The sequence below is a fragment of the Actinosynnema sp. NPDC020468 genome (assembly GCF_040642015.1).
In the GTDB taxonomy this organism is placed as follows: Bacteria; Actinomycetota; Actinomycetes; order Mycobacteriales; family Pseudonocardiaceae; genus Actinosynnema.
The window spans coordinates 79013-136363 of the sequence record NZ_JBFAEO010000006.1; the positions used below are offsets into that span (position 1 = coordinate 79013).

Consider the following 57351-nt stretch of genomic DNA (forward strand, 5'->3'; position numbering starts at 1 on the left):
GCGGGTCGGGCACGGCGGGTCGGGCACGGCGGGTCGGGCACGGCGGGTCGGGCACGGCGGGTCGGGCACGGCGGGTCGGGCACGGCGGGTCGGGCACGGCGGGTCGGGCTTCGTCCCTGGCCGGTGGAGCCACCGGCCAGGTGTCCTCGCCGGCCGGTGTCACCGCGGGCCGGAGCCGGTGGCCTGTCGGGCGAAGTGGCCGGCAGGGGTCACCGTCGGCTGGGGTCACCGTCTGTCGGGGTTGCCGTAGGACGGCGTGGGCGTGGGCCGAGTTGGTCGGGCGTCGGTGCGGTCATGCGCGGGTTGCGCACTGGCTTCGGGCGTCTCCGGGCTTGGAGGAACGCACAGCGGTGGTGTGGGTTTCGGTTCTCCGAACCGTTGCGCTCACCAGGGCGCGTCCAGGTGAACGCGAGTAGGGTCAAATCTTCGTGCGATTCATCGAAGGGCATCGGCCCAGCTACGACCTGACCTATGACGACGTCTTCCTCGTTCCCGGCCGGTCGGCCGTGGAATCGCGGTTCGGCGTGGACCTGGCGACCTCCGACGGCACGGGGGCGACGATTCCGATCGTGGTCGCGAACATGACCGCGGTCGCGGGGCGGCGGATGGCCGAGACCGTGGCCCGGCGGGGTGGGCTGGTGGTGCTGCCCCAGGACGTCGCGCCCGAGGCGGTCGCGGAGATCGTGGCCTGGGTCAAGGGGCGGCATCCCGTGTGGGACACGCCGTTGACGCTGAACCCCGGCGACTCGGTCGCGGACGCGGTGAACCTGTTGCACAAGCGGGCGCACGGTGCCGTGGTCGTGGTGGACGAGGACGGGCGGCCGGTGGGCGTGGCGGACGAGGCCGCGTGCGCCGGGGTCGACCGGTTCACCCGGCTGCGCGACGTGGCGGACGAGCGGATCGTCACGGTGCCGTTGGACACGCCTCCGCGCGAGGTGTTCGAGCGGTTGCACGGTGGGACGCAGCGGGTCGCGCTGGGCGTCGACGGTGACGGGCGGCTTCGGGGCGTCATGACGTCGTTGGGCGCGCTGCGGTCCGAGGTGTACGTGCCGGCGGTCGACGCCGAGGGGCGGCTGCGGGTCGCGGCCGCCATCGGGGTGAACGGCGACGTCGGCGCGAAGGCCGCCGAGCTGCTCAAGGCCGGGGTGGACGCGCTCGTCGTGGACACCGCGCACGGGCACCAGGAGAAGATGATCACCGCGCTGCGGGCCGTACGCGCGGTCGGGCCGACCGTGCCGGTGGTGGCGGGCAACGTGGTCACCGCCGAGGGCGTGCGCGACCTGGTCGAGGCGGGCGCGGACGTGGTGAAGGTCGGGGTCGGGCCGGGCGCGATGTGCACCACGCGGATGCAGACCGGGGTCGGGCGGCCGCAGTTCTCCGCGGTGGCGGAGTGCGCGGCCGCGGCGCGGGCGCTGGGCAAGCACGTGTGGGCGGACGGCGGGGTCCGGCATCCGCGGGACGTGGCGTTGGCGCTGGCGGCCGGCGCGTCGTCGGTGATGGTCGGGTCGTGGTTCGCGGGCACCTACGAGTCGCCGGGCGACCTGCACCGCGACGAGGCCGGGCGGCTGTACAAGGAGTCGTTCGGCATGGCGTCGAAGCGGGCGGTGAGCGCGCGGACGCGGTCGGACAACGCCTTCGACCGGGCGCGGAAGGGGTTGTTCGAGGAGGGCATCTCGACGTCCCGGATGCGGCTGGAGCCGGCGCGGCCGGGGGTGGAGGACCTGCTGGACTCCATCACGGCGGGCGTGCGGTCGGCGTGCACCTACGCGGGCGCGGAGAACCTGGAGGCGTTCCACGAGCGGGCGACCCTGGGCATCCAGTCGGCCGCCGGGTTCGCCGAGGGTCGACCCCTGCCCGCGGGGTGGTGACCGCCTGAGGGGGCGTTGGCGGCCCGCAGGGTGGTGATGCCTGAGGTCCGGCGGCTGACCACGAGGTCGCAGCTGCCCGAGGGGGCGGGCTGCCTGAGAGTTGGTGGCTGACTGCCGGGTAGCGGCTGACCGCGGGTTGGTGGCTGCCTGCGGGTTGGTTGTCTGAGGAGCGACGGCTGTCTCAGCGGCGGTGGCTGCCCGCAGGGCGGGGGCTGTTGTGGGCTGGTCGCTGTCCGGGGGCAGTCAGCCGCAAGGTGGTGACCACCTGCGGCTGACTGCCCGCGGGCAGGTGACGCTCGCCCATCAGCCGCCCATCCGCCGCCGGGCTGATCGTGGTGCGCTGTCCCCGCATGCCCGTGCACGACTGGGTTCGGGTGCGGAATTCCGAACAGCTCGAGACGTCCCGAGACCCCCAAGACGGTCCGAGCTGCCGAACGCGATTCGGGGTGTGGTCGGGGCGCGGCGTTGGCCCTCGCGGGCGGTGACGGCTCGGTCGGGCGGGTTGCCCGGGTGGGTGGCGGGGAGCGCAGGGGTCGGTCCTCCCCCGGCGGTGGCCGGGGGAGGACCGGGGTGGGACGGGTGGGTCAGGAGGCGTAGTCCTCCAGCATTTCGGTGACCAGGGCGGCGATGGGGGAGCGTTCGGAGCGGGTCAGGGTGACGTGGGCGAAGAGGGGGTGGCCCTTGAGCTTTTCGATCACCGCGGCGACGCCGTCGTGCCTGCCGACGCGGAGGTTGTCGCGTTGGGCCACGTCGTGGGTCAGGACGACCCGCGAGTTGGCGCCGAGGCGGGACAGGACGGTGAGCAGGACGTTGCGCTCCAGGGACTGCGCCTCGTCCACGATCACGAACGAGTCGTGCAGCGAGCGGCCGCGGATGTGGGTCAGGGGCAGGACCTCCAGCATGCCGCGGTCCATGACCTCCTCGACCACGTCCTGGCTGACCAGCGCGCCGAGGGTGTCGAACACCGCCTGCGCCCACGGCTGCATCTTCTCGCTCTCGGAACCGGGCAGGTAACCCAGCTCCTGGCCGCCGACCGCGTACAGCGGCCGGAAGACCACGACCTTGCGGTGCTGGCGGCGCTCCATGACCGCCTCCAGGCCCGCGCACAGCGCCAGCGCCGACTTGCCGGTGCCCGCACGCCCGCCCAGCGAGACGATGCCGACCTCGGTGTCCATGAGCAGGTCGAGCGCCACGCGCTGCTCCGCGGAGCGGCCGTGCACGCCGAACGCCTCCCGGTCGCCGCGCACCAGCCTGATCTGCTTGTCCGGCGTGACCCGGCCGAGCGCGCTCGACGTGCCCGCGAGCAGCCGCAACCCGCTGTGGCACGGGAGTTCGACGGCGTGCGCGAGGTCGAACAGCGCCGGGTCGATCACGCTGTCGCGGTACAGCGCGTCCACCACGGACTGGTCGACGTCCACATCGGACATCCCGCTGTAGCCGGACAGGGTGACGTCGTGCGCCCGGTACTCCTCGGCCGCGAGGCCGACGGCACCCGCCTTCACCCGGAGCGGCATGTCCTTGGTGACGAGGGTGACGACGTTGCCGTCCGCGGCGAGGTTCAGCGCGCAGGCGAGTATCCGGGCGTCGTTGGAGTCCGTGCGGAAGCCCGCGGGCAGCACCTCCGGGTCGGTGTGGTTCAACTCGACGCGCAGCGTGCCGCCCTGGTCCCCGATCGCCACCGGGCTGTCCAGTCGGCCGTGTTCGAGCCGCAGGTCGTCGAGCAGTCGCAGCGCCTCCCGGGCGAACCATCCCAGCTCCGGGTGGTGTCGCTTGCCCTCCAGCTCGCTGATCACGACCAGCGGGAGCACGACCTCGTGCTCCGCGAACCGGGTCATGGCCAGTGGATCGGAGAGCAGCACCGACGTGTCCACCACGTAGGTATGGGCCGCCGGCGCGCCACGGCGCCGGGAAGTGCTGCGCGGTGAGCCTGAGGACCGGCTCGCGGGTCGTCGTGCGTTCACGGCAACTCCTCACGAACGCGGCACCCGCGTCCGCTCCTCGCTGGGCCAGGCACTACCCTGATAGACCGGTCCGCTCTACGCGAACCGACCACGAGGGCCGAGTGCCGGCCCCCTCGTGCGTACCGCCACGATCAGGGCCTCCCTGCGCGGTCCGCAGTGGACGCGTCCCGCCAATGCGGAAGTTACCTCCGCAAGCACTCTTTTTGCAGGCAGCCACACAGGTGATTCGCCAACTGGTCATCTCGTCGCCAGGCGGGCGAAAGATCGGCGTTTCGGCCGCTTGCGCACCCCGCGCGACCGTCCCGCCACCGCCGGGCGACGTCATCCGCCCAGCTCAGCGGCCTGCCACCTGATCAGGTCACGAACGTCACCCAGAGTTGCCTGTCATCCAGGGCACGGCGTTCGCCACTTCGGTCAGGACCGTTCGGGGCACCAAAGGTTCGTCCAGAAGGCGCAGATATCGGTCCGCAAGCGTCTCAACCGGTGGACGCACGTTCAACCACGCACCCAACAGCCGCACCCCCTCGACGTACGTGGTGGTGTAGGCCCGCCACAGAGGGTCACCGATGAACCGCAGGATGTGACGAGCGCGGCGTTCGGGTACCAGCAGCCACCGCCGGAGGAACGTCACGACGTCGTCCGGGTGCGCGTGCCGGTCGTGCAGCATCAGGGCGGCGTCCTGCCGCACGGTCAGCAGCCCGGCGAGCGCGTTCTCCACCCGCTCGGCCAGCTCGCCCTCCATCCGCAGCCCGACGTCGGCCAGCACGCCCTCGGTCCACCGACCCCAGCCCGGGCCGACGGCGGCGTGCAGGCCCAGCTCGGCCATGCCCTCGGCCATCAGGCACTGCGGCGTGTTGATCATGAACAGGGTCTGCTCGAGGTGTCCGCGCCCGTCGACCAGGCCGACCTCCTTGCGGCAGTGCTCGGTGTGGTGGCCGGGGTAGGACTCGTGCGCGACGAGGTGCGGCAGGTTCGACATCCGGTGCCCGAGGTCGGCGTTCACCGCGACCCGCGACCGGAACCCGCCCAGGTAGTGGTTGAACCCGCTCCACGGCCGGTCGGTGACGATCTCGTACTCGACCACCTCGTCCGGCGGCAGCGCGAACCGCTCGCGCACCCGGTCGCGCAGCGCGCCGGACAGGGCGTGCACGGCCTTGCCGAGCCGGCGGCGCGGCACCTCGTCGTCGGCCCGGAAGTCGGCCAGCCGCTCGCGCAGCGACCCGTGGCCGGGCAGCAGGGCGTCCAGCTCGACGTGCGCGCGCCGGTACCGGTCGGGGTCACCCGGTCGCACGTCGACCTGGAAGTACGCCGCCACCTCGTCCACGAACCCGATCCGCACCCCGGCCAGCCGGCGCGCGACGCACTCCAACGCGACCAAGTGGGCGTCCAGGAACACCCGGCGCGCGGGTTCGAGGTCCGCGCCGACGAGTTCGCGCCGCAGCAGCCCGGCCCGTTCGGCCAGCACGGCGGGGTGCGGCCGGGGTTGCGCCTCCACCTCGCGGCGCAGCGCCGGGTCGCCGGTGAACGAGTCCACCAGCCCGGGGCACAGCCGGTCGAGCGCCAACCCGAGCACCACGTACTCGCGCACGAGTCGATTCGCGTCCATGGGGTGGGGAGCTTAGATCGGAGACCCCCTACTGACCACGGTGACACGGGCCGGAAATCCACCTGAACGAGCGAAGATCAGTGCGCGCATGATCGCTCGATGGTGGCAGAACACGGTCGGGTAGTTCGGCCTTCGATATTTTTCCCCGCGTTGTGACCGGCTTGCGGGGGTTGCCCGAAGAACTCGGCGTGCCCTCGAAACAAGGGAGTGTGCAAGTGCTGAAGAAGGTGGGCGCCGTCATGGGCGCCGCAGCCGGACTGATGATGTTCGCCGGGACGGCCTTCGCCGCCGACGGCGACCTGGTCCACGCGCTGAACGGCAACAACGTCAACGGCACCGTCGGCGCCTGCGGCAACGACATCAGCGTGCTGGGCGTGAACCTGAACCCGACCGCGGACCCGGTCGAGAACTGCGCGGCGGGCGGCATCCTGGACGAGAACGGCGAGGGCTGAGTCCCGAGCGGTGTGCGGAAAAGGGGTGCCGGCGTCCGGCGCCCCTTTTTCTACGACCCGAAGCGGCGGTGCCGGATCGCGTAGTCGCGCATCGCGCGCAGGAAGTCCGTGCGGCGGAACTCCGGCCAGTACGCCTCGCAGAACCAGAACTCCGAGTGCGCGGACTGCCACAGCATGAAACCGGACAGCCGCTGTTCCCCGGACGTGCGGATGAGCAGGTCCGGGTCCGGCTGACCGGACGTGTAGAGGTGTTCGGCGATGTGGTCGACGTCGAGCACCTCGGCCAGTTCCTCGATCGTGCCGCCCGACTCGGCGTGCTTCTGCAACAGCTTGCGGACCGCGTCCGCGATCTCCTGCCGGCCGCCGTACCCGACCGCGACGTTGACCGTCAGCCCCGTGCGACCGCGGGTGCGCAGGGACGCGGCGGACAGCCTGGCCGCGGTCTCGGTCGGCAGCAGGTCCAGCGCGCCGACGTGCCGCACCCGCCACGGGTTACCCGGTTCGGCGATCTCGTCCACGATGTCGGCGATGATGTCCAGCAGCGGGACCAGCTCCTCGGCCGGCCGGTTCAGGTTGTCGGTGGACAGCATCCACAGCGTCACGACCTCGACACCCGACTCGCGGCACCAGGCGAGCAGCTCGAGGATCTTCTGCGCGCCGACGCGGTGGCCGTGCGCGACGTCGTCGAACCCGGCTTCCTTCGCCCACCTGCGGTTGCCGTCGAGGACGACCCCGACGTGCCGTGGTCGCTGCTTGCCGTCCAGCCAGCGGCTGAGCCGGAACTCGTAGCCCTTGAGGAGGACGTTCTTGACTTGCTCGCGAAGACCCACGCCGGTAGAGCGTACGCCGGGTGGCCGCGCTCACGTGCCGGCGCACTGACGGCTTCCCTACGCTCCCGTAACCTCGGACGGGTGACGACGCTGACCCAGGCACCCGCCCTCAAGCCCCGGCTGCGGGGTTGGCTGCACTTCTGGTCCTTCATCGTGTCCGTGGCGACGGGCGCGACCCTGATCGCGTTGGCCGCGGCGACGGTGTCGGCGAAGGCCGCGCTGGCCACGTCGGTGTACGGCGCGACGGTGGTCGGTCTGTTCGGCGTGAGCGCGCTCTACCACCGGGTGAACTGGACGAGCGTCCAGGCGCGCACCTGGATGAAGCGCCTGGACCACTCGATGATCTTCGTGTTCATCGCGGGCACCTACACCCCGTTCGCCCTGCTGGCCATGCCGCCCGCGACCGGCAACGTGGTGCTGCTGGTCGTGTGGGGCGGCGCGCTCGGCGGCGTGACGATGAAGCTGGCCTGGCCGCACGCGCCGCGCTGGCTGGGCGTGCCGATCTACATCGCGCTCGGCTGGGTGGCCGTGTTCGTGCTGCCGGACATCCTGCACCAGGCCGGTGTCGGCGCCCTCGTCCTGATCATCGTCGGCGGCCTGCTCTACACCGCCGGCGCGATCTTCTACGCGTCCCGCTGGCCGAACCCGTGGCCGTCGACGTTCGGCTACCACGAGTTCTTCCACGCGGCGACGGTCGTGGCCGCGATCTGCCACTACATCGCGATCTGGTTCGCGATCTACTCCTAGTCAGCCCAGGTCGGGGCCCTGCGCGCGCAGGTCGTCCACCTTGGACATCGCGTCGCGCAGCTCGGCCAGCCACGTGTCGGCGTGCTCGCCGACCAGCCGCACCGCCCACGCCAGCGCCTCGGAGCGGGACCGGGCGACGCCGGCGGCGACCAGCGTGTCCAGCACCTTGCGCTCCGGCTGCCGCAGCCGCGTCATGACCGGCACGGACAGCGTGGTGAACAGCTCCTCGGTGCCGCCCTGCCGCGCGCCCCACGCCACCTTGCGGCGGTAGCGGTGCTCGGCCTGGCGGGCGATGTCGATCCGCTCGTCCCTGGTCTGCTCGCGCCACCGGCTGATGCGGCCCTCCTCGGCCGCGGCCCGGTCGGCCTCGTCGGCGAACTCGCCCGGCAGGTCCGGCAGCGTGCCGACGATCAGGATCTCCTCGCGGTCGACGGTCACCTCCGCCGGTCCGGTGAACCAGTCGGGCAGCCGTCCGCTCAGCCACGCCGCCGCGTCGTCGGCCGGCGGCTGGTCGACCTGGGGCCGACCGCCGCGACCTCCCCATCCGTGTCCCATTGCGCACCCCGTTCGATTACATGATTACGTCGTCACCGACGTTACGCGCGCAACGGGTGAAAGCCACGGGCGTTCGCTAGTGGTGGACGACCAGCGCGTGCGCCAGCTCCTCGACCGTGGTCACCGGGCGGTCGCACACGTAGCCCCGGCACACGTACGCCGCCGGGCCGCCCGCCACCAGCGGTCGGTCGACCAGCAGCGGCGCGCCGTCCGGGTCGCCCGACACCACCACGCCACCGCCGGGCACGCCCTGCCACGCCGTCCGCGCGAGTTCCGCCGAACCGCCCACCACCGCCACCTGGACGGGGCCTGATTCCAGGGCCTCGGCCACGCTCAGCCACTGACCGGCGAACCGCGGTTCCCGGGCCACGAGCAACCCGGCGCGGGACACCGCCAGCTCGGCCGCGAGCCGGTAGTCCGCGGCCCGGGGCGCGCCCAGCACGGACGCCGCCACGAGCGCCGCCGCCAGCGAGGACGCGCCGGACGGGGTCGCGTTGTCGGCCGGGTCGGCAGGCCGCTGCACGAGCGCCTCCGCGTCGTCGGCCGTGTCGAAGTAGACGCCTTCCTCCGGTCCGGCGAACCGGGCGAGCGCGGTGTCCAGCAGGTCGCACGCGGCGGTCAGCCAGTGCCCGTCGCCGGTCGCCTGGTGCAGCGCCAGCAGCCCGTCGGCCAGGCAGCCGTAGTCCTCCAGCACACCCGCGGCCGCGCCGACGACGCCGTTGCGCGACGTGCGCCGCAGCCGGCCGTCGACCAGGTGCACGTCGAGCACCAGCCGGGCCGCGTCCTCCGCCGCCTGCGTCCACCGCGGCACCTCGAGCACCGCGCCCGCCTCGGCCAGCGCGGCGATGGCGAGACCGTTCCACGCGGTCACCACCTTGTCGTCGCGACCGGGTTGCGGCCGCCGGTCGCGCACCGCCAACAGGGCTTGTGCCAGCTCGGGATCCGGGTCGCCGAGCATCCGCAGCGTGGACGCGCCGTGCTCGAACGTGCCGGACTCCGTGACGCCGTAGAGCACCGCGGCCCGCGCGCCCTCGACCGGGCCGAGCGCCTCGACCAGCTGCTCCCGCGTCCACACGTAGGTCGAACCCTCGACGCCGTCGGTGTCGGCGTCCAGCGACGCGGCGAACCCGCCCTCGGCGGTGCGCAGCGAGCGCAGCAGGAACTCCGCGGTGTCCCGGACCACGCCCGAGTACCGGGCGCGGTCGTCGCGGCGGCTCAGGTGGGTGTACACGCGGAGCAGCAAAGCGTTGTCGTACAACATCTTCTCGAAGTGCGGCACCACCCAGCCGGCGTCGACGGCGTACCGCGCGAACCCGCCGCCCAGCTGGTCGTGCAACCCGCCGGTCGCCATCGCGTCGCACGTCGCCCGCGCCATCGACAGCGCCTCCACCGACCCGGTGCGCTCGTGGTGGCGCAGCAGGAACTCCAGCACCATCGACGGCGGGAACTTCGGCGCGCCGCCGAACCCGCCGTGCCCGCGGTCGAAGTGCCCGAGCAGCGACACGACCGCGCCGGCCAGCACCTCGGCGTCCACTGTGGACGGTGGGAGTGCCTTGAACGACAACTGGGACACGATGCCGGCGGCCGACTCGCGCACCTCGTCGCCCTGCTCGTGCCACGCGTGGTCGATCGCCTCCAGCACCTGCCGGAACGCGGGCGCGCCGGGCCGCGGCACGGGCGGGAAGTAGGTGCCGGCGTAGAACGGCTCGCCGTCCGGGGTGAGGAAGCACGTCATCGGCCACCCGCCGTGCCCGCTGAGCGCCTGGGTGACCGCCATGTACACCGCGTCGACGTCCGGTCGCTCCTCGCGGTCCACCTTCACGTTGACGAAGTGCTCGTTCATGTACGCGGCGGTGGTCTCGTCCTCGAACGACTCGTGCGCCATCACGTGGCACCAGTGGCACGCCGCGTACCCGACGGACAGCAGGACCGGCACGTCACGGGCCCGCGCCTGCTCGAACGCCTCCGGGGACCACTCCCACCAGTCGACCGGGTTGTCCGCGTGCTGGAGCAGGTAGGGGCTGGTCGAGGACGCGAGCCGGTTCGTCATGGCTCCACAGTAATTCCCGCCCGATCCGCGGACCCGTCGACCAGACTGTGGGACATGGAGATCACCATCCCCGACCGCTCGCTGGTCGTGCTCGTGGACGTCGAGGTGCCCGGCGCGCTGCCGGGCGAGGACCTGGAGTCCGTCGGGCGACTGCTGGCGGCCGGCCTCCCCGCGCTGGTGACCGGCGGCGACCGGACCGAGCTGGTGCGGATCGCCAAGCGGCACAACGTGGTGCCGGTCGCGATCAGCCGGGCGGCGGCGTTGCGCGGCGAGGGGTTCCGGCCGGTGCACGTGACCGGTGGCGAGCCGGTGACCCTGGTGGTCGAGCCGCTGCGCAACGACCTGCGGCACCTGACCGGGCCGTTCGACGTGATCGGCGACGTGCACGGGTGCCGGGTGGAGCTGGCCGAGTTGCTGCGCGGACTGGGCTACTCGGTGCGGGACGACGGCGCGGAGCACCCCGACGGGCGGACGGCGCTGTTCGTCGGCGACCTGGTGGACCGCGGCCCGGACACGCCCGGCGTGCTGCGGCTGGTGATGGGCATGGTGCGGGCGGGCTCGGCGATCTCGGTGCGCGGCAACCACGAGGAGAAGCTGGTCAAGGCGTTGCAGGGCAAGGAGGTCAAGGTCGCGCACGGCCTGGAGCGGTCACTGGACCAGCTCGCCCGGGAAACGCCCGCGTTCCGCGCCGAGGTGGCCGACTTCTGCGATTCCCTTGCGCCGCACCACGTCCTGGACGGCGGCCGGCTGGTGATCGCGCACGCCGGGCTGCCCGAGCGCTACCACGGCCGGGAGTCCTCGCGGATGCGCAGCCTGGCGCTCTGGGGCGTGTCGACGGGCGAGGTCGACGCGCGCGGGTTCCCGGTGCGGCAGCCGTGGGCGGAGGACTACCGGGGTGCCGCCACCGTCCTTTATGGACATACGCCGGTCGAGGAGGCGGTGTGGGTCAACGGGACGATGTGCCTGGACACCGGCTGCGTGTTCGGCGGCACGTTGACCGCCCTGCGCTATCCCGAACGCGAGGTGGTCTCGGTGAAGGCCCGCCGGACGTGGTACGAGCACTAGCCTGTGCGGGTGCGCGCGAACGTGCGGGACCGCCCGCCGTGGTTGGCCCGGGTGGGCACCGGCGCCGGGGTGCTGATCGCCCCGGACCTGGTGCTGACGTGCCATCAGGTGGTCTCCCGGGTAGCGCGGCCCGACCTTCGGGCGGAGCTCGTGCACGTCGGCCACACCTCGGACGCCGAGGTCGAGGTGGAGGTGCCGATCCGCGACGACGACGGCGGTGGTGACCTCGCGGTGCTGCGGTTGGCCGAGCCCGTGCCGCGACCGGTGGTGGCGCCGTTGCGTCGCCCGGTCGCGTGGGCCGACCACCCGTACGTGGTTCAGGGTTTCGCGCGCGGTCACGTGGAGTCGCGAGGCACGCTCGGCGGCTGGGTCGGGCCGGGGTGGGTGCAGCTGAACGGCTCGTCGGGCCACGTGCTGGACGCCGGGTTCGCCGGCGCGCCGGTGTGGGACGACGTGGTGGGCGGGGTCGTCGGCCTCGTGGTGGCGGCGGACAAGCCGGTGGGCGGCGGGCACCTGCTGCCGGTGGAGGAGATCGTCCGGCTGTGGCCGGGCGCGGCCGGGTACGTGGGGTGGCGGCTCGACCTGGACGACGCCTACGACACGCACTGGTTGCCGCGCGCCCGCGGCGTGGAGCCGCACGAGTCGGCGGACGTGTGGCACTTCGTGGGGCGGCACCGGGCGTTGCACGAGGTCGCGACCCACCTCGCGGGGCCGCCGGACGGGCGGGTGCGGGCCGTGGTCGGCAGTCCGGGCAGCGGCAAGAGCGCGGTGCTGGCGCGGACGGTCGTGCTGGCGGACCGGGTGACGCGGTTGCTGGTGCCGAGCGAGGACCTCGACCCGTCGGTCGCCCTGCCGCCGCCGATCACCGTGGCGGTGCACGCGCGCGGCCTGACCCTGCCGGACGTGGTCCGCGCCATCGCCGACGCGGCCGAGGTGGAGGCGGGCGACGCGAACCAGCTGTTGCAGCGCTGCGGGCCGGTGTCGGTGGTGGTGGACGCGCTGGACGAGGCGGCCGGCGACGCACCGGTCCACCTGGCCACCCTGCTGAGCCGGTTCGCGAACCGGGACCGGCACGTCGTGGTCGGCACCAGGGTGGGCGCACGGGGCGGCGCGGCGAACGCGTTGCTGAACCGGCTGCGCGACCCGGTCGTGCTGGACCTGGACTCCCCCGCGTACCTGGATCGCGCGGACGTGGTGCGGTACCTGGAGAACCGGCTGGGCGACCCGGCGACGGCGGCCGCGATCGCCGAACGCGCCGACGGCAACTTCCTGATCGCCCAACTCGCGGCGCTGACCGGCGGCACCGGCCTCGCGACGACCGTGGGCGCGGCGGTGGACGACTACCTCTCGGTCCGCTTCGACAACCCCCGCCGAGTCCGGGACCTGCTGCTACCACTGGCTTTCGCCGAGGGCACGGGGCTGCCCGAGGGTGCGCTGTGGCTGGACCTGGCGAACGCGCTGACCCTGGGCGACTACACGGCCCGCGACCTGCGCGACGTGCTGGAGTCGGCGGCGAGCTACCTGGTCGAGCAGTCCGACCGCACCTACCGCCTGTTCCACCAGGCCCTGGACGACACGTTCCGCGCCGAGCACACCGGCCCCGAACCGGAACTGGTGGTCCACGAAACCCTGGCGCGGCACCGGAACACCGCCTACACCCGCGACCACTTCCTCGCACACGCCGCCGCCGCGGGTCGCGTGGACGAGGCACTGACGGACATCGACCTCCTGCTCACCGCCGAACCCCACCGAGTGCTGCCCTACCTCCACCACGCCCGCTCGAACCAGGCGAAGGCGATCGCGGCGGTGTACCGACGGTCGAGCCATGACTTCGCCGGTCAGACCGTTCCGCATCGAGCAGCGCAGTTCGCTCTGGTGGCACAGCAGTTGGGGGGCGAAGCGGTGGCCGACATGATCACCACGCCTCTGCCCTGGCGGGCGCATGTCGTCGGATGGCGAACCGATGCGGGGAGCGAGGTCATCGCTCGCCCGGTGAACCCTTTCGGGACCTACGTGTGGTTCGACGGTGACGGCAATCCCGTGATCCTCTCCTCGAGGAACGACGGTGCCGAGTTCCACCGCTATCGGGACCACCGGTTGGAGGGGGTGGCCATCGTCGGGCCGCCCGGTGGGCTGATCCTGGGTTTCGCCCGGATCCGGGACGAGGACGGCGAGGACGTCCTGCTCACCGTCAGCGGCCCCGGCGGGCACGTCGCGAAGCTGACTCACGGCTCGGAAGTGCGGCGATGCGGCTGGATCTCCACCGACCTGGCGTCCCCGTCGGACGTCGCTCTCGTACGTGAACCGTCAGGACGACTGCTCGGCGCGGTAGCCGACTCCACGAAAGTCTTTCTGCTCGACCTGACGGCCGACGAGCCGGTCGTCCTGGTCAGGCGACCGGTGTCCCAGGCTCGGCCGGCCGTGACGCTGGGCGTTCGGGACGGCACGACCTACCTCGCGCACACCGAAAAGAACGACCGCCTGGAAGTGTTCCGACTCGGCGCCGGTGACGTTCTGGAGAAGTTGGGCGACCTGCCCGACTGCCTCTGCACCCGCTTCACCACCGATGCGCTGGGCCGACTGCTGCTGATCTCAGGCGGGGCGTACGCGATCGCGGCGGTGGAGGTCACCGAAAGAAATCTGGACCCGGTCACCGGATTTGCCTGCGACCCGGTCGACTACCTCACCGAAGCGCAACTCCCGGACGGGCGGTCGCTGGTCGCGTTCGTAACGGTGTCGGGCGAACTTCTCCTCTGGGACACGGCCGACGAAGGTGGTCCCGCGGTCCGCGGTCAGGAGATCCGCGTGTGGGCCGGGACCGTGGCGATCGGGGCGGGACCCGAAATCCGGCTCGCCACCTCCGGTGGAAGTGGTGCGGTCCGGCTCTGGGACCTCTCGGAACCGGCCTGGACAGGGGTGGGCTCACTCGACCAATCGATGTTCCACCTGCTGAGTGCGACAGCATTGGCCACATTCGTCGGAGTCACCACGGGAATGGGCGAGGGCGTGCTGGCTTCGCTCGGGTCCGACGGCTTGCTGGAGGTGTGGACGGTGCGGTCCTGCTCGCCGATTCGACTCGGATCGTTCCGCCTGCCACCAGAGCGATCAGGTGACAACACCTGGCTCTCCGTCACCCCGGACGGGGCCGGTGCCGTCGTGGTCGCCGCGGCGAGCGGCGGCCATGTATCGGTGCTGCGGTTCGACCGCGGCGGGAGTCGATTGCTGGGCCGGCGGGCCGGAAATCCCGCTCGGCTGTCGCTGTACCGGTCCTCCACCGGATCCCTTCGCCTGCTGGTGACAGACCAGCACGTCGTGCGCATCCACGCGGTGGACGACTCGGTGACCGAACTCGCCTCCACCCGGACGACTTCCGTCGAGTTGTGCCCGGACTCGGTCGGCCCGCTGGTCGTCATGGAGGCCTTGGAAGGCTCGACCTCGACCGTTCGGCTGTACTCGCTCGCCGACGACCGCTTCACGCCGGTGTCCGAGTCCTGGGCGTGCGGCCTACCGACGGTGAGCACCGTCGCGAGCACCGGATCGCTGCTCGTCGCGACCGGCGTGGCCCGTGACACGGTCGACGTGTGGTGTCGGCCGGAGAGCGGTCCGGTCCGGCTCCTGGCTCAGGTCGTGGTGAACGCGACGATCCTCAACCTGGAGTGGCGCAGGGACGTGCTCACCGTGATGTGCATGTCCGGTGTGGTCGAGTTGGCCTTCTAGGCCTTCTTCTCCTCGGCCGGGGCCTCGGCGGTGTCGGTGGAGGGCTCGGGCTTGTCGAAGGACGCCGGGAGTTTCCTCAGGTGTTTGTTCATCGAGCGGACCAGGAAGAAGACCGCGATGAAGAACAGGACGAGCAGGACCAGGCCCAGGGGGCTGGACTTGCCGAAGTCCTCCTGCTGGCCGCCCGGGTCCTTGTCCGTCGACGGTTGCTGTGCGACGACCATCGCGGTCGTCTCGGACCAGGGGACGGGGTTCACGCTGTCACCTTCTCGTGCACGCCCGCGAACAGGTCGTCCTCGGGAATGGTGCTGTCCACCAGCGAGCGCGACAGCTCGTACTCCTCCGTCGGCCAGATCTCGCGCTGGAGGTCCAGCGGCACGGCGAACCAGCGGCTGGTGGGGTCGATCTGGGTGGCGTGGGCCTTGAGGGCCTCGTCGCGCTGCGGGAAGTAGTCCGCGCACTCGACGCGCGTGGTGACGCGGTCGATCACGTCGGGGCGGTTCGCGTCCCAGTGCGACAGCCACTCCTCGTACGGCGACTCCAGGCCGCGGGCGAGCAGGGCCTCGTGGAAGGCCATCAGCTTGGCGCGGGAGAAGCCGTGGGAGTAGTAGAGCTTCAGCGGCTGCCAGGGCTCGCCCGCGTCGGGGTAGGCCTCCGGGTCGCCCGCCGCGTCGAAGGCGGCGACGGAGACCTCGTGGCAGCGGATGTGGTCGGGGTGCGGGTAGCCGCCGTTCTCGTCGTAGGTGACGATCACGTGCGGGCGGAACTCGCGGATGATCCCGACCAGCGGTGCCGTCGACTCGGACAGCGGCACGAGCGCGAAGCAGCCCTCGGGCAGCGGGGGCAGGGGGTCGCCCTCGGGCAGGCCCGAGTCCACGAAACCCAGCCAGCGGTGCTGGATGCCGAGGATCGCGGCGGCCTTGGCCATCTCCTCGCGACGGACCTCGGCCATGTTCGCGAGCACCTCGGGTCGGTCGAGGGCGGGGTTCAGGATGCTGCCCGCCTCACCGCCCGTGCAGGTCACGACCATCACGTCGTGCCCCTCGGCCACGTAGCGCGCCATCGTGGCCGCACCCTTGCTCGACTCGTCGTCCGGGTGCGCGTGCACCGCCATCAGGCGCAGCTTCTCAACCATGACGGTGGTGGTCCTCCTAGGCGACCTGCTGGAACAGGACCGTTCGGTCCCTGCGACACTGCAACGCGGTGGTCGAGCGCCATTGTTCCCCACGACCGGGAAGGGAGTCACAGGTGGCACTGCCCGAAGGCCGGTACGGCAAGCCCCGGCGGCCCCTGCCGCGCTGGGCGCGCTGGTCACTGCCCGTGGTCGGGGTGCTGGTGGGCGCGCTGGTGGCGTGGATCGGGTACCGCAATCTGGGAACCCAGCCCGTCGAGGCGAAGCAGACCGCGTTCCGGGTGCTCGACGCGGGCACCGTGGAGATCACGTTCGAGGTGGTCCGGGAAACGCCGGAGAAGCCCGTCGTGTGCATCGTGCGGGCCCGCGCGGACGACGGCGACGAAACCGGGCGGCGCGAAGTCCTCGTACCCGGATCGCGGGACACCGTGCGACCGAAGACGGTGCTGAAAACGTCCCGGACCGCCGTCACCGGCGAGGTGTTCGGGTGCTCTTACCAGGTGCCGGCCTACCTGTCCAAGACGTAGCGGCCAAGCGGGTGATCTGCGGCTTTGAGGGCCGCTCCCGGGAACAAAACGACCGGGTCGAACGTTCTGAGCGTGTTACTCTGGCCTTTCAGCACGGCCCCGGCGCGGGCCGTGTTTTTCCGTTCCGGGCGCGTGCGTCCGGGAACCCACGCCAGTGGGGTTGGAGCAAGACGAGGAGTGGTGACCGTGAGCGACACCGAGGTGACCTGGCTGACCCAGGAGGCCTACGACCGGCTCAAGGGAGAGCTGGACGAGATGATCGAGAACCGCCCGGTCATCGCCGCGGAGATCAACGCTCGCCGCGAGGAGGGCGACCTCCGCGAGAACGGCGGCTACCACGCGGCGCGCGAGGAGCAGGGCAAGCAGGAGGCCCGCATCCGCCAGCTCCAGGAGCTGCTCCGCGTGGCCAAGGTCGGCGAGGCCCCGACCACCTCGGGTGTGGCGGCACCGGGAATGGTGCTCACCGTGCGTTACGCCGGTGACGACGAAACCGAGGAGTTCCTCCTCGCCACCCGTGAGGAAGGCGCGCACGGCGCGCTGGAGGTCTACTCCCCCTCGTCCCCGCTGGGCAAGGCGTTGCTCGGCGCGAAGGACGGCGAAACCCGCGAGTACGAACTGCCCAACGGCAGCACGATGAAGGTGACCCTCATCAAGTCGGTCCCGTACGCGCCGTAGGCACCCCTATCCCGAATGGGCGGCCACCACGCCGGGTGGCCGCCCTTTTCGCGCGTTTCGCCGCCGGCGCTAAGGGAGCAGCCGGTCCAACAACGGCCGCACCCTCGGCGGAACGGGAGTGGAAAGGGCGATCGACGTCGAGAGGCGTTGCACACCCGGAACGTCGACGATCGAGTCGATGACCTGTTGCAGATCGGCGTTGGACCGGGCGACGAGTCGCACGAAGAGGTCGCCCTGCCCGGTCGTGGCGTGCACCTCGCACACCTCGTTGATCGCCTCGAGCCCCAGCGAGACCTCGCGCCTCCTGCCCTGGGCGATCTCCAGCACGGCGAACGCGGTCAGCGTGTAGCCCATCGCGGCCAGGTCGAGGGCGGGCGGGAAACCGCGCAGCACGCCGCGCGCGACGAGCCGGTCGAGCCGCGCCTGGACGGTGCCGCGCGCGACGCCCAGCCGCCGGGAGCACTCCAGGACGCCGAGCCTCGGCTCGTCGGTCAGCAGGAGCAGCAGACGCGCGTCCAGGGCGTCGATGTGGTCAGAGTGCTCAACCTGCTGGTTCGAGTCCATGACCGACTGTACAAAATGCCCAGCGAAAACTCGAACTGTTGCTCAGCCTGACCACACGCTCGCATGCTGTGAGGCATGACGCAGCAGCTTGACGACGTGAGCTACGACCAGCTCCGGCAACTCGTGGGTCTGGTCGACTACGACGGGACGCGGGACCCGTTCCCCGTCCGCTCGATGGACGCCGTGGTCTTCGTGGTCGGCAACGCGACCCAGACGGCGTGGTTCTACCAGGTCGCCTTCGGGATGGAGCTCGTCGCCTACCGGGGGCCGGAGACGGGGCACCGGGACCACAAGTCCTTCGTCCTCAAGTCCGGCTCGGCGCGGTTCGTGATCAACGGCGGCGTGTCGCCGGAGAGCCCGCTGCTCGACCACCACCGCCGCCACGGCGACGGTGTCACCGACATCTCCCTCGAGGTCGCCGACGTCGACAAGTGCGTCGAACACGCCCGCGCCCAGGGCGCCACCGTTCTCGTGGAGCCCTACGACGAGTCCGACGAGAACGGCACGGTCCGCATCGCGGCGATCGCGACGTACGGCGAAACCCGCCACACGTTGATCGACCGCTCGAAGTACTCCGGGCCGTACCTGCCCGGCTACGAGGTGCGCACCAGCACGATCGTGCGTCCCGAAGGCGCGCCCAAGCGGTTGTTCCAGGCGGTCGACCACTGCGTGGGCAACGTCGAGCTGGGCAAGATGGACTACTGGGTCGAGTGGTACAACCGCGTCATGGGCTTCGTGAACATGGCGGAGTTCATCGGCGACGACATCGCCACGGACTACTCGGCCCTGATGAGCAAGGTCGTCTCCAACGGCAACCACCGGGTCAAGTTCCCGCTGAACGAGCCGGCGGTCGCGAAGAAGAAGTCGCAGATCGACGAGTACCTGGAGTTCTACGAGGGCGCGGGCGTGCAGCACATCGCGCTCGCCACCAACGACATCGTCGCCACGCTCTCCGCCATGCGCGCGGCGGGCGTCGAGTTCCTGGAGACCCCGGACTCCTACTACGACGACCCCGAACTCCGGGCGCGCATCGGCGAGGTGCGCGTGCCGATCGAGGTGCTCAAGGAGCACAAGATCCTGGTCGACCGCGACGAGGACGGCTACCTGCTCCAGATCTTCACCAAGCCGATCGGCGACCGGCCGACGGTGTTCTACGAGCTGATCGAGCGCCACGGCTCGCTCGGTTTCGGCAAGGGCAACTTCAAGGCCCTGTTCGAGGCCATCGAGCGGGAACAGGACCGTCGGGGCAACCTCTGACGTCATGCGCGTGAAGGGCCGGTCCGGGCACACCCGGACCGGCCCTTTCCTGTGGAATCCCTGATAAGGAGCCGGTCGACGGGTGGGCGGTCGCGCGGGTGGCGGTACGCTCCGCAGGGGGATATCTCACACCACATTCACCTTGGGGAGGTGGCTATGGCGCTCGCGGCCCGGATGACGGCGGTCGTCCCGCTCGTCGGAGCGGTGGCCACGGCCGCGGCGCTGACCGGCGCGGCCTTCTTCACCGTGGCGCACGCCGGTTGCGCCGACACGGGCAGGTTCGTCGAGCGCGGTGGCGTCGTGGAGTACGTCGGCGGCTGCGTCGACGGCGCCGACCTGCCCGCCGTGCCGCAGAAGGCCGAGAACGCCCGGTACGACGTGCAACCCTGAGCCCGGTTCTGGGCGATAGTGGACCCATGTGTCGCAACATCCGGGTCCTCCACAACTTCGAACCGCCGGCCACGCAGGACGAGGTCCACGCCGCCGCGGTCCAGTACGTGCGCAAGGTCAGCGGGTCGGCCAAGCCGTCCGCGGCGAACCAGGAGGCGTTCGACGCCGCCGTCGAGGCGGTCGCCGAGGCCACCAGGGTCCTGCTGGACTCGCTGGTGACCTCGGCGCCGCCCAAGGACCGCGAGGTCGAGGCCGCGAAGGCCAAGGAGCGCGCCGCCGTGCGGTACGGGACGCGCTAGTCGAGCGCGGCCAGCAGGTCCGCGACCAGGTCGGCCCCGGACTCGATGCCCACCGAGATCCGGATCAGGTCGGCCGGCACCTCCAGCAGGGAGCCGGCGGTGCTGGCGTGGGTCATCCGGCCGGGGTGCTCGATGAGCGACTCGACGCCGCCGAGGGACTCGGCGAGGGTGAAGAGCTTCGTGCGCGAGCACACCCGCAGCGCCGCCTCCTCGCCGCCCTCGACGCTGAACGACACCATGCCGCCGAACCGGCGCATCTGCTTGGCCGCGATCTCGTGACCGGGGTGCTCGGGCAGGCCGGGGTAGAACACCCGGGTCACCCTCGGGTGCCGCACGAGCGCGTCCACCACGAGTTCGGCGTTGTCCGAGTGCTTCTCCATGCGCAGTTCGAGCGTCTTGATGCCGCGCAGGGTCAACCACGCGTCGAACGGGCCGGGCACCGCGCCCGCGCCGTTCTGGAGGAACCCGAACGCGGCGTCGAGCTCGTCGTCCGAGGTGATCAGCGCGCCGCCGATGACGTCCGAGTGACCGCCGACGTACTTGGTGGTGGAGTGCAGGACGACGTCCGCGCCGAGGTCGAGCGGGAGTTGCAGCGCGGGCGAGGCGAACGTGTTGTCCACGACCAGCTTCGCGCCGGCGGTGTGCGCGACCTCGGCCAGCAGCGCGATGTCGGCGATGTTGAGCAGCGGGTTGGTCGGCGTCTCGATCCAGACGACCTTGGTGTTCGGGCGGATCGCCGCGCGCACCGCGTCCACATCGGACAGCGCGACGGGCGTGTGCTCGACGCCCCACAGCTTCAGCACCTTGTCGATGAGCCGGAACGTGCCGCCGTAGGCGTCGTTCGGGATGACGACGTGGTCGCCCGGGCGGCACATCGCGCGCAGCGCCGTGTCGGTGGCGCCCATGCCCGAGGCGAACGCGCGCCCGTGCCGACCACCTTCGAGCGCGGCCAGGCACTCCTCCAGCGCGGCGCGGGTGGGGTTGCCGGTGCGCGAGTACTCGTACCCGCCGCGCAATCCGCCGACGCCGTCCTGGGCGTAGGTGGACGTGGCGTGGATGGGCACGATCACCGAACCGGTGGTGGGGTCGGGGTCCTGCCCGGCGTGGATCGCCCTGGTTGCGAAACCGTACTGGCTCGTCATAGGCCTAGGTTAAGGGGAACGCAAAAGCAACCGCCCACTGGTTGAACCAGTGGGCGGTTGCGTGAAAATTCACGGTTGCGAAGTCACCACTGCGGCGGCTGCTGCTGGGGCGGCTGCTGGCCGTACGGGTTCTGCGGCTGCTGGGGCTGGCCGTAGGGGTCGTGCGGCTGCTGGGGCTGCTGCGGCTGGGCGTACGGGTCGTGCTGCTGCGGCTGGCCGTACGGGTTCGGCTGCTGGGGCTGCTGACCGTAGGGGTTCGGCTGCTGCTGGGGCGGCTGCTGGCCGTACGGGTTCTGCTGCTGGTTGCCGAGGCTGTTGCCCAGGTTGTTCAGCGAGTTGCCGACCTGCTGGCCGAACTGGCCGAGACCCGGGAGCGGGCCGGCGGGCGCGGTGTGGTTGACCACGACGGTCTTGACGATCTTGTCCGCCCACGTCTGCTTCTTGGGCTCCCAGAGCGGGGCGAAGAAGCCGACGTAGCAGGGCAGGGCGTCGATGATGTGGCACAACTGGCGGATGAACGCGTTGCCGAACCCGATCACCTGACCGGTTTCCTCGCTGATCAGCTTGGTCTTCGCGATCCGCTTGCCGATCGACTGACCCGTCGTGCCCTGGAGGTACGCCATGTTGTAGATCTGGTAGCCCGCGATGAGCAGGCCGCCGATGGTGTACATCAGGAACAGCAGGTCGAGGCTGCCGCTGGCGATGCCGATGGCGTAGAGGATGCCGACGACGACGCCGGGCGCCACGTAGTCGACCAGGCCCGCGATCGCGCGCTGACCCCACTCGGCGTACCCGCCGGGCGGCGGCGGGGCGGCGGGCTGGCCGTAGCCCGGCTGCGCGCCCCACTGCTGCTGCGGCTGGCCGTACGGGTTCGACGGCTGGCCGTACGGGTTGGCCGGCGGCTGCTGGCCGTAGCCGGGCTGCTGGGGCTGGCCGTACGGGTTCGACGGCGGCTGCTGCCCGTAGGCGGGCGGCTGCTGCGGCTGGCCGTACTGCTGGCCGTACGCGGGCTGCTGCTGCGCCGGGAACCCGCCCGAGGGCGGCTGCTGCTGCGGCTGGCCGTAGGGGTTGGACTGGGGCGCCTGCCCACCACCGGGCACGACCTGCGTCGCCTCCGGGTTCACGGCGGACTGCTGCCCGGAGGACGGCACGACCTGGGTCGCCTCGGAGGGAGGGAAGGCAGGGGACTGCCCACCGCCGGGCACGACCTGGGTCGCGTCGGCGCTCGGGGGCTGCTGGGCACCCTGCCCCTGCTCCTGCTGGTTTTGACCGCCGAATTGCTGGTTCCCTGGCGGCTGCGGAGCGTTCATCGGAGTTTCCAACCCCCTTGGCGTGGGCCGTAGGCGTATGAGTCGGTGGCCAACGCTAGCGGATCCGACCTGCGACGCCACCGGCAACCGTGCAACGTGTCGCGTTCAGCGACCTGCGAGGAAACCCAGGATGTCCTGCCGGGTGACGACACCCTGCGGCTTGCCGTCGTCGAGCACGAGCGCGCCGTCCGCCGAGGCCAGGGCGTCCATGACGGCCGTGATGGACTCGCCGGCGCCGATGGTCGGCAGCTTCGGCGACAGGTGCCGGTCGAGCCGGTCGGTCAGCTGGGCCTTGCCGGTGAACAGCGCGTCGAGCAGGTCCCGCTCGTTGACCGCGCCCGCGACCTCGGCGGCCATCACCGGCGGCTCGGCGTTGACCACCGGCAGCTGGGACACGCCGTACTCGCGCATGATCGACACCGCGTCGGCGACCGTCTCGTTGGGGTGGCCGTGCACCAGGTCGGGCATGGTGCCGTCCTTGCGCCGCAGCACGTCGCCGACGGTCGCGCCGGACGTGTCGGGCGAGAGGAAGCCGTACTGGGCCATCCACTGGTCGTTGAACACGCTGGACAGGTAGCCGCGACCGCCGTCGGGCAGCAGCACCACGACCACGTCGTCCGGACCCAGGTCCTCGGCCACCCGCAGCGCCGCGACCACGGCCATCCCGCACGAGCCGCCGACCAGCAGGCCCTCCTCGCGGGCGAGCCTGCGGGTCACCTCGAAGGAGTCCTTGTCCGACACCGCGACGATCCGGTCGCACACGTCCCGGTCGTAGGCCTCCGGCCAGAAGTCCTCGCCGACGCCCTCCACCAGGTACGGCCGGCCGGAGCCGCCGGAGTACACCGAGCCCTCGGGGTCCGCGCCGACCACCTTGACCCGACCCTCGGAGACCTCCTTGAGGTACCGGCCGGTGCCGGAGATCGTGCCGCCGGTGCCGACGCCCGCCACGAAGTGGGTGATCCGACCCTCGGTCTGCCGCCACAGCTCGGGCCCGGTGCCGTGGTAGTGGCTCGCCGGGTTCTCCGGGTTGGCGTACTGGTTGGGCTTCCACGCGCCGGGGATCTCGCGGACCAGCCGGTCCGACACGTTGTAGTAGGAGTCGGGGTGCTCCGGCGCCACCGCCGTCGGGCACACCACGACCTCGGCGCCGTAGGCCTTGAGCACGTTGCGCTTGTCGACACTGACCTTGTCCGGGCAGACGAAGACGCACTTGTAGCCCTTGCGCTGGGCGACCAGGGCCAGGCCGACGCCGGTGTTGCCCGAGGTGGGCTCGACGATCGTGCCGCCCGGTCGCAGCTCGCCCGAGCGCTCGGCGGCCTCGACCATGCGCAGCGCGATGCGGTCCTTCACGCTGCCGCCGGGGTTGAGGTACTCGACCTTGGCCAGGATGAGCGGCGCGAGCCCTTCCGCGACCGCGTTCAACTTGACCAGTGGCGTGTTGCCGACCAGGTCCACGACGCTCTCGACGTACTCCACCCGAGGTCCCTTCCCCACGCGCTCGATGACCTTCCGAGCCTAGCCCGGCGCGGTGGCGTCCGCGCCGACCCGAACACTTCGGGCGTCCTGCGTCACGGGGTGCCGGCGCGCTGAACGGGCGTTAACTAGGCTTCGGCACAACGCTACGGCGAAACAAAGGAGTTTCGTAATGCCCGAGGCCGTGATCGTCTCCACCGCCCGGTCGCCCATCGGGCGCGCGGGCAAAGGTTCCTTGAAGGACATCCGCGCCGACGACCTGACCGCGCAGGTGCTCGGGGCGGCGCTGGCCGAGGTGCCGGAACTCGACCCGCGCGACATCGACGACCTGATGCTCGGGTGCGGGCTGCCCGGCGGCGAGCAGGGCTTCAACCTGGGCCGCGTGGTCTCGGTGCTCGCGGGCTACGACTTCCTGCCCGGCACGACCGTGACCCGGTACTGCGCGTCGTCCGTGCAGACGACGCGGATGGCGCTGCACGCGATCAAGGCGGGCGAGGGCGACGTCTTCGTCAGCGCCGGCGTGGAGACCGTCTCGAGCTTCGCCCGGGGCAGCTCCGACTCGTGGCCCGACACCCGCAACCCGGCGTTCGCCACCGCCGCCGAGCGCACCGCCGACGCGGCCGCGAACGGCGCGTCGGAGTGGACGGACCCGCGCGAGCGGGGCGAGCTGCCCGACGTCTACATCGCGATGGGGCAGACCGCGGAGAACCTGGCGCTGGCCAAGGGCGTGTCCCGGGAGGAGATGGACCACTTCGGCGTGCGGTCGCAGAACCTCGCCGAGAAGGCCATCGCGAACGGGTTCTGGGCGCGCGAGATCACCCCCGTCACGCTGCCGGACGGCACGGTCGTGTCCACCGACGACGGTCCGCGACCGGGCGTGACCTACGAGGGCGTCTCGGGGCTCAAGCCGGTGTTCCGCCCGGACGGCCGGGTCACCGCGGGCAACTGCTGCCCGCTCAACGACGGCGCGGCCGCGCTGGTGATCATGAGCGACGTGAAGGCGCGGGAGCTGGGCATCACGCCGCTGGCCCGGGTCGTGGCCACGGGCGTGTCCGCGCTGTCGCCGGAGATCATGGGCCTCGGCCCGGTCGAGGCGTCGAGGCGGGCGCTCGCGCGGGCCGGACTGTCCGTGTCGGACATCGACCTCGTGGAGATCAACGAGGCGTTCGCGGCCCAGGTGATCCCGTCCTACCAGGACCTCGGCGTCGACCTGGACCGGCTCAACGTCAACGGCGGCGCGATCGCCGTCGGCCACCCGTTCGGCATGACCGGCGCGCGGATCACCACCACGCTGATCAACTCGCTGCGGTTCCACGACAAGCAGTTCGGCCTGGAGACGATGTGCGTCGGCGGCGGCCAGGGCATGGCGCTGGTCCTCGAACGACTGAGCTGAGGATCACCCGGACGTGCCGAGCGCCCGGCTCCCTCGACGGGGGCCGGGCGCTCGCGTCCTGTCGCGACGGTCAGTCGCGCTGGAGGTACGACAGCAGTCGCAGGATCTCCAGGTAGAGCCAGACCAGCGTGGTCATCAGGCCGAACGCGGCCCACCACGCCCACTTGGCCGGCACGCCGCTGCGGATCATCTCGTTCGCCGCCTCGAAGTCGAGGAGGAAGTTGAACGCGGCGATGCCGATCACGACGAGGCTGAACACGATGGCGAGCGTGCCGCCGTCGCGCAGGCCCATGTTGACCCCGAACAGGCCCATGACCAGGTTGCCCAGCATGAGGACCGCGGCGCCGACCGTCGCGCCGATGATCCACTTGGTCAGGCGCGGGGTGACCCGGATCGCACCCGTCTTGTAGACCACGAGCATGGCGCCGAACACGCCGAACGTGCCGAGGATGGCCTGCCACGCGATGCCCGGGAAGAAGCTCTCGAAGACACCCGTGATGCCGCCGAGGAACAGGCCCTCGGCCGCGGCGTAGGTCAGCACCAGCGGCGCGCTCGGGGTGCGCTTGAAGATGATGATCAGCGACACGACCAGGCCGACGATCAGGCCGGGCACCATGAGCGCGTAGGGCGACACGGCCCGGCTGAGCACCAGGTACGCCGAGATGGCGCCGGTGACCAGGGTCAGGGCCAGGGTGATCGCGGTCTTGGTGACCACGTCGTCGATGGTGATGGGTCGCTCGCCCGAGGCCTGCTGGGCACCCGGGTAACCGCCCTGTTGACCGTAGGGCTGCGCCTGGTACGGCTGGCCGAAGCCCGCGTAGTTCCCGTTGCCGCCACCTGTGGGCAGGTTGCGGAACGCGGGGTTGCTGGTGGTACGCACCTCGTCCTCCTGTGGCGTGTTGACGCCGTCACGGGGTTCAACGACCACGCGAGTCGATCGGTTCCCGTCGGGTAAAAGCGACTTTACTCGGCGAGCGGATCTCCGATCCACACCCCGCGTGCGGAGCGTAACCGGCGTCTCAGCCTGGCGAGGACTTGTCCGTCATTCCGACCGCCCGAAAAGCTTTCACGGAGCGCTTTTCCGCTACGACGCCCGAGGGGTTGGGTCACAGTTCATGAGGTGGACACGGCTCGTGACCGCGGTCTGCGCGGTCGGTGCGGTCCTGTTCGTCGCGCCCGGACCGGCGCAGGCCGACGTGCAGCAGGGCATCGGACACACCACGCCCGCGCAGGGGTACCAGGGCAAACCCGGCGACACCGACTGGCTCGGCTCCTACCAGTGGCGCGGCAGACAGGTGTGGTGCGTCCAGTACTCGCTGCTCGCCCCGGACAGCACCGAGGAGTACCACGACCAGGACGAGCTGCGCACGAAGGCGGGCGCGCCGCTGAGCGCCGAGAACGCGGCGAACATCTCCTACCTGCTGCTGAGGTACTCCCAGACCGGGTCGCAGGACGAGGCCGCGGCGCTGGCGCACCTGCTGCACTCGTGGACCGCGTTCCCCCAGGACGGGCTCGTGCTGGGTCCCGACGCGACGTTCCGCAACGTCGCCTACGACGAGGCGTTCCACTACAACGGGCTGCCGCAGGGCGCCCGGGAGGCGGTCGACCGGCTGCGTGCCGACGCGCTCGCCAACCGGGGTCCGTGGACGCTCGCGGTCACGGAGCCGGACGGCCACCAGATCATCGGTGAGCCCGACACCTGGCCGGTGGAAGTCGCCAAGTCGAATGGCGAACTCGTGCCGGGTGTGCCCGTGCGGGTCGAGCTGGACGACGCGACGCTGCCCGACGGGTCCGCCTCGGGTGTGCTCACCAGCGGTCCGGACGGGAAGCTCGACGTGCCGGTGGTACCGACCGGGTTCGCGCCGTCGATCGTGGTGAAGGTCGCGAGCCCCGCGGACCGGCCGGTCGTGCACGTGCCGTCGGCGGCCAACGGGAACATGCAGCGCATCGTCACCACCGGTGGCGAGAAGGAGCTGGAGGCCGAGGCGTCGACGGCGGCGGTGAACGCGGCGGGCGAGGTCCGGGTGGCCAAGACCGACGCGGAGACCGACGAGCCGATCCCGGGCGTGGCGCTGCGGGTGGTCGCGGCGGACGGCGTGAGCCCGGCGATCACCTGGGCCGGCGGGCCCCTGGTCGGCGAGGACGGCGGGCCGCTCGTGGCGCAGACCGCGGCCGACGGCACGCTCACCGTGCCGGAGCTCCAGACCCCGCAGGAGGTGTGCCTGGTCGAGGTCGCCGCGCCGAAGGGGTACGAGGACGCGTTCGACCCGAACGCCCCGCCGCGCGTGTGCGGCGTGGTCGACCCGGGGCAGACGTTGACGCTGCTGTTGCGGAACTCGCCGAACAAGGCGGTGATCCCGATCGAGATCCCGGCCGGCGCGGAGGGCGCGGGCGTGAGCGCCACGGCGGCGTTCAGCACGCGGATCGGCCCGTGGGGCTGGCTGGGCTTCGGCGCGGTGGCCCTGGCGGGCGCCGCGGCCCTGCTCGGCTACTCCCGCCGGCCCCGCCGCGCCCGGTCGTGAGCACGGAGGTCACGACGCACGACCCGAACGCCGCGACCTCCGCTTCCCCTTCGGGAGCGGAGGTCGCGTCGGTGGACGGGACCGTGCTCGGGGCGGAGGTCGTGGAGGGGACGGATCGGGCGGAGGTCGGTGCCGACGACGGGTCGACCGCGGCGGCGCCGGGCGGTGAGCAGGACGAGGGCTCGGCCGGCGGCGGTCCGGGCGGTCGAGGCGCGAGGGTGGGAGGAGTCTCCGGCCCGTCGTCCCTCGCGGAGTCCGAGGACCACACCGGACGACAGGCCGAGGGTGATTCGGCGGAACCCGGGGACCGGGACGGGCTCGGGGATTCCTCCACCGAGGAAGACTCCGACGAGGGCGCCGGGTCGTCCGATGTGGACTCGGCGAAGCCGGCGTCGCGGGGTGGGTGGGCCCGGCCGTTCCTGACCGGGGTCGTGGTGGCCTCCGCGTTGGCCGGGGTGGTCACGTTCGGCGAGGTGCCGGTGGTGCGCGTCGCCGGGAGCGGGGAGCCCGCGGTGGCGGCGGTGCCCTGGCCGCTCGGGGACAGTGCCCGCGGCGGCGTGCGGCTCGGCGGGGTGCCCGGTGGGTTCAACCCGCCCGTCACGCCGGTCGTGCCGTCCCCGACCGGGGTGCCCGCCACGCCCGTGCCGCCGCCTCCTCCCCCGCCGCCCGCGGCGCAGCCGCCCGGGACGGTGCGGTTGCCCGGCGGCGGGTTGGCGACGTTGGTGCGGATGGAGGTCACCGACGGCGGGGTGCTGCCGGTGCCCGACGGGGTCGGCGAGGCGGCGTGGTGGGGGGTGGACCTCGCCTCCGCCGAGGGTGCCACGGTGCTCGCCGGGCACGTGGACTGGAAGGGCGTCACCGGGCCGTTCGAGGAGTTGTGGCGGACCGCCGTCGGGCAGGACGTCGTGGTGGTGGACGCGGGCGGCGCGGCGCGCGGGTTCGTGGTGGAGCAGGTGCGGGCGGTGCGCAAGGACGAGTTGCCCGGGCTCGCGCCGGACCTGTTCGGGCCGCGCGGTCCGCACCGGCTGGTGCTGGTGACCTGCGGCGGTCGGTGGGTCGGCGGGCAGCGCGGGTACGAGGAGAACCGGGTCGTGGTCGCCACACCGCGCCCGTAGAAGCAACCCCCGGCACGCGCGGGTCGTCTTCTCGGGTGTGAAGCGCTGGGGGCTGTGGACGACCGGGATCGCGTTGGGCCTGGTGTTGGGCGTGCTGGTGGAACTCGGCACGCAGGACGCCGAGCCCGCGCCGATGGCCGTGAGCGGCGCCGCGACCACCTCGTTGCCGCCGCTCGCGACCACCAGTCCCGGTCCGACGCCCACCGTGGCGGCCGCGACCGAGGCGCCGGCCTGGATGCACAAGCTCGCGCCCGGTGAGAAACCGCCGCAGTTCGTGCTGTTCTCGTTCGACGGCGCGGCGTCCAAGGCGCACTGGGACCGGGTGCTGCCGATCGCGCGCAAGCGGGGCGCGCACGTGACCGGTCTGCTGTCCGGCGTCTACCTGCTGGCCGACGCGGACGCCGACCTCTACACCGGGCCCGGCCACCCGCAGGGCAAGTCGTCCATCGGCTTCGGCGGCACGCGGGCCGACGTCGCGGCGCGGATCCGGTACCTCAACGACGCGATCGCCGCGGGCCACGAGATCGGCACCCACTACAACGGGCACTTCTGCGAGAACGACGAGCCCAGCGTCGGCCGGTGGGACACCGCGCAGTGGGACTCCGAGCTCGACCAGTTCTTCGGCCTGGTGGACCGGGCCCGGCAGCAGGGGCTCCAACTCGACCCGAAGGCGGTGCGCGGCGGGCGCACGCCGTGCCTGGAGGGCGACTGGGCGAAGGCGATCCCCGCGATGCGGGACCACGGCCTGACCTACGACACCAGCCAGGTCAGCCTGGGCGTGCAGTGGCCGCAGGTGAAGGACGGCGTGTGGGAGTTCCCGATGCCCGAGGTCCGGGTTCCCGCGCTGGGCAAGCAGGTCGTGATGATGGACTACAACCTCTGGTACGCCCTCGACGGCGCCGACGAGAAGGCGACCGGTCGCACGGCGGAGTACACCACCGTGGTGCTCGACACCTACCGGTCGGTGCACCAGGCCGCGCTGAACGGCAACCGCGCGCCCCTGGTGATCGGCAACCACTTCAACGACTGGGCGGGTGGCGCGTTCAGCAACGCGGTGGACACGTTCCTCGACGAGGTGTGCGCCGCGAAGGACACCGTGTGCGCCACGTACACCGAGGTCATCCAGTGGATGCAGCTCCAGGACCCCGAGGTGCTCGACCAGTTCCGGCACATGCCCGCCGCGATGAACTGAGCCGTTCGGCCGCGCGTCGACTGATCCCCTTGGCGCACAACCATTGCGCCACGCGAAAGCGCATTCATCCGATGGCTCTATGGGCCACCCGCAGGCTTCCCAATGCATTCGTTGGGAAATCACCTCTTCCGTCTAGCTTTGTACATAACTACCTGCCAAGGTTGGTCTGTCCTCCGATGACGTTCGGCAGGCACCCTGACGATCTGGCGGAGCAGGACCGGACGTCCTACCGTGGGGACAGCGCCGCCGCGCCCCGCGGAAAGAGCACGACCGATCCGAGGAGTCGCGCATGTCAGCAACGCAGCCCACCCACACCACCGAGGCCAAGCCCACCTGGGTGAAGCCGGACTTCCGGGACGTGGACACCCCCATGGAAGTCACGGCGTACGCCGCTCGCTCCTAGCGCGGGCCGCACACCCCGTCACCCTCGCCCGTGACCCCGATCCGCCCCGGGGTCGCGGCGCCCGCCGATCCGAGAGGCTTCCGCATGTCCACCGGGCGACAGCCGTGGTCCCCCGAGGGGTTCACGGCGCGGTTGAGGTCGCTGGCCGACCGCTACTGGCACGACCACCCGTTCCACCTGCGCCTGCACGAGGGCGCGCTGAGCCGGGCCGAACTGCGGCTGTGGGCCGCGAACCGGTGGCACTACCAGCGCCGCATCCCGCAGAAGGACGCCGCGATCCTGAGCAACTGCCCCGATCCCGACGTGCGCCGCGCGTGGCGCGAGCGGATCGTGTGGCACGACGGCACCCGTCCCGGCGAGGGCGGCGCGGAGAACTGGCTGCGGCTGGCCGAGGCCGTCGGACTCAGTCGCGAGGAGGTGCTGGACGAGCGGCACGTGCTGCCCGGCGTCCGGTTCGCCGTCGACGCCTACGTGACCTTCGCCCGCACCCGGCCCTGGGTCGAGGCGATCGCGTCCGGGTTGACCGAGATGTTCGCGCCCGGGCTCATGACCCGCCGGCTCTCCGACATGCGCGCGCACTACCCGTGGATCGCCGAGGACGGGTTCGCCTACTTCGTGCAGCGGTTGCAGGTGGTCGCCGACGAGGGGAAGTCCACTGTGGACATCGTGGTGCGCAACAGCCCGACCCTGGAGTCGCAGGAGGCCGCGGTCGCCGCGCTGGGGTTCAAGTGCGACGTGCTGCGGGCCGTCCTGGACGCCGTCGACTACCACGCGACCCGGTCATGACCGGCCACGACGCGGTGCCGCGGGTGCGGCGGGGCGTGAAGGTGGCGCACGACGACGTGCGGGGCAGCGACGTGGTGCTGTTCCCGGAGGGCGTGCTGGTGCTCAACGACACCGCCGCCGCCGTGGTCCGGCTGTGCGACGGGCGCGCCACGATCGCCGACATCACCGCGCGGCTCGCCGACGTGTACGCGGGCGTGGAACCCGCGGACGTGGTCGAACTCGTGGACCGGTTGCGGGACCGGCGGGTGGTGGACCTCGATGGCTGACGCGCCGTTCGGCCTGCTCGCCGAGGTGACCCACCGCTGCCCGCTGCGCTGTGGCTACTGCTCGAACCCGCTGGAGCTGACCCGCCGGGCGGCGGAGCTGACCACCGACCAGTGGCGGGACGTGTTCGACCAGGCGCGCGCGCTCGGTGTGCTCCAGGTGCACCTGTCCGGCGGGGAACCACTGGCGCGCAAGGACATCACCGAGCTGGCCGAGCACGCGGCGGGGCTCGGCTGCTACGTCAACCTGGTCACGAGCGGGCTCGGGCTGACCGAGGCGAGGCTCGCCGGCGTCGACCACGTGCAGCTGTCCGTGCAGGACGCGACCGAGGCCGGCTCGGACGCCATCGGGGGCGTGAAAGCGTTCCGGCACAAGCGGAAGGCCGCCGAGGTGGTGCGCGCCGCCGGGTTGCCGCTCACGGTCAACGCGGTGCTGCACCGGCGGAACCTGGACAACGTGGCGGCCCTGGTCGAGCTGGCCGAGGAGTGGGGCGCGCAGCGGTTGGAGCTGGCGAACACCCAGTACTACGGGTGGGCGCTGCGCAACCGGTCCGCGCTGCTGCCCACCCGCGCCCAGCTGGCGCAGGCCGACGCGGTGGTGAAGGCCGCGAAGGCGCGGTCCCCCATGGAGATCGTGCACGTCGTCGCGGACTACCACGACGCGAACCCCAAGCCGTGCATGCACGGGTGGGGCGCGCGGCAGCTCACCGTGGCGCCGGACGGCGCGGTGCTGCCCTGCCCGGCCGCGACCGTCATCGAGGGCCTCGGCCTGGAGAACGTCCTCGACCGGCCGCTCGCCGAGATCTGGCACGAGTCGCGCTCGTTCACCGCCTACCGCGGCACGGACTGGATGCGCGAGCCGTGCCGGAGCTGCCCGCGCAAGGAGCTGGACTTCGGCGGCTGCCGCTGCCAGGCGTTCCAGCTGACCGGCGACGCGGCGAACACCGACCCGGTGTGCTCGCTGTCACCCCACCGACCCCTGGTCGACGAGATCCTGGGCTCCCGCGGGGAGCCCGACGCCCTGAGGATGCGGAAGGTCACCCTGTGAAGACCGTGGTGCTGGGCACGGCCGCCGGCGGCGGTGTGCCCCAGTGGAACTGCGCGTGCCACCCGTGCGCCGAGGTGCGCGCCGGACGGCTGTCCCCGAGGACGCAGGAGGGTTTGGCGGTCAGCGGCAACGGCGTCGACTGGTGGCTGGTCAACACCTCCCCCGACATCCGCGCCCAGCTGGTGACCACGCCGGTGCTCGCGCCGGGGCCCGGTCCGCGCGACACACCGGTGCGCGGCGTCCTGTTCACCGACTCCGAGCTGGACCACACGCTCGGACTGCTCACGTTGCGCGGCGCGCAGAACATGCGGGTGTACGCGCCGGCGACCACGCTGCACGCCCTCGCGCCGACCCGCGAGACGCTGACCGCGTACTCCGAGTGGACGTGGCGGCAGGTCGAGCCGGAGCAGACGTTCACCGTGACCGGCGGGCTGGAGGTGACCGCGTTCCCGATCAGCGGCAAGCGGCCCCGCTACGTCAAGCAGTCCTGTGTGGACGGTCACTGGGTGGTGGCGTACCGGTTCTTCGACCCGCGCACCGGCGGCATCCTGCTCTACGCGCCGTGCCTGGCCGCGTGGCCCGCCGGGTTGGACGACCTGGTCGCCGAGGCGGACGTGGTGCTGCTGGACGGCACGTTCTACTCCCCGGCCGAGATGGGCGCGGCGACCGGGCGGACCGCGGGCCAGGCCGCGATGGGCCACCTGCCGATGACGCACACGCTGCCCGAGCTGCGAAGGCACCCCGGCGTGCGGCGGATCTACACCCACCTCAACAACACCAACCCGGTGCTGGACCCGACGTCGGCCGAGTACGCGAAGCTGGTGGAGGCGGGCGTCGAGGTGGTGCCCGACGGCACGCTGATCGAGGTGTGAGGACAAAGGGGGGTTAAACCCACCGACGACCGCCCGCCGTGCGGCGAGAATTGCCGCATGACGGACAACGACCTCGTGCACGGCGTAGGCGCGCGGGTGGGCCGCGCGGCGGTGAACGCGCTGCGCGCGCCGCTGTCGGTGGTGGGTCTGGTGCTGGTGCCGCTGCAACTGGTCGCGTACCCGATGATCCTGGTGACGATCGGCGTGCCGCTGCTGCTGCTGGCCGTCGCCCTGACCCGCCGGTACGCCGACCTGCACCGCTCGCTCGCCGGGCGGCTGCTGGGCGAGGAGATCCCGCGGCCGTACCGGCAGCCGCCGAACCGGGGTCCGATGACCAGGGTGCGCACCGTCGCGACGGACCCGGCGACGTGGCGCGACCTCGCGTTCCTGCCGGTCAACGCGGTCACCGGGGTGGCCTGCTTCGTGGTGCCGCTCGGGTTGTGGGTCGGCGGCGTGGTCGGGCTGGTGACGCCGCTGCTGTGGCTCCTGGGCGCGGACGACCTCGAGTTCAACGGCATCGCCGAGACGACGCCGGGCAGCTACGTGCTGGCGCCGTTGATCGCCTGCCTGGCGCTGCTGCTCGCGTGGTTGGCCACGCCCGCGCTGCCCCGGGCGCACGCCCGGATCACCCGGGCCCTGCTCGGCCCGACCGCCCGGTCCACGCTGACCACCCGGGTCCGCGAGCTGGCCGAGACGCGCGCGGACTCGGTGGACGCGCAGGCCGCCGAGCTGCGCCGGATCGAGCGCGACCTGCACGACGGCGCGCAGGCGCGGCTGGTGGCGCTGGGCATGAACCTGGGCATGGCCGAGGAGTTGATGGCCCGCGACCCGCAGGCCGCGGCGGAACTGCTGGCCGAGGCGCGCCAGTCGTCCTCGCAGGCGCTCGCCGAGCTGCGCGACCTGGTGCGCGGCATCCACCCGCCGGTGCTGGCCGACCGCGGTCTGGACGGCGCGCTGCGGGCGCTCGCGATGGCGAGCCCGCTGACCGTGGAGGTCGACCTCGAGCTGCCCGGCCGGCCCGAGGCGCCGGTGGAGTCGGCGGTGTACTTCGCGTGCGCGGAAACCCTGACCAACGCGGCCAAGCACAGCGGCGCGACGGCCGCGTGGCTGCGGCTGCGGCACGACGGCGCGCGGCTCTCGGTGATGATCGGCGACGACGGTCGCGGCGGCGCGGAGCCGACCGAGAACGGCGGTTTGCGGGGGATCGAGCGCAGGCTCGCGGTCTTCGACGGCACACTCGGCATCGCGAGCCCGGTCGGCGGGCCCACGATCGTCACGTTGGAGTTGCCGTGCGCGTTGTCCTCGGAGAAGACCTCGTCCTCCTCCGGGACGGTCTGATCAGACTGCTCCAGGCCTACGACTTCGAGGTCGTGGAGGCGGTCGACTCGGGTCCCGCCCTGCTCAAGGCCATGGTCGACCACCGCCCGGACGTGGCGGTGGTCGACGTGCGACTGCCGCCCACGTTCACCGACGAGGGGTTGCGCGCGGCGATCGCGGCCCGCCGGGAGGTGCCGGGGCTGCCGGTGCTGGTGCTGTCCCAGTACGTGGAGCAGCTCTACGCGCGGGAGCTGCTGTCCGACCGGGCGGGCGGTGTCGGGTACCTGCTCAAGGACCGGGTGTCGGACGTGCGGCAGTTCGTGGACGCGATCCGGCGGGTCGCGGCCGGCGGCACCGCCATGGACCCCGAGGTGATCACCCAGCTGCTGGCGCGCGGCGCGCGGGACCGACCGCTGCTGACGTTGACGCCGCGCGAGCGCGAGGTGCTGTCGCTGATGGCCGAGGGCCGGTCCAACGGCGCGATCGCGGCCCGGCTGTTCGTCACGGAGAAGGCCGTGGGCAAGCACATCGCGAACATCTTCGGGAAGCTGGACCTGCCGCTGTCCGGCGACGACAACCGGCGGGTGCTCGCCGTGCTGGCGTACCTGGACCGGGTGTAGTTGGTTACGCCTGCTAAGTACCATCGGGTTTTTCGCCGACCGGCCGGGGGTTCTCCGCGATGTCCACCACGACGCAGCTGGCAGACGAGCTGCTCGACCTGCTGTTCTCGATCTCGCCGCTCGGTGCCACGGTCAACGGCGTCCCGGGGTACGACCACCTGCTGGCCGACCACCGGCCGGAGTCGGAGGAGGCGGCGCGGACCAAGGCGGTCGACATCGCGGCGCGGGCCCGCGCGCTGACCGACCCGGACGACGAGGTGACCCGCGCGGTCGTCGTGCAGCAGGCCGAGTCGCTGGTGGACCAGATCGACGCGCTGGGCGTCGAGTACACGATCACCGACTCGTTCTTCGCGCCGGCGGGCGAGGTGCTGAGCATCCTGCCGATGACGAGGTTGACCGGCGCCGAGTCCGAGCGCGCCTACCTGGACCGGCTGGCCGCGATCCCGGAGTTCCTGCGCCGGGTCGCGGGCCGCAACCTCGCGGGCGTGCGCGCGGGCCGGCTGCCGGTGCGCAGGCTCGTCGACTCGGCGGTCGCGTACCTGGACCGCTACCTGTCCGCCGAGCAGGACCCGCTGGCCCGCCCGGAGGGCGGCGAGGAGTTCACCGCCGAGCGCGAGCGGCTGCTGGCCGAGGTCGTGCGGCCCGCGTTCGCCGAGTACCGGGACGTGATCGCGGGCGTCGAGGGCCGGCCGGACGACAAGCCGGGCCTGTGCTGGCTGCCCGGCGGCGACACCGCGTACGCGGCGCTGGTCCGCTCGCAGACCACGACCTCCCGCACCGCGGCGGAACTGCACGAGGTCGGGTTGGAGATCGTCGCGGGTCTCGAGCGGGAGTACGCGGACCTGGGCGAGAAGGTGTTCGGCACGCGCGACGTCGCGGAGGTCTTCCGGCACATGCGCACCGATCCCGGGCTGCGCTGGGAGTCCGAGGAGGAGCTGATCACCGCCGCGCGGGACACCGTGGCGCGGGCCGAGGAGGTCGCGCCGCGCTGGTTCGGCAGGCTGCCCGCCAAGCGGTGCGCGGTCGAGCCGGTGCCGGCCGCGGACGGTCCGGGCGCGCCGACCGCCTACTACGCGCCCGCCTCGCTGGACGGCGCGCGGCCGGGCACGTACTACGCCAACACCCACCGGGTCGAGGAGCGCTACCGGTACCAGGCCGAGGCGATCGCGTTCCACGAGGCGGTGCCGGGTCACCACTTCCAGATCACGCTCGCCCAGGAGCTGACCGGGTTGCCGATGCTGCGCCGGGTCGCGCACGTGGTGTCCTACCTGGAGGGCTGGGGCCTGTACACCGAGCGGCTGGCCGACGAGATGGGGCTGTACTCGTCGGACACCGCGAAGCTCGGCATGGTGGCGCTGGACTCGATGCGCGCGGGCCGGCTGGTGGTCGACTCCGGGCTGCACGCGCACGGCTGGAGCCGGGACCGGGCGATCGAGTACCTGCGCGCGAACACGCCGCTCGCGGACGTGGAGATCGTCAACGAGGTCGACCGGTACATCGCGGCACCCGGCCAGGCGCTGACCTACATGGTGGGACGGCTGGAGATCCTGCGGATCCGGGCCGCGGCGCGGACCGCGCTGGGCGACCGGTTCGACATCCGGGCGTTCCACGACGTGGTCCTGGGCAGCGGCCCGCTGCCGCTGGCCGTGCTGGACGAGGTCGTGTCCGCGTGGGTGGCGTCGGTTCCGGCGTGACCGCTTCCCCCGGTCGGCCAGACCGGGTCGGATAAGCCCAAGATCGATTTTCTCGGACCGGACCGGAATTCGCGCCGCACGCGGCCGGATCACCGGTCCGGACCTCTTTCCGGGGGTGGTGGAATTCCACCCCCGGACCGGGGCTCCCGACCGGCCGCGACGCGTTCCAGGTGGTCACAGGCCGGTCACGGGCCGCAGAAGGACGGAAAAGGCGGCCTTTCGCCGTGCGAACTACCCGGAACGGTGGATTGTCGGCGGGCCGGACAAGTGGTCACGGTGACCACTTCCGACCGGTTCGCCCGCACCTCGCCGAAACCCGTCCCGAACATTCCTCGTAATGACCCGAATACATCGGCGCGCAATACGAATGTCCACGCTTCCCGCACTCCGGCGGGGACGCCACGAGCCTCCCGGTCGCCGCCGACCCCCGACCCGCCACCGCCGACCCGCCGGACGACCCCCGGGAGCGCCCGGTGCAGGTGACCGGCCGACGGAGGCCGCACGGGCCGCCGGACGACCGTCCAACTGATGGAATGTTCAACCATTACGGTGAGCAAAGCTCAAGTGCACTGGCGGAACGGGCCAGGTCCGCAATAGCACGACCGAGTCAGGGTCGGCCTGACGGGTGAAACGGGTTTGACTCCGCCGTAGCCAAACTCAGCGTGACGATTGCGCCGACCGAGTGAAGGCATAGGGGAGCCCACCACCCGATGGCACGCACCTGGTCACCCATCGCACAACCACGAAAGGATGTGCGGATGGGTGACTCGTGCCGGTGCCCCCGACGGGACTCGAACCCGTACTGTGACTCTTTTAAGGAGCCTGCCTCTTCCGGTTGGGCTACGGGGGCAGCAAGAAGCCTAGAGCGTTACCCAGCGTTCATGGGACCGGTTCGCACTAAGTCGCCTGACCGGCTCAATGCGAACCACTATTGCGCTCATTCGGGTAATAGACCCACGGCGCTCATCCCGAGTACCACTTCGTGATACGCATCACAGCCGAGGGCTTGTTCGACCAACTCATCCCGCAATGCTGCGGTGAAGCCGATACCAAAACCCATGGCCGTGGCCACCAGATAAGCCGTTTGGGAGAGGTGCCCCACGTCCATTTGCACAACCCGGTACGCCCGGGACGTGTCGTAGCGCCACCGCGTCCGCTCCAGAACCGCCGTGTAGGCGACCACGAGGGGCGCGAGTCCCACCCACTCCTGGTCACCGGCCGCCTCCGCCAACCGGCCCGGCGTCCAGCGCTCCCCCAGCGGTTCGAGCGCGTGCGCCAGCCCGTCGTAGTGGTACCACCCCGGCGCGAGCCCGTCGACGTCCGTCGCGTGGGCGTACAGCTCGACGGGGTGCCTGCCGCCGCCGGACGGGCTGGTCTTGTACACGGTGCCGGTGCGCCCGATCCGGGACTTCGCGGGCGACGGCGCGCCCAGCACGCCCAGCAGCTCGCCCACCCGGTCCAGCGGCAGCGCGCCCGGTCCGAACGCCCGGGTGGTGCGGCGCGCCAACAGCACGTCCAGCACCCCGCGCGCGCCCCAGTCGGGCTCGTCGGGCATCGGGGGCAGCGGCACGGCCTCACCGCCGCCCACGCTGCGGAACGGGGCGGGAGGCGGGTGCAGCGCGAGCTTCGCGTCGAGCACCGCGTCGTGCTCGTCCGAGGTCTGGTACGGCGCGGCGGCGAGGGTGCGGCTCGCGAAGTGGAAGTGCCGGGCGGAGGCGCCCCAGCCGGACCAGCCGGCGAGCATCCGCGTCTCGGCGTCGTGCGCGGCGGAGCCCTCCAGGATCAGCACGCCCGCCTCGACCAGCTCGTCCAGCACCTTGCGCAGCGCGGAGCGGTCGGCCTGGTCCAGCGGTGCGAGCAGCGCCTCGACGTCGGTGAACTCGGTGAACTTGCGGCAGAGCAGCTCGGCCGTCTCGCTGATCGCGAACTGCCGGTGGTGGAGGTAGTCGTCCCACACCACCGTGCCGCCCTGGTAGAACAGCGCCGCGTGCTCAGCGACCTTTGCCCGCACCCAGAAGCTCCTCGAAGCGCTCCGCGACCCAAGCGTGCACGGCCGCGGACACCCGGTCGTCCTCGGCGCGGTGCTCGAACCACCGCCAGTCGCAGTTGACGTTGACCTCCAGGAACACGTGGTCCCCGCCCGCGACCAGCAGGTCGAACGCGGCGACCCGCAACCGCCAGTGCGCGGCGAGCGCCAACAGCCGGTCCGTCAACGCCGCGGGCACCTCGACCGGAGCGACCCGAACCGCCTCAGGATCCACCCACAGCTGCGCCGGGTCCAGTTTGTCGACCTGGAACGCCAGGCACCGCTCGCCCACCACGAACACCCGCAGCTCGGTCTCCGAGGGGACGTACTGCTGCACGATCACCGGCGCGGACTCGGGCGCCTTGCCCGTCCGGCTGGTTTCGAGCGGGCGCGGGAACAGCCCGTGCTGCACGCCGGGGCGTGGTTCGAGCAGGTGCCTGCCGGAGGTCTTCACGATGCAGTGCCCGCCGCCGGGCCTGGTGCGGCCGGGCAGCGTGGTCACGGTGGTGCGCGGCACGGTGAGCCCGAACGCGGCCGCGTCGGAGAGCTGGGTGAGCCGGTCGAGGTCGCACACCGCGTTCACGTGGCCGAAGTCGGCGCGCGAGCCGAGCCAGTTCGCGACCGCGCCCCACTGGTCGGTGGCGTAGGCGGCGGCGAGGGTGCCGGGTTCGACGGGCAGCGCGGACAGCTCGAAGTGCCTGCGCCACACCAGGACCGGGCGCAGCAGCCAGCGGTCGAGCTCGAGCAGCGGCGCGTCGGTGTAGACGGTGAGCGGGAGGTCGACGCAGCGGTCGGCGTCGACGCGGGCCATCCGGATGCCGCGTTCGGCGAGCGCGATGGAGAGCTCGTTCATCTCCATGTCGGCGGACCGGGCCAGCACGAGCACGCACGGTACGGGGCTGCCGTCGTTCTCCTCGACCATGCCCAGGCGGTGCACCTGCTCCTGGAAGTCGAGGCAGCGCGGCTGGGACCGGAAGCTGTAGTCCTGGCCCTGGAGGAGGAGGGGAGTCGGTTTGGCCTGCTTCGCGGCCTCGGGCGGGGAGACCAGGTCCCCCCGCCCGGGTGCGGACATGTTCAGTCGTCTTTCTTGCTGCGGAAACACTTCCCTGCGGTGGCGTACTCGGCGGCGTACTCCGCCAACGCACCGTCCTCGATCTCACCGCGGCGAAGCTGTGCGGCCAGCTCCTCGAGAGACATCGCGGTCACCTTCTCTCCCCACATGTGCCTCACGCATTCAGGTGATGCACCAGCGGTAGTGTCGGGTTCACGTTACGCAATGTCAAGGCGACCCCCCGTCATTACTCTGATTGGGGGCTCAAGTTACAGCCGAGGGCGATCGAAGGCCTCACCTGTCACACCGAAAGGAGGTGTGACAGGCGAGGATCGGTCAGCTCTTGGTGGCGCGGTCGAACTCGGCCTTGGGCTCGTGGATCTGGCCCAGGGCGACGACCTCGCGACCCGAGAACAGCGCCTGCGTCCAGTCCACGAACACCCGGAACTTGCGGTTCGGGGTGGGCATGAACATGACGTGGTAGCTGCGGTGCATGAACCAGGCGATGACGCCCTTGAAGCGCAGCCCGAACACGTCGGCGACGCCCTTGTAGAGGCCGAGGCCCGCGACCGAGCCGAGGTACTTGTGCTCGTAGTCCTTGGGCTTGCGGCCGCGCAGCGACGCCACGATGTTCTTGGCGAGCAGCTTGGACTGCCGGATGGCGTGCTGGGCGTTCGGCACGCACGTGGCGGTCGGGTCCTCCTCGGTGCGCGAGAGGTCCGGCACCGCCGAGCAGTCGCCCGCGGCCCACACCCCGGGCAACCCCTGCACCTGCATGGCGGCCGTGCAGCGGACCCGGCCGCGCTCGTCCAGCGGCAGGTCGGTGTCGCGCAGCATCGGGTTCGCCTTCATGCCGGCGGTCCAGATGATGGTGTCGGAGTCGAACTCGGTGCCGTCGTCGAGGACGACGTGACCGCCCTCCATGCTCTTCACGCGGGTGTCGAGGTAGCACTTGATGCCGCGCTTCTCGAGCTGCTCCACCGTGTAGACGCCGAGCTTCGCGCTGACCTCGGGCATGATCCGGGTGGTCGCCTCGACCAGTACCCAGTGCACGTCGGACTGCTTGAGGCCCTCGTAGTAGCGCAGCGCGTACCGGGTCATGTCCTCGAGCTCGGCGAGCGTCTCGATGCCCGCGAAGCCGCCGCCGATGACCACGAAGCTCAGCAGCCTGCGGCGCAGCTCGGGGTCGTTCGTGCTGGCCGCCTGGTCCAACCGCGACAGCACGTGGTTGCGCAGGTAGATCGCCTCGCCGATGGTCTTCATGCCGATGCCGACCTCGGGCAGGCCGGGGATCGGCAGGGTGCGGGAGATCGCGCCCAGCGCCGAGACCAGGACGTCGTACTCGTACTCCTCCACGTGGCCGTCGGCCAACTCGACCGTCACGGCCTTGCGGGCGTGCTCGATCTTCGTGGCGCGGCCGGTGACGACGTGGCAGCGCTTGAGGACCTTGCGCAGCGGCACGACGACGTGGCGCGGCTCGATGGAGCCCGCCGCCGCCTCGGGGAGGAACGGTTGGTAGGTCATGTGCGGCTGCGGGTCGATGACGGTCACGGACGCCTCACCGGAGCGCAGCTTCTTCTGCAACCCCAGCGCGGTGTACATGCCGACGTACCCACCGCCGACGATGACGATCCGTGTGGGTTGCGACTTCACAGCAGCCATACGCCTATGGTCGCACCGCCGGCCGATTTCCGAGGTGTCCGCGAGCCCCGTTGTGATGACCGTCGCCGGGTGATGAATGCCACGTGCCACCTGACCAGCCCAAGTACCCGAAACGCCTGAGAGGAACGATCCAGACGTTCAGGAACGGCTGAGGTTTTGTGACCTTGTTGTCAGCTCCGCCGGCGCATCAGGAGCACCACTCCGACGACCAGTCCGGCCACGGCGGTGAGGCCGATCACCTCGACCCGCTCGTCCGTCCGGCCCTGCGGGAGCAGCAGCACGGCCCCGGACGCGACCAGCACGACCAGCTGGACCAGCGCGAACCGCCGCAGCGGCGCGACCAGCGCTTTCGGGTGGACCCTCGACCGGACGGGGAGCACCGCCGCGTACGCGCTGCTCACGTGCAGCAGGTGCAGCAGCACGACCAGCGCCAGCACGTGGCCCGCGCCCGCGTCGTCGGCGAACAGCACGGCGACGGCCGGGTAGCCGATGAGCAGCGCGGGCGCGGCCGAGGCCGGTATCGCGGCGCCGACGCCGGTCAGCACCAGGTAGAGGCCCAGCGCGAGGGGTGCCGTGCCGGCGTGCGCGAGGACCGCGGCGACCGCCAGTCCGGTCGCGCCGACGACCGCCCGCGGCACCCAGCCCGGCCACCCGCGGGCCGTCGTGGCCGCGGTCACCGGAACGCGCCCGTGCGTCGGCCGGACCGGACCACCCGGCGGGCCTGGACGGCCAGCTCGCGGTGGCCGAGCGGTGGGCTCGCGGCCACGACGGGGATGCCCTGGCGGCGCAGGGCGGTCAGCCGGGTGTCGTGCTCCAGCTCCAGGATTCGCAGCGCCGGGCGGGACCACGGGGTGCCGGGATCGGGCACCAGCGGCGACGGCAGGAGGTCCAGGGCCAGCACGGGGTGGCCGGACCTGGCCGCGTGCACGGTCAGGTCGGCGGTGTGCTGGTCGAGGAACGGGGACAGCACGATCAGCAGGGCGCCGTGCGGCAGCTGGTGGTGGGTCAGCACCGGGCGCGGCGACCAGCCGGCCGAGCGGGCGCAGACGACCAGCTGGTTGCGCAGCCGCAGCAGGTGCCGGCGGCCGACGCCGGGTCGCACGCCGAGCTGGGGGCGGCCGAGGTCGACCAGGGACACCCGGTCGCCCTGGCGCAGGTAGTTCGCGGCCAGCGAGACGGCGGTGCGGACGGCCTGGTCGAGGCTGCCGCCGGGCCGCACGCCCGAGGCGGACTCGGAGGTGGACCAGTCGGCGACCTCCGGGCCGACGTCGACCCTCGTGTCCAGGGCGAGCACCACGTCCGCGTCGGCTTCCGCGTGGTGCTCCCGCACGTGCAGGTTGCCGCTGCGCAGCGAAACCCGCCAGTCGATGCGGCGCATCCGGTCGCCCGGCTGGAACGCGCGGATGTCGCGCAGCTCCACCGAGTCGCCCGGCCGGCGGGCCCGGTGCGCGCCGACCAGGCCGACCGGGCGCGCGGGCAGCAGGCCGGCCGGCAGCGCGGCGACCGGCGGCAGGACCACCCGGCCGCGTTCGCCGGCGGTCACCGGGCCGTGCACGAGCAGCGCGTCCGGGCCCGCGACCAGGTGGTCCGGGCGCAGGTCGACGCCCTCGCCCCAGGCGTCGCGGCGCAGCGCCACGGTGATCGGACCGACCCGCGCGGGCAGCAGGTGCACCGGTCCGGGACCGGGCGTTCCGGCGGGCAGCCGGATCGCGATCACCTCCGCGCCCTCGCCCGGGTCCACCTCGACCACCGAGCGGGCCTCGCCGACCTCGCCGGTGCGCGGCAGGCCGACCACGGTCACCGACGGGGTGCCGCCCACCGGCTTGACCAGCGCGAACAGCGTCGAGACGAGCAGTGGCGCGCCGATGAGCACCAGCTCGACCCGGTGCACGAGGCTGCCGACCACGACCAGGCCGACGCCCAGCGCGACACCCCGCACGAGCGCGTCGGTGGCGTGCCAGTGCGCGCCCCGGCCGGCCCGGAACGCCTCGCGGAGCCGGTCCGCGCGGGTCATGACCGGGAGCTCGCCGGACCCGGCACCGCGCCCAGCAGCTCGGTCACCACCTCCACGCCCGTGGTGCCGGACGTCCAGGTCTCCGGGCGCAGCGTGAGCCGGTGCGCCAACGCGGGCACCGCGCACTCCTTCACGTCCTCCGGCAGCACGAAGTCCCGGCCGTCCAGGATCGCCAGGGCCCGTGCCACGAGCACGAGCGCCTGCGCGCCGCGCGGTGACGCGCCGATCTCGACCGCTGGGTGCGACCGGGTCGAGGCGGCCAGGTCCACGCAGTACCGCAGCACGTCCTCGTCCACCGCGACCTGCTCGACGCCCTGTTGCAGCCGCGCCAACCGGTCCACGCCGAGCACCGGCTCGACCTCGGTCTCCTCCTGCCGGCGGGCGAGCCTGCGGCGCAGCACCTCGACCTCCTCCTCCGGCGGCGGGTAGCCGACGTCCAGGCGCAGCAGGAACCGGTCGAGCTGGGCCTCGGGCAGCGGGTAGGTGCCCTCGTACTCGACCGGGTTCGCGGTCGCCAGCACGTGGAACGGCCGCGGCAGCGGGAAGGTGCGGCCCTCGACCGTCACCTGGCGCTCCTGCATGGCCTCCAGCAGCGCGGACTGGGTCTTCGGCGGGGTGCGGTTGATCTCGTCGGCCAGCAGCAGGCCGGTGAAGACCGGTCCGGCGCGGAACGCGAACTCGCGGGTGCCCGGGTCGTAGAGGAACGAGCCGGTGACGTCGGCGGGCAGCAGGTCGGGTGTGCACTGGAGGCGCTTGAACTCCAGCCGCAGGGCCTGCGCGAGCGACCGGGCCATGAGGGTTTTGCCCAGGCCCGGCACGTCCTCCAGCAGCACGTGGCCGCCCGCCAGCAGCGCGGCGAGCGCGAGCCGCAACGACCGCTGCCGACCGACGACGACCGTGCCGACGGCGTCGAGGACGGCCTTGGCCTCGGTGGCGATGTCTTGGGTGGACGTCACAGGTTCTCCAGCAGTCGGGTGAGCTTCGAGGGGTCGGGCAGGGTCGCGTCCGGCGCGGTGAGGAAGTGGTGCAGCTCGGGTCCGAGCGCGGCGCGGGCGGCCGGGTCGGCCAGGTCGGTGATGCCCAGGTGCCGCAGCCGTGCCTCGGCGAGGGCGCGCAACCGGGGCCGGATCCGGGTGCCGAACCGCGACGGGTCCTCGTGGGCCTCGGCGAGCCGGCTCGCCAGCGTGCCGGCCTGGGTGGTGACGACACCGGACCGCGGTTCGGGCGGCGGTGCCCACAGCACGTCGGTGGCGCGGGGCAGGCGCGCGACGAGCAGTCCGAGGGTCGCGACGGGCAGCGCCACGAGCACCGCCCAGTGCGCCGGCACCCCGAACCGCCACGCCCCGAACCACGTGCCGACCCCGACCACGACCGCGAGGACGACCGCGCGCACCATCCCGACCAGCGGCTTCACCGCCGGACCGCCGAGTCGGGGGTGGCCGGTGTCGGGTCGGGCCGGGCGATCGTCGGGCCGCGATCGCGGTGGTGGGGCGCGCTGCTCGACGCGGACGTGCCGCGAGCACGGCCGGGGGTCGCGCGGCGCGTGGACAGGGCCGTTCCCACCGGTGATCCACCGCTCGGGACCGCCGGCCGCGTGCCGGAGCGGGCCGTCGTCGGCCGCGTCGTTCCCGGCGTGTTCGGTGGCGTCATCGGTCGGCCGCCAGGTCGCGCACGATCACGTCCAGCGCGGCCTCGACGCGGGTCACGTCGGCGGTGGTGAGCCCGGTCGTGCCGAAGCGCGCGCGGTGGTAGGTGGTGCGCAGGGCGATCGTCGCGGCCTCGTCCACGCGGTGGCGTCCGAGCAGGTCGCCGGTGAACTCGGTGGGCGTCTGGTGCGGTCGGCGTTCGACGCCGCTCTCCCGGGCCGCGTGCTCCAGGGCCAGCCACGCCGCGACCACCGCGTCGCCGGGTGGGCCGCCGTCGCGCGCGCGGAGTTCGCGCAGCGCGGTCCGCGCGCCCCGGGCCAGCACCTCCGGGTTCGACGGCACGTCCGGCAGCACCTCCAGCGGTTCGGCCACCACCCCTCGGCCGCGCCGCCTGCCGACGTCGAACCAGCCGAGCAGGCCGACCAGGAGTCCGATCACGACGATCGAGGCCAGCACGCTCGCGATCACCATCAGCACCACGAGCGAGCCGCCGACCACCGAGGGCTCGACGTCCTGGTCGGACATCCCGATCAGGCTGCCGGTCGTGTTCGGCGCGGTGGCGTCGGCCGGGTCGGGCGCGGCGAGCGGCACCGGGGACGTGCCGCGCGCGGCGAGGGCGATCAGCAGCAGCGCCGAGCCCGCGGCGAACGCGAGTGCCAGGCGGGGCTTCATGGGTGAAGCATGCCGCCCGGATCACCCGGGTGAAAAGGAATCAGGAGAAGTAGACCGATCGGCCGATCTGCGGGTACTCGCTCTTCTCCCGGGGTTCCAGCACGAAGTGGTCCCCCGCGCAGTCCCGACCCTGGAACACCGCGACGGTCGACCTGGTCTGGTTGCGGAACTCGAACGCGGGCTTGTCGTTCGGCAGCCGCAGGTTCAGGCACCGGCCGCTCTCCGGGTCGCGCAACGCCCCGGTCTCCAGGTCGTTCGCGGGCCCGGACCCCGAACCCGACCCGGCGGAGGGCTGGTTGTACAGGTAGCGGAACTGCCCGTCGGCCGCGGTCGCCACGGCGGGCGAGGCGAGCAGCAGCAAGGACACGGCGACGGTGGCGCGCAGGCGCATGGTGATCCCCTCTCGTCCACCCCACCTTGGGACGCCGCGGCCCCGTCCGCAGGCTGGTCACCCGATCGAGGCCGCCTGCTTGGCCCGGCGCAGGACGGTTTCCAGCATCGGGCGGGTCAGGCGGCCGGTGAAGGTGTTCTGCTGGCTGGGGTGGAAGCAGCCGATGACGTGCACGGGTGGGCGGTCGGTTCGGGGTTCCAGGACGACCTCCGCGCCGTGGCCGAAGCGCGGGCGGGGTTTCGGGACGTGCCAGTGTTCGGCCAGGACCGGGAGGACCGCCTGCCAGCCGAAGGCGCCGAGCACCAGGACGGCCTTCAGGGTGGTGAGCAGGGCCAGTTCGCGGACCAGCCACGGGCGGCACGTGTCGCGTTCGGTCGGGGTCGGCTTGTTCTCCGGCGGCGCGCACTTCACCGGCGCCGTGATCCGGGTGCCGACCAGCTCCAGGCCGTCGTCGCGGGAGGTGGCCGTCGGCTGCGAGGCCAGGCCGACGGCGTGCATCGCGGCGTAGAGGAAGTCGCCGGAGCGGTCGCCGGTGAACATGCGGCCGGTGCGGTTGGCGCCGTGGGCGGCGGGCGCGAGACCGACGATCGCCAGGGACGCGTTCGGTGGTCCGAACCCGGGCACCGGGCGGCCCCAGTAGGTCTCGTCGCGGAACGCGGCCCGCTTGACCCGCGCGACCTCCTCCCGCCACGCCACCAGGCGGGGGCACGCCCGGCAGGTGGACACCTCCTCGTCCAGCAGCACGAGTCCGCGCACCGACCACCCTCCCGAACGTAGAGTTCGACCATGACCGACAAGGACACCGACGAGAAGCCCGCGGTGGACGAGAAGGACCTCCCGTCCGACGACCTCGTCACCACCCAGCACAGCATCACCGTCAAGCGGCGCAAGCTGAACTACACCGCGACCGCCGGTCGGGTGGTGCTGCGCAAGGAGGTGGTGACCGACGGCAAGTCCGACGGCCACCAGCCCAAAGCGGAGGTCTTCCTCACCGCGTACACGCTGGACGGGGCCGACCCGGCCAAGCGGCCGGTGACCTTCGCGTTCAACGGCGGCCCGGGCTCCTCGAGCGTGTGGCTGCACCTGGGTCTGCTCGGGCCGCGCCGGGTCGTGTCCGGTGACGTGGGCGACGTCGCGCCGCCGCCCTACGACCTGGTCGACAACCCGGAAACCCTGCTGGCGCACAGCGACCTGGTGTTCATCGACCCGGTGTCCACCGGCTTCTCCCGCGCGGTGAAGGGCGAGAAGGCGGGCGAGTTCCACGGCTTCCAGGGCGACCTGGAGTCGGTCGGCGAGGTGATCCGGCTGTGGACCTCGCGGCACGGCCGGTGGATGTCGCCGAAGTTCCTGGCCGGCGAGTCGTACGGCACGACCCGCGCGGCGGGCCTGGCCGACCACCTCCAGAACCGCTTCGGCCTGTACCTCAACGGGGTGATGCTGATCTCGTCGGTGCTCGACTTCGGCACGCTGGACTTCACCGAGGGCAACGACCTGCCCTACCCGCTGTTCCTGCCGACCTACGCGGCGATCGCGCACTACCACGGCAAGCACGAGGGCCGGGCGCTCGCCGAGGTGCTGGCCGACGCCGAGGAGTTCGCCTCGCGCGACTACCCGTGGGCGCTCGCGCGCGGGCACCGGCTGACCGCCGAGGAGCGCGCGTCGGCCGTGACCAGGCTCGCGGCGCTGATCGGCGTGTCCGAGGACTTCGTGGACCGGGTGGACCTGCGGGTCGAGCACGTCCGGTTCTACACCGAGCTGCTGCGCTCGGAGCGCAGGGTCGTCGGCCGGCTGGACTCCCGCTTCACCGGTCCCGAGGCCGACTACGGCCGCGAGTGGTTCAGCCAGGACCCGTCGTACTCGGCGATCCTCGGCCCGTACAGCGCGGCGCTGAACCACTACCTGCGCGCGGAGCTGGAGTACGAGAACGACCTGCCGTACGAGATCCTCACCTCGAACGTGCAGCCGTGGTCGTACAAGGAGTTCGAGAACGCGCACGTGACGGTGGCGGACAGGCTCGCGTCGGCGCTGCGCGCGAACCCGCACCTGAAGGTGCACGTGGCGTTCGGCTACCACGACGGCGCGACCCCGTACTACGCGGCGGAGCACGTGCTGGCGCACCTGAGGATCCCGGCGGAGCTGCGCGACAACATCGAGTCCGCGTACTACGAGGCGGGCCACATGATGTACGTGCACGAGCCGTCGCGGGTCCAGCAGTCGAAGGACCTGGCGGACTTCGTGCAGCGGTCCGCGAACCGCTAGCCCGCGCGGGACCCCGGTGGCGCGGGCCACCGGGGTCCCGCGACAGGTCACGGCACGACGGAGCGCTCCTGCGCGAAGTGGCACGCGCTGAGGTGGCCCCCGGCCCGTTCGACCAGGGCGGGCTCCTCCTCGGCGCACACGTCCTGCGCCTTCCAGCACCTGGTGCGGAAGCGGCAGCCCGACGGGGGGTCGATCGGCGACGGCACGTCACCGGTCAGCCGGATCACGTCGCGCCGGCCGCGCAGCACCGGGTCGGCCACCGGCACCGCGGAGAGCAGCGCCTGGGTGTACGGGTGGGTCGGGCGCTCGTAGATCTCCTCCTCGGTGCCGATCTCCACGATCTTGCCCAGGTACATCACCGCGACCCGGTCCGACAGGTGCCGCACCACGGACAGGTCGTGCGCGATGAACACGTAGGCGAGCCCGAACTCCTTTTGCAGCTCCCCCAGCAGGTTCATCACCTGCGCCTGGATCGACACGTCGAGCGCGGACACCGGCTCGTCGCACACGATCACCTTGGGCCGCAACGCCAACGCCCGCGCGATGCCGACGCGCTGCCGCTGGCCGCCGGAGAACTGGTGCGGGTACCGGTTGATGTGCTCGGGGTTCAACCCGACCACGTCCAGCAGTTCCCGCACCCGCGCCGCCCGCGACCCGCGCGGCGCGACCTCGGGGTGGATCTCGAACGGCTCGCCGACGATGTCGCCGACGGTCATCCGGGGGTTCAGCGAGGTGTACGGGTCCTGGAGCACGATCTGCATGTCCCGCCGCCAGCGCCGCAGCGCCGACCCGGACAGCGCGAACATGGGCTCGCCCTCGAAGTACGCCTCGCCGGCCGTCGGCGGCTCCAGCCGCATCAGGACCTGCGCCAACGTGGACTTGCCGCAACCCGACTCGCCGACCACGCCCAGCGTCTCGCCCGCCGACAGCGTGAACGACACGCCGTCCACCGCGCGCACCTGCCCGACCGCGTGCCGGAACAGCACGCCCCGGGTCACCGGGAAGTGCTTGACCAGGTTCCGCACCTCCAGCAGCTCAGCCACGGCCGACCACCTCGGCGGCGAAGTGGCAGGCGCTGAGCCGGTCCGGTTCCAGTGCGACCGGCGGCGGGATCTCGGTGGCGCACAACGACTCCGCGCGCGGGCAGCGCGGGTGGAACGGGCAGCCGGACGGGATCCGCAGCAGGCTCGGCGGCAGCCCCTTGATGGTGTCCAACCTCGTGCCCTTCGACTCCAGGTGCGGCAACGACCGCATCAGCGCGGCGGTGTAGGGGTGGCCGGGCGCGCGGAACAGCGAGTAGGCGTCGGCCTGCTCCACGATCCGACCCGCGTACATCACCACGATCCGGTCCGCGACCTCGGCGACCACCCCCAGGTCGTGCGTGATCAGCACCAGACCCATGTCGCGCTCGCGCTGGATCTCCGCCAGCAGGTCCATGATCTGCGCCTGCACGGTCACGTCCAGCGCGGTGGTCGGCTCGTCCGCGATCAGCACCTCGGGGTCGAGCGCGAGCGACATCGCGATCATCGCGCGCTGCCGCATGCCGCCGGAGAACTGGTGCGGGTAGTCCCGGACCCGTTGCCGGGCGTGGGGGATCCGGACGAGGTCGAGCAGTTCGACGGCGCGCGTCCGGGCGTCGGCGCGGGACATCCCGCGCCGGACCCGCAACTGCTCCTCGATCTGGAACCCGACCGTGAACACCGGGTTCAGCGCGGACAGCGCGTCCTGGAAGATCATCGCGATCCCCTCGGCACGCACCGCCCGCCGCCGTTCCGGCTTGGCGCGCAACAACTCCTCGCCGTGGAACCGCACCGAGCCGCCGGTGACGAACGCGGGCGGGGTGTCCAGGATGCCCATCACCGCCTGCGCCGTCACGCTCTTGCCCGAACCCGATTCGCCCAGCACGGCGAGGGTTTCCCCGGCGGACACGTGGTAGGACACGCCGTTGAGCACGCGCGCCACCCCGTCCCGGGTGCGGAACTCCACCCGGAGGTCCTCGACCTCCAGCAACGGCTCCGCGTAGCGGTTCCCGACCTCCGACAACGGTTCCACGTGCTACCTCAGCTTCGGGTCGAGGGCTTCGCGTACCGCGTCGCCGAGCATGACGAACGCGAGCACGGTGGCGGTGAGGAAACCGGCCGGGAACAGCAGGGCGTGCGGCGCGACGCGCAGGTAGTCCTTGGCCGCGTTGATCATCACGCCCCACGACACGACCGGGTGCCGCAACCCGATGCCCAGGTAGGACAGCGTCGCCTCGGCGCCGATGAACGCGCCGAGCGCGATCGTGGAGTACACCAGCACCGGCGCGACGCAGTTGGGCAGCATGTGCCGGACGATGATCCGCGACGGCTTCGCGCCCAGCGCCCGCGCGGCCTTCACGTAGTCCTGCTGCTTGGCCGCGATCGCCGTGGACCGCATGATCCGCATGGACACCGGCCACGACAGCACCGCGAGCGACAGCACGACCTGCACCACGATCCGCACCTCGCCCGGACTGCCGACCGCGTTCAGCGTGGTGAGGATGACGATCGAGCCGAGCACGAAGGGCACGCCGACGAACACGTCCGCGACCCGGGACAGCAGCGTGTCCAGGATCCCGCCGTAGTAGCCCGCCAGCAGACCGAGCGACGCGCCGAACAGCACCACGCCGACGGTCGCCAGCACGCCGACGACGATCGACGCCCGCGCGCCGTGGATGACCCGCGAGTAGACGTCGTAACCCTGGTTGTCGTAGCCGAACCAGGCCTGCGCCGACGGGGGTTTCCGGCTCAGCGACAGGTTCGCCAGGTTCGGGTCGGTGTGCGTGAACAGCTGCGGCGCCGCGGCCATCAGCAGCACCAGCAGGATCAGCGACACCGCGATCCAGAACAGCGGTCGGCGGCGCAGCGCGTGCCAGGCGTCGCCGAACAGCCCGCGGGGCCGGTCGGTGTCGACTGTGTCCACCGTGGACAGCGCGGCCAGCTGGTCAGTCATAGCGAATCCTCGGGTCGAGCACGGCGTAGAGCAGGTCGACCAGCAGCGTCATCAGCAGGTAGACCAGCACCAGGAGGGTGACCACGCCGGTCACCATCGCGCCGTCCTTGGTCAGGATCGAGCGGAACACCAGACCGCCGACGCCGGGCACGTTGAAGATGCCCTCGGTGACGATCGCGCCGCCCAGGAACGCGCCCAGGTCGGTGCCGAGGAACGTGATCACCGGGATCAGCGAGTTGCGCAGCAGGTGCACCCCGACGACCCGCCTGGGCGGCAACCCCTTGGCCAGCGCGGTGCGCACGTAGTCGGCCCGCCGGTTCTCCGAGATCGACGCCCGGGACAGCCTGGCCACGTAGGCCATCGAGAGGCTGGCGAGCACGAAGCCGGGCACGATCAGGTTGGCGAACGTCGGCGAGTTGACCGTGGGCGACACCCAGTGCAGCTGGAGCCCGAACACGAGCTGCACCACGTAGCCGGTCACGAACACCGGCAGCGAGATCAGGAACAGCGTCGAGACGAGCACGAGGCTGTCCAGGAAACCCCGGTTGCGCAAGCCGCTCACCACACCGGCGGTGATGCCGATGACGGCCTCGATCAGCAGCGCCACCAGGGCGAGCTTGAGCGTCACCGGGAACGTCGCGGCGATCCGGTCGATCACCGGAGTGCCGGACGACGTCACGCCGAAGTCGCCCTGGAACACCTTCCCGACGTACTTGAGGTACTGGAGCCACGCCGGGTCGTCCAGGTTGAACTTCTCCCGCATCATGGCGATGTACTGCGGCGGGCACTCCCGCTCACCGCACTTGCCCTCGAACGGGTCCCCGGGCACGAGCCAGACCATGAGGTAGATCAGGAACGTGGCGCCGAAGAACACCGGGACCATCTGGAGCAGCCTGCGCAGCACGTAGCGCCCCACCGAACACCTCCGTCAAGCAGGCTCGGGCCGGCCCACCGGGTCGCGGTGGGCCGGCCGGAGGCGTTTCCTAGGCCGTCACTTCGACGCTGTAGAGGTCGAGAGCGCGGAACGGGTCGAGATTGGCGACCTTCAACCGGTTGGACTTGCCGGCGATCGTGTTCTGCGTCCACAGGGGCGTGGACGGCAGGTCGTCGGCCATGATCTTCTCGGCCTCCTGGTACAGCGTGATCGCCTTGTCCTCGCTCGGCGCCTTGTCCGCCTCGGCGAGCTTCGCGTCGAACTTCGGGTTGGTGTACAGGCCGTCGTTGGACGACGCGCCCGTGCGCAGCACCGGGGTCAGCCAGTTCTCGATGGACGGGTAGTCCGCGATCCAGCCCGACCGGTACATGCCGGTCATCTCGTGCGCGTTCACCTTCTGCCGGAACTCGCCGAAGCTGGTGGACGGCACGAACTTGGCGTCGAGGCCCAGCGTGTTGCGGATGCTGTTCACCACGGCCTCCGCCCACTCCTGGTGGCCGCCGTCGGTGTTGGACTGCAACAGGATCTCGCCCGAGTACCCGGACATCTTCAGGTACTCCTTGGCCTTCTCCGGGTTGTACGTGCAGTACTCGCCGCACTGGCCCGCCTTGTAGCCCTTGGTCAGCGGGTGCACCCAGCTGTCCGCGGGCTTGCGCGTGCCCTCGAAGATGCGCTGCGTGATCTCCTCGCGGTTGATCGCCATGGAGAGCGCCTTGCGCAGGTCCGGGTTGTCGTAGGGCTTGACGTAGAACGGGAACGCGATAGTGGTGATGTTCAGCGTCTCGCGCTGGACCACCCGGTCACCGAGGTCCTGCTCGTACTTCTGACCCGCCAGCGCGTTCGGCGGCAGCTCCTCGATGAAGTCGAGGTTGTTCGCCACCAGGTCCGCGTAGGCCGACTCGCGGCTCTGGTAGACCTTGAGCACCAGGTCCTTGAACTTCGGCTTCTCGTCGCCCTTGTAGTCGTCGTTGCGGGTCAGCCTGATGTCCTGGCCGACGGTGCGCGAGACGAACTTGAACGGCCCGTTGCCGATCGGGTGCTTCTCGAAGGCCTCGCGGTCCCGGTAGAACGACTCGGGCAGCGGCGAGAACGCCGTGTAGCCGATCGTCACCGGGAACACCGAGAACGCCTCGGACAGCGTGATCGTGAACGTGGTGTCGTCCAGGACCTTGAGCCCGGACAGTTCCTTCGCCTTGGGCTCCGCGGGCTTCAGCGGACCGTCGGGACCGTCCGGGTCCTTCGGGTTCACCTCGTCGTAGCCCTGGATCTGCGAGAAGAAGCTCGCGCCCTGGGTGGCGTTCGGACCGTAGGCGGTCCAGTTCCAGGCGTCCACGAAGCTCCTCGAGGTCACCGCGGACCCGTCGTGGAACTTCCAGCCGGACTTGATCTTCACCGTGAAGACCTTGGAGTCCTTGGTCTCGATGGACTCGGCCATCGCGTTCACCGGCTTGGCGTCCACCGGGCTGTACTCGATCAGACCGGTGAACATCGGGTCGATCGCCCGACCGCCTCCGGTCTCGGTGGTGTTGCCCGGCACGAGCGGGTTCTCCGGCTCGGTGTTGAAGATGGTGATCGTCGCGTCGTTCGAGACCGCGGCGCCGGTGTCCTGCGCGCTTCCGCACGCCGCCGCGAGCAGCGTCGCGACAGCCACGACCGGGACTAATCGAGTACGAGACATGCGTCCTCCCACCTGTTCGGGGGTAACCGAGCAGAGTCGGCCGCCTCCACAGCGTCAGGGGGACGCTAATTTGTTTGTGGCAGCCGCCACATGGGTGACGTGGTCACAAGCAGGTCACGAACATTCCCGGTTGACACTCGGGAAGCTCAGGACAGCGCGAACGCGATCCCGTCGAGGATGTCGTGCTCGCTCGCCACCAGCTCGGTGACGCCGTGCTCGGCCAGGTGCTCGGCCAGCGTCCGCACCACCAGCGCGCCGCCGGCGATCACGTCGACCCGGCCCGGGTGCATCGGCCCGAGCGCGGCCCGCTCGTCGTGGGTCAGGGTCAGCAGCCGCCCGGTCAGCTCCCGGATCGCGGCCACGGACAACCGGGCCAGGTGGATCTCGTCGGGGTCGTACGCGGGCAGCTCCTTCGCCAGCGCCACCAGCGTCGTGACGGTGCCGGCCACGCCGATCCAGGTCCGCGCCCGCTCCACCGGCACGACCGCGAACGCCCGCGCCAGCTCCGCGCGCGCCGCGGCGACCGCCTCGTCCACCTCGGCGGGCGTCGGCGGGTCGGACCGCAGGCACCGCTCGGTCAGCCGCACGCACCCGATGTCCACCGACTTCGCCGCCACGACCTCGCCGCGCACCCCGTCCCAGGAGCCCAGCACCAACTCCGTCGAGCCACCACCGATGTCCGACACCAGGAACGGGCCGTCTACACCGTCCACATCGGACACCGCGCCGGTGAACGAGAGCCGCGCCTCCTCGTCGCCGGAGATCACCTCGGCCTCGACGCCCAGCACCTCCCGGGTCATCGCGAAGAACTCGTCCCGGTTGGCCGCGTCCCGGGTGGCCGACGTCGCGACCATCCGGACCCGCTCGGTTCCCTTGCGCCGCAACACCTTCGTGTACTCCACGAGCGCAGCCCTGGTCCGGGCCAGCGCCTCGGGCGCGAGCACGCCGGTGGCGTCGACGCCCTGACCCAACCGCACGACGCGCATTTCCCGGTGGACGTCGCGCAGCCACCGCGAACCGTCGTCCGATGTGGACACGTCCGCCACCAGCAGGCGGATCGAGTTCGTCCCGCAGTCGATCGCGGCAACCCGGCCCATGGTCGTCCTCCTCGCCCGTTCGGTACGGGGAGAACGGTAGCCCGACTAGCTCGGCTTCATCACCGAGGGAGTCGTGGTCGTGGTGGTCGGCGTGACCGTGACCGTCGACGTCGTGGTGCACCCGGCCGCCGCCGCGGCGGCCGCCGCGACGGGAGGCGTCGTGGTGGTGGTCGTGGTCGACGTGGTGGTCGACGGCGTGGTGGTGGAAGTCGCGCCGGCCGGTGCCGTCGTGGACGTGACCGTGGTCGTCGTCGTGGTGGTCGTGGTGGTCGTCGTGGTCGTCGTCGGCGTCACCGTGATGGTGATCGTCGTGCACGTCGGGGTCGTGGGCGTCGTCGTCGTGGTGGTCGTGGACGAGGACGTGCTCGGCGGCGTGGTGGACGCGGGCGACGAGGACGGCGGGTTGGTCGTGGACGTCACCGGTGGCGTCGTGGTGCCGGGCGTGGTGCCGCCGGGCGAGGGCGACGTGGTGCCCGGGTCCAGGAAGTCCGCGTCCGAGCCGGGGAGGCTGGGCAGCGGGTCCACGCCCTGGGCGTAGGCGTCGGCCCAGCGCAGGACGTCCGCCACGTACTCGTTGGAGTGGTTGTAGCTGAAGACCGCCCGCTCGCGGCCGAGGTTCGTGCTGAGGTCGCCCCCGCCCGCGCACAGGTAGTTGCCCGCGCCGACCGTGGCGTCGTAGATGTTGTTCGGGTTGCTCTGCCCGTCGCCGTTGCCGTCGGCCGCGTAGCTCGCCCACGTGGACGGGATGAACTGCATCGGGCCGACCGCGCGGTCCCACGTGGCGTCGCCGTCGTACCGGCCGCCGTCGGTGTCCCGGATCGCGGCGAACTGGCCGCCGTTGAGCACCGGGCCGAGGATCGGGTTCGCCGTGTCGCCGTTGGCCTTGACCAGGCCGCCGCGCGCGTGGTTCGACTCGATGTGGCCGATGCCCGCGAGCAGCGACCAGTGGATGCGGCAGTTGGGCGTCGTCACGGCGAGCCGGTCCGCGGCCTTCATGTACGCGTCCAGCATCACGCCGGGGATGCCGAGCTGACCCGCCGTGGACGGGAAGTCGAAGTCGCCGCCGACCTGCGACAGGTCGTCGCCGAAGCTGAACGTGTCGTCCGCGTCGGCCAGCATCTCGGCGCTCAGCTCGTCGGCCTGCGGCAGCCTGCCGCTCGCGCCGAGCGAACCGTCCTCCAGCAGCCGCAACGTGTTGATCACGTCGCCCTCGCCGAGCTGGGTGGCGTCGATGTCGGAGGAGCCCGCGGTGTTGATCCAGTCGATGCCGTGCGTCGTGTGCAGCAGGGCCGGCACCAGCGCGGCGCAGGTCGCCGCGGCCGCGAGACCGCGTTGGCGCGGCGTCAGCGTGCCTCGTTGGGCCTTGCGCTTGCGTCCCCGTCGCTTCGGCACAGCCACGAACTCCCACTCCTCGGCGCGTTCCCCACCGCTTCCACCTTCGGTCCACCCTGCCTGATCGTTACTGCGGTGTCACGGGTCGAAGGTCGATTTGTGCCTTAACAACAGCTGTGAATCCGGTCTACCCGTGGTTCTTCACCGTTGACGCGCAATCGCCGGTGGGCCACCACTGTGAGAGGGCCTCGAGAGCCTCGTCACCGAACGGGTTCACGCCGGGACCGACGGCGAGCGAGTGCGCGACGTGCACGTGCAGGCACTTGACGCGATCGGGCATTCCGCCGGCGGTCACCCTGGTGCCCAGCGGCTCGATCGCGTCGCGCTCGGCCAGGTATTCCTCGTGGGCGCGCAAATAAGCCGCCGCGAGTGCGTCGTCGTCGGCGAGCCGGTCCTGCATCTCCTTCATCAGCCCGGCCCCTTCGAGCCTGCTGACGAACGAGTTCAACCGGCCGCACGTCAGGTAGTACAGCGTGGGGAACGGCGTGCCGTCGGGCAGCCGGGGACTGGTCTGCACGACCGCCGGGTGCCCGCTCGGGCACCGCGCGGCGACCGCCCTCACCCCGCGCGGGGTGCGACCCAACTGCTCCGCCACCGCCGCCAGGTCCGCGTCGCTCACCGTCACCGTGCCGCCACCGAGGTCCACAACTGCTCGTACCACGCCTTGTCCGTCGCCGGCTGCGCCGCCGGTTTCCTGTCGTCCTGTTCGCG

General features: G+C 71.7%; 54 protein-coding genes, 1 tRNA gene and 1 pseudogene (1 of these 56 running past the window's edge). 23 read left to right on the forward strand and 33 right to left on the reverse strand.

Annotated elements, in window-relative coordinates; genetic code table 11:
* Nucleotides 1–428: 428 nt before the first annotated feature.
* On the forward strand, nt 429–1868 hold the full coding sequence (locus AB0G50_RS07310) for a GuaB1 family IMP dehydrogenase-related protein (RefSeq protein WP_360103281.1): 1440 nt from the start codon (nt 429–431) through the stop codon (nt 1866–1868).
* Nucleotides 1869–2452: 584 nt separating this feature from the next.
* Here the strand turns inward: AB0G50_RS07310 and AB0G50_RS07315 are convergent.
* Nucleotides 2453–3742, reverse strand: a complete 1290-nt coding sequence (locus AB0G50_RS07315) for a PhoH family protein (protein ID WP_360103283.1) — start codon at nt 3740–3742, stop codon at nt 2453–2455.
* 454 nt (nt 3743–4196) lie between these two features.
* Nucleotides 4197–5435 carry a DUF885 domain-containing protein gene (locus AB0G50_RS07320; RefSeq protein WP_360103285.1) on the reverse strand — a complete coding sequence of 413 codons (1239 nt, stop codon included), beginning with the start codon at nt 5433–5435 and terminating at the stop codon, nt 4197–4199.
* 215 nt (nt 5436–5650) lie between these two features.
* On the opposite strand from AB0G50_RS07320, the gene AB0G50_RS07325 reads away from it, so the two are divergent.
* Entirely contained in the window at nt 5651–5887 is a 237-nt protein-coding gene (locus AB0G50_RS07325) for a hypothetical protein (RefSeq protein WP_360103287.1), read from the forward strand.
* 50 nt (nt 5888–5937) lie between these two features.
* Here the strand turns inward: AB0G50_RS07325 and AB0G50_RS07330 are convergent, their stop codons facing one another.
* The gene (locus AB0G50_RS07330) at nt 5938–6717 is read right to left on the reverse strand and encodes an isoprenyl transferase (protein ID WP_360103289.1); all 780 of its coding nucleotides are present in this window, start codon (nt 6715–6717) and stop codon (nt 5938–5940) included.
* Between the two features lie 81 nt (nt 6718–6798).
* On the opposite strand from AB0G50_RS07330, the gene AB0G50_RS07335 reads away from it, so the two are divergent.
* A complete protein-coding gene (locus AB0G50_RS07335; RefSeq protein WP_360103291.1) occupies nt 6799–7464 on the forward strand; it encodes a hemolysin III family protein in 666 nt (221 codons plus the stop codon).
* Here the strand turns inward: AB0G50_RS07335 and AB0G50_RS07340 are convergent, their stop codons facing one another.
* Both AB0G50_RS07340 and AB0G50_RS07345 read right to left on the reverse strand, forming a co-directional pair.
* The gene (locus tag AB0G50_RS07340) at nt 7465–8019 is read right to left on the reverse strand and encodes a hypothetical protein (protein ID WP_360103293.1); all 555 of its coding nucleotides are present in this window, start codon (nt 8017–8019) and stop codon (nt 7465–7467) included.
* Between the two features lie 76 nt (nt 8020–8095).
* Entirely contained in the window at nt 8096–10069 is a 1974-nt protein-coding gene (locus tag AB0G50_RS07345) for a thioredoxin domain-containing protein (protein WP_360103295.1), read from the reverse strand.
* A gap of 201 nt (nt 10070–10270) precedes the next feature.
* On the opposite strand from AB0G50_RS07345, the pseudogene AB0G50_RS07350 reads away from it, so the two are divergent.
* Together AB0G50_RS07350 and AB0G50_RS07355 are read left to right on the forward strand one after the other, a co-directional pair.
* Nucleotides 10271–11128, forward strand: a pseudogene (locus tag AB0G50_RS07350) (metallophosphoesterase); the annotation flags it as partial.
* A gap of 15 nt (nt 11129–11143) precedes the next feature.
* Entirely contained in the window at nt 11144–14851 is a 3708-nt protein-coding gene (locus AB0G50_RS07355; RefSeq protein ID WP_360103297.1) for a hypothetical protein, read from the forward strand.
* Here AB0G50_RS07355 and AB0G50_RS07360 read toward each other — a convergent pair.
* Together AB0G50_RS07360 and mca are read right to left on the reverse strand one after the other, a co-directional pair.
* The gene (locus AB0G50_RS07360; protein WP_360103500.1) at nt 14848–15075 is read right to left on the reverse strand and encodes a hypothetical protein; all 228 of its coding nucleotides are present in this window, start codon (nt 15073–15075) and stop codon (nt 14848–14850) included. The genes AB0G50_RS07355 and AB0G50_RS07360 overlap by 4 nt on opposite strands.
* 29 nt (nt 15076–15104) lie before the next feature.
* Nucleotides 15105–15986 carry a mycothiol conjugate amidase Mca gene (gene mca / locus AB0G50_RS07365; protein ID WP_360103299.1) on the reverse strand — a complete coding sequence of 294 codons (882 nt, stop codon included), beginning with the start codon at nt 15984–15986 and terminating at the stop codon, nt 15105–15107.
* 113 nt (nt 15987–16099) lie between these two features.
* Here mca and AB0G50_RS07370 point away from each other — a divergent pair, with 113 nt between their 5' ends.
* Nucleotides 16100–16510, forward strand: coding sequence for a DUF4307 domain-containing protein (locus tag AB0G50_RS07370; RefSeq protein WP_360103301.1), 411 nt, complete (start codon nt 16100–16102; stop codon nt 16508–16510).
* Nucleotides 16511–16690: 180 nt separating this feature from the next.
* Nucleotides 16691–17185 (forward strand): transcription elongation factor GreA, encoded by a 495-nt coding sequence (greA, locus tag AB0G50_RS07375; RefSeq protein ID WP_360103303.1) that lies wholly within the window; start codon nt 16691–16693, stop codon nt 17183–17185.
* 69 nt (nt 17186–17254) lie between these two features.
* On the opposite strand, the gene AB0G50_RS07380 is transcribed toward greA, so the two are convergent.
* Nucleotides 17255–17749, reverse strand: coding sequence for an Lrp/AsnC family transcriptional regulator (locus AB0G50_RS07380; protein ID WP_360103305.1), 495 nt, complete (start codon nt 17747–17749; stop codon nt 17255–17257).
* 75 nt (nt 17750–17824) lie between these two features.
* Between AB0G50_RS07380 and hppD the strand changes: the two genes are divergently transcribed.
* The 3 genes from hppD (at nt 17825) to AB0G50_RS07395 (ending at nt 19695) form a co-directional block, all read left to right on the forward strand.
* Nucleotides 17825–19006, forward strand: coding sequence for a 4-hydroxyphenylpyruvate dioxygenase (gene hppD / locus AB0G50_RS07385; RefSeq protein ID WP_360103307.1), 1182 nt, complete (start codon nt 17825–17827; stop codon nt 19004–19006).
* Nucleotides 19007–19162: 156 nt separating this feature from the next.
* Nucleotides 19163–19396 (forward strand): hypothetical protein, encoded by a 234-nt coding sequence (locus AB0G50_RS07390; protein WP_360103309.1) that lies wholly within the window; start codon nt 19163–19165, stop codon nt 19394–19396.
* 26 nt (nt 19397–19422) lie between these two features.
* On the forward strand, nt 19423–19695 hold the full coding sequence (locus AB0G50_RS07395; protein ID WP_360103311.1) for a DUF2277 domain-containing protein: 273 nt from the start codon (nt 19423–19425) through the stop codon (nt 19693–19695).
* Here AB0G50_RS07395 and AB0G50_RS07400 read toward each other — a convergent pair.
* The 3 genes from AB0G50_RS07400 to AB0G50_RS07410 all read right to left on the reverse strand — a co-directional run bounded on the left by AB0G50_RS07400 (nt 19692) and on the right by AB0G50_RS07410 (nt 23623).
* A complete protein-coding gene (locus AB0G50_RS07400) occupies nt 19692–20837 on the reverse strand; it encodes a cystathionine gamma-synthase (RefSeq protein WP_360103313.1) in 1146 nt (381 codons plus the stop codon). The genes AB0G50_RS07395 and AB0G50_RS07400 overlap by 4 nt on opposite strands.
* A gap of 83 nt (nt 20838–20920) precedes the next feature.
* Nucleotides 20921–22147: an RDD family protein gene (locus tag AB0G50_RS07405; protein ID WP_360103315.1), complete on the reverse strand. Its 1227-nt coding sequence runs from the start codon at nt 22145–22147 to the stop codon at nt 20921–20923.
* Between the two features lie 105 nt (nt 22148–22252).
* Nucleotides 22253–23623 (reverse strand): cystathionine beta-synthase, encoded by a 1371-nt coding sequence (locus tag AB0G50_RS07410; protein ID WP_360103317.1) that lies wholly within the window; start codon nt 23621–23623, stop codon nt 22253–22255.
* A 169-nt stretch (nt 23624–23792) separates the two neighbouring features.
* Here AB0G50_RS07410 and AB0G50_RS07415 point away from each other — a divergent pair, with 169 nt between their 5' ends.
* Complete coding sequence (locus AB0G50_RS07415) at nt 23793–25013, forward strand: acetyl-CoA C-acetyltransferase (RefSeq protein ID WP_360103319.1); 1221 nt, start codon at nt 23793–23795, stop codon at nt 25011–25013.
* Between the two features lie 70 nt (nt 25014–25083).
* Here the strand turns inward: AB0G50_RS07415 and AB0G50_RS07420 are convergent, their stop codons facing one another.
* Nucleotides 25084–25893, reverse strand: a complete 810-nt coding sequence (locus AB0G50_RS07420; RefSeq protein WP_360103321.1) for a Bax inhibitor-1/YccA family protein — start codon at nt 25891–25893, stop codon at nt 25084–25086.
* A 235-nt stretch (nt 25894–26128) separates the two neighbouring features.
* Between AB0G50_RS07420 and AB0G50_RS07425 the strand changes: the two genes are divergently transcribed.
* From AB0G50_RS07425 to AB0G50_RS07475, 11 genes are all read left to right on the forward strand, one after another.
* Nucleotides 26129–27535, forward strand: a complete 1407-nt coding sequence (locus tag AB0G50_RS07425) for a hypothetical protein (protein ID WP_360103323.1) — start codon at nt 26129–26131, stop codon at nt 27533–27535.
* Nucleotides 27536–27606: 71 nt separating this feature from the next.
* Entirely contained in the window at nt 27607–28650 is a 1044-nt protein-coding gene (locus AB0G50_RS07430) for a class F sortase (RefSeq protein ID WP_360103325.1), read from the forward strand.
* A gap of 37 nt (nt 28651–28687) precedes the next feature.
* Nucleotides 28688–29842: a polysaccharide deacetylase gene (locus AB0G50_RS07435; protein ID WP_360103327.1), complete on the forward strand. Its 1155-nt coding sequence runs from the start codon at nt 28688–28690 to the stop codon at nt 29840–29842.
* A 289-nt stretch (nt 29843–30131) separates the two neighbouring features.
* Nucleotides 30132–30245: a pyrroloquinoline quinone precursor peptide PqqA gene (gene pqqA / locus AB0G50_RS07440; RefSeq protein WP_360103329.1), complete on the forward strand. Its 114-nt coding sequence runs from the start codon at nt 30132–30134 to the stop codon at nt 30243–30245.
* 84 nt (nt 30246–30329) lie between these two features.
* The gene (pqqC, locus tag AB0G50_RS07445; RefSeq protein ID WP_360103331.1) at nt 30330–31031 is read left to right on the forward strand and encodes a pyrroloquinoline-quinone synthase PqqC; all 702 of its coding nucleotides are present in this window, start codon (nt 30330–30332) and stop codon (nt 31029–31031) included.
* Nucleotides 31028–31297 (forward strand): pyrroloquinoline quinone biosynthesis peptide chaperone PqqD, encoded by a 270-nt coding sequence (gene pqqD / locus AB0G50_RS07450; protein WP_360103333.1) that lies wholly within the window; start codon nt 31028–31030, stop codon nt 31295–31297. Before pqqC ends, pqqD begins: the two co-directional genes overlap by 4 nt.
* Nucleotides 31290–32342, forward strand: a complete 1053-nt coding sequence (gene pqqE, locus AB0G50_RS07455) for a pyrroloquinoline quinone biosynthesis protein PqqE (protein WP_360103335.1) — start codon at nt 31290–31292, stop codon at nt 32340–32342. The genes pqqD and pqqE overlap by 8 nt, the downstream gene beginning before the upstream one ends.
* Nucleotides 32339–33214 (forward strand): pyrroloquinoline quinone biosynthesis protein PqqB, encoded by an 876-nt coding sequence (gene pqqB / locus AB0G50_RS07460; RefSeq protein ID WP_360103337.1) that lies wholly within the window; start codon nt 32339–32341, stop codon nt 33212–33214. The genes pqqE and pqqB overlap by 4 nt, the downstream gene beginning before the upstream one ends.
* Before the next feature lie 57 nt (nt 33215–33271).
* Nucleotides 33272–34552 (forward strand): sensor domain-containing protein, encoded by a 1281-nt coding sequence (locus AB0G50_RS07465; protein ID WP_360103339.1) that lies wholly within the window; start codon nt 33272–33274, stop codon nt 34550–34552.
* Nucleotides 34504–35151 carry a response regulator transcription factor gene (locus AB0G50_RS07470; RefSeq protein WP_360103341.1) on the forward strand — a complete coding sequence of 216 codons (648 nt, stop codon included), beginning with the start codon at nt 34504–34506 and terminating at the stop codon, nt 35149–35151. Before AB0G50_RS07465 ends, AB0G50_RS07470 begins: the two co-directional genes overlap by 49 nt.
* A 59-nt stretch (nt 35152–35210) precedes the next feature.
* Entirely contained in the window at nt 35211–36845 is a 1635-nt protein-coding gene (locus AB0G50_RS07475; RefSeq protein WP_360103343.1) for a DUF885 domain-containing protein, read from the forward strand.
* Nucleotides 36846–37621: 776 nt separating this feature from the next.
* Here the strand turns inward: AB0G50_RS07475 and AB0G50_RS07480 are convergent.
* The 12 genes from AB0G50_RS07480 to AB0G50_RS07535 form a co-directional block, all read right to left on the reverse strand.
* Nucleotides 37622–37695: transfer RNA gene (locus AB0G50_RS07480), tRNA-Leu, on the reverse strand.
* Nucleotides 37696–37782: 87 nt separating this feature from the next.
* Nucleotides 37783–38856, reverse strand: coding sequence for a SagB family peptide dehydrogenase (locus AB0G50_RS07485; protein ID WP_360103345.1), 1074 nt, complete (start codon nt 38854–38856; stop codon nt 37783–37785).
* A complete protein-coding gene (locus tag AB0G50_RS07490; RefSeq protein ID WP_360103347.1) occupies nt 38837–39943 on the reverse strand; it encodes a hypothetical protein in 1107 nt (368 codons plus the stop codon). Before AB0G50_RS07490 ends, AB0G50_RS07485 begins: the two co-directional genes overlap by 20 nt.
* A gap of 2 nt (nt 39944–39945) precedes the next feature.
* Entirely contained in the window at nt 39946–40068 is a 123-nt protein-coding gene (locus AB0G50_RS07495) for a hypothetical protein (RefSeq protein ID WP_360103349.1), read from the reverse strand.
* A gap of 190 nt (nt 40069–40258) precedes the next feature.
* Nucleotides 40259–41584, reverse strand: a complete 1326-nt coding sequence (locus AB0G50_RS07500) for an NAD(P)/FAD-dependent oxidoreductase (protein WP_360103351.1) — start codon at nt 41582–41584, stop codon at nt 40259–40261.
* Between the two features lie 170 nt (nt 41585–41754).
* Nucleotides 41755–42261: a hypothetical protein gene (locus AB0G50_RS07505; protein WP_360103353.1), complete on the reverse strand. Its 507-nt coding sequence runs from the start codon at nt 42259–42261 to the stop codon at nt 41755–41757.
* Complete coding sequence (locus tag AB0G50_RS07510) at nt 42258–43598, reverse strand: DUF58 domain-containing protein (RefSeq protein ID WP_360103354.1); 1341 nt, start codon at nt 43596–43598, stop codon at nt 42258–42260. Before AB0G50_RS07510 ends, AB0G50_RS07505 begins: the two co-directional genes overlap by 4 nt.
* Nucleotides 43595–44554, reverse strand: a complete 960-nt coding sequence (locus AB0G50_RS07515) for a MoxR family ATPase (RefSeq protein ID WP_360103356.1) — start codon at nt 44552–44554, stop codon at nt 43595–43597. The genes AB0G50_RS07510 and AB0G50_RS07515 overlap by 4 nt, the downstream gene beginning before the upstream one ends.
* Entirely contained in the window at nt 44551–45012 is a 462-nt protein-coding gene (locus tag AB0G50_RS07520; RefSeq protein ID WP_360103358.1) for a hypothetical protein, read from the reverse strand. Before AB0G50_RS07520 ends, AB0G50_RS07515 begins: the two co-directional genes overlap by 4 nt.
* Nucleotides 45013–45244: 232 nt before the next feature.
* A complete protein-coding gene (locus AB0G50_RS07525; protein ID WP_360103360.1) occupies nt 45245–45916 on the reverse strand; it encodes a DUF4129 domain-containing protein in 672 nt (223 codons plus the stop codon).
* 40 nt (nt 45917–45956) lie between these two features.
* A complete protein-coding gene (locus tag AB0G50_RS07530; RefSeq protein WP_360103362.1) occupies nt 45957–46307 on the reverse strand; it encodes a hypothetical protein in 351 nt (116 codons plus the stop codon).
* A 57-nt stretch (nt 46308–46364) separates the two neighbouring features.
* Nucleotides 46365–47063 (reverse strand): uracil-DNA glycosylase, encoded by a 699-nt coding sequence (locus tag AB0G50_RS07535; protein WP_360103364.1) that lies wholly within the window; start codon nt 47061–47063, stop codon nt 46365–46367.
* A 30-nt stretch (nt 47064–47093) separates the two neighbouring features.
* Here AB0G50_RS07535 and AB0G50_RS07540 point away from each other — a divergent pair, with 30 nt between their 5' ends.
* Nucleotides 47094–48566: a peptidase S10 gene (locus AB0G50_RS07540; protein WP_360103366.1), complete on the forward strand. Its 1473-nt coding sequence runs from the start codon at nt 47094–47096 to the stop codon at nt 48564–48566.
* Between the two features lie 47 nt (nt 48567–48613).
* Here the strand turns inward: AB0G50_RS07540 and AB0G50_RS07545 are convergent, their stop codons facing one another.
* The 9 genes from AB0G50_RS07545 to AB0G50_RS07585 form a co-directional block, all read right to left on the reverse strand.
* Complete coding sequence (locus AB0G50_RS07545; RefSeq protein ID WP_360103368.1) at nt 48614–49609, reverse strand: dipeptide ABC transporter ATP-binding protein; 996 nt, start codon at nt 49607–49609, stop codon at nt 48614–48616.
* A complete protein-coding gene (locus AB0G50_RS07550; protein WP_360103370.1) occupies nt 49602–50618 on the reverse strand; it encodes an ABC transporter ATP-binding protein in 1017 nt (338 codons plus the stop codon). Before AB0G50_RS07550 ends, AB0G50_RS07545 begins: the two co-directional genes overlap by 8 nt.
* Nucleotides 50619–50621: 3 nt before the next feature.
* Entirely contained in the window at nt 50622–51539 is a 918-nt protein-coding gene (locus tag AB0G50_RS07555) for an ABC transporter permease (RefSeq protein WP_360103372.1), read from the reverse strand.
* Nucleotides 51532–52455 carry an ABC transporter permease gene (locus AB0G50_RS07560; RefSeq protein WP_360103374.1) on the reverse strand — a complete coding sequence of 308 codons (924 nt, stop codon included), beginning with the start codon at nt 52453–52455 and terminating at the stop codon, nt 51532–51534. The genes AB0G50_RS07555 and AB0G50_RS07560 overlap by 8 nt, the downstream gene beginning before the upstream one ends.
* Nucleotides 52456–52522: 67 nt before the next feature.
* A complete protein-coding gene (locus AB0G50_RS07565; RefSeq protein WP_360103376.1) occupies nt 52523–54124 on the reverse strand; it encodes an ABC transporter substrate-binding protein in 1602 nt (533 codons plus the stop codon).
* A gap of 173 nt (nt 54125–54297) precedes the next feature.
* Nucleotides 54298–55248, reverse strand: coding sequence for a Ppx/GppA phosphatase family protein (locus AB0G50_RS07570; RefSeq protein ID WP_360103378.1), 951 nt, complete (start codon nt 55246–55248; stop codon nt 54298–54300).
* Between the two features lie 45 nt (nt 55249–55293).
* Nucleotides 55294–56646: a lytic transglycosylase domain-containing protein gene (locus AB0G50_RS07575; RefSeq protein WP_360103380.1), complete on the reverse strand. Its 1353-nt coding sequence runs from the start codon at nt 56644–56646 to the stop codon at nt 55294–55296.
* 121 nt (nt 56647–56767) lie between these two features.
* Nucleotides 56768–57265, reverse strand: coding sequence for a DUF501 domain-containing protein (locus AB0G50_RS07580; RefSeq protein ID WP_360103502.1), 498 nt, complete (start codon nt 57263–57265; stop codon nt 56768–56770).
* On the reverse strand, nt 57262–57351 hold the 3' end of the coding sequence (locus AB0G50_RS07585; protein WP_360103382.1) for a septum formation initiator family protein. Its footprint extends 465 nt past the window's final position; only the last 90 of its 555 coding nucleotides appear in the window; its start codon lies beyond the right edge, outside the window; it ends in the stop codon at nt 57262–57264. The genes AB0G50_RS07580 and AB0G50_RS07585 overlap by 4 nt, the downstream gene beginning before the upstream one ends.

Coding starts and splice junctions, on each gene's coding strand:
- AB0G50_RS07320 (WP_360103285.1), bottom strand. CDS start 5,435: ATGGACGCGAATCGACTCGTGCGCGAGTACGTGGTGCTCGGGTTGGCG.
- AB0G50_RS07340 (WP_360103293.1), bottom strand. CDS start 8,019: ATGGGACACGGATGGGGAGGTCGCGGCGGTCGGCCCCAGGTCGACCAG.
- AB0G50_RS07345 (WP_360103295.1), bottom strand. CDS start 10,069: ATGACGAACCGGCTCGCGTCCTCGACCAGCCCCTACCTGCTCCAGCAC.
- AB0G50_RS07360 (WP_360103500.1), bottom strand. CDS start 15,075: ATGGTCGTCGCACAGCAACCGTCGACGGACAAGGACCCGGGCGGCCAG.
- mca (WP_360103299.1), bottom strand. CDS start 15,986: ATGGTTGAGAAGCTGCGCCTGATGGCGGTGCACGCGCACCCGGACGAC.
- AB0G50_RS07380 (WP_360103305.1), bottom strand. CDS start 17,749: ATGGACTCGAACCAGCAGGTTGAGCACTCTGACCACATCGACGCCCTG.
- hppD (WP_360103307.1), top strand. CDS start 17,825: ATGACGCAGCAGCTTGACGACGTGAGCTACGACCAGCTCCGGCAACTC.
- AB0G50_RS07390 (WP_360103309.1), top strand. CDS start 19,163: ATGGCGCTCGCGGCCCGGATGACGGCGGTCGTCCCGCTCGTCGGAGCG.
- AB0G50_RS07395 (WP_360103311.1), top strand. CDS start 19,423: ATGTGTCGCAACATCCGGGTCCTCCACAACTTCGAACCGCCGGCCACG.
- AB0G50_RS07400 (WP_360103313.1), bottom strand. CDS start 20,837: ATGACGAGCCAGTACGGTTTCGCAACCAGGGCGATCCACGCCGGGCAG.
- AB0G50_RS07405 (WP_360103315.1), bottom strand. CDS start 22,147: ATGAACGCTCCGCAGCCGCCAGGGAACCAGCAATTCGGCGGTCAAAAC.
- AB0G50_RS07415 (WP_360103319.1), top strand. CDS start 23,793: ATGCCCGAGGCCGTGATCGTCTCCACCGCCCGGTCGCCCATCGGGCGC.
- AB0G50_RS07425 (WP_360103323.1), top strand. CDS start 26,129: ATGAGGTGGACACGGCTCGTGACCGCGGTCTGCGCGGTCGGTGCGGTC.
- pqqA (WP_360103329.1), top strand. CDS start 30,132: ATGTCAGCAACGCAGCCCACCCACACCACCGAGGCCAAGCCCACCTGG.
- pqqC (WP_360103331.1), top strand. CDS start 30,330: ATGTCCACCGGGCGACAGCCGTGGTCCCCCGAGGGGTTCACGGCGCGG.
- pqqD (WP_360103333.1), top strand. CDS start 31,028: ATGACCGGCCACGACGCGGTGCCGCGGGTGCGGCGGGGCGTGAAGGTG.
- pqqE (WP_360103335.1), top strand. CDS start 31,290: ATGGCTGACGCGCCGTTCGGCCTGCTCGCCGAGGTGACCCACCGCTGC.
- AB0G50_RS07465 (WP_360103339.1), top strand. CDS start 33,272: ATGACGGACAACGACCTCGTGCACGGCGTAGGCGCGCGGGTGGGCCGC.
- AB0G50_RS07475 (WP_360103343.1), top strand. CDS start 35,211: ATGTCCACCACGACGCAGCTGGCAGACGAGCTGCTCGACCTGCTGTTC.
- AB0G50_RS07490 (WP_360103347.1), bottom strand. CDS start 39,943: ATGTCCGCACCCGGGCGGGGGGACCTGGTCTCCCCGCCCGAGGCCGCG.
- AB0G50_RS07495 (WP_360103349.1), bottom strand. CDS start 40,068: ATGTCTCTCGAGGAGCTGGCCGCACAGCTTCGCCGCGGTGAGATCGAG.
- AB0G50_RS07500 (WP_360103351.1), bottom strand. CDS start 41,584: ATGGCTGCTGTGAAGTCGCAACCCACACGGATCGTCATCGTCGGCGGT.
- AB0G50_RS07510 (WP_360103354.1), bottom strand. CDS start 43,598: ATGACCCGCGCGGACCGGCTCCGCGAGGCGTTCCGGGCCGGCCGGGGC.
- AB0G50_RS07525 (WP_360103360.1), bottom strand. CDS start 45,916: ATGAAGCCCCGCCTGGCACTCGCGTTCGCCGCGGGCTCGGCGCTGCTG.
- AB0G50_RS07530 (WP_360103362.1), bottom strand. CDS start 46,307: ATGCGCCTGCGCGCCACCGTCGCCGTGTCCTTGCTGCTGCTCGCCTCG.
- AB0G50_RS07540 (WP_360103366.1), top strand. CDS start 47,094: ATGACCGACAAGGACACCGACGAGAAGCCCGCGGTGGACGAGAAGGAC.
- AB0G50_RS07555 (WP_360103372.1), bottom strand. CDS start 51,539: ATGACTGACCAGCTGGCCGCGCTGTCCACGGTGGACACAGTCGACACC.
- AB0G50_RS07570 (WP_360103378.1), bottom strand. CDS start 55,248: ATGGGCCGGGTTGCCGCGATCGACTGCGGGACGAACTCGATCCGCCTG.